The 57,671-nt window shown below is 50.5% G+C and carries 48 protein-coding genes and 1 pseudogene (2 of these 49 cut by a window edge); 29 read left to right on the top strand and 20 right to left on the bottom strand.

Going from position 1 to position 57,671, the window contains the following annotated elements; all coding sequences use genetic code 11:
• The 11 genes from trpCF to CAG64_RS21225 all read left to right on the top strand — a co-directional run.
• A protein-coding gene (trpCF, locus tag CAG64_RS21175) for a bifunctional indole-3-glycerol-phosphate synthase TrpC/phosphoribosylanthranilate isomerase TrpF (RefSeq protein WP_161457985.1) crosses the window boundary here: on the top strand, positions 1-788 show its 3' portion. Its footprint begins 628 nt before the window's first position; the window shows 788 of its 1,416 coding nt (coding positions 629-1,416); the start codon falls outside the window, past its left edge; the stop codon is at positions 786-788.
• Between the two features lie 48 nt (positions 789-836).
• A complete protein-coding gene (gene trpB, locus CAG64_RS21180; RefSeq protein WP_161457984.1) occupies positions 837-2,027 on the top strand; it encodes a tryptophan synthase subunit beta in 1,191 nt (396 codons plus the stop codon).
• Positions 2,027-2,833, top strand: coding sequence for a tryptophan synthase subunit alpha (trpA, locus tag CAG64_RS21185; RefSeq protein ID WP_021703655.1), 807 nt, complete (start codon positions 2,027-2,029; stop codon positions 2,831-2,833). The genes trpB and trpA overlap by 1 nt, the downstream gene beginning before the upstream one ends.
• Before the next feature lie 340 nt (positions 2,834-3,173).
• Positions 3,174-4,430, top strand: coding sequence for a dicarboxylate/amino acid:cation symporter (locus tag CAG64_RS21190; protein ID WP_021703656.1), 1,257 nt, complete (start codon positions 3,174-3,176; stop codon positions 4,428-4,430).
• Positions 4,431-4,662: 232 nt separating this feature from the next.
• Positions 4,663-5,811, top strand: coding sequence for an acyl-homoserine-lactone synthase (locus tag CAG64_RS21195; protein WP_052035714.1), 1,149 nt, complete (start codon positions 4,663-4,665; stop codon positions 5,809-5,811).
• Complete coding sequence (locus tag CAG64_RS21200) at positions 5,804-8,335, top strand: hybrid sensor histidine kinase/response regulator (RefSeq protein ID WP_021703658.1); 2,532 nt, start codon at positions 5,804-5,806, stop codon at positions 8,333-8,335. Before CAG64_RS21195 ends, CAG64_RS21200 begins: the two co-directional genes overlap by 8 nt.
• Before the next feature lie 98 nt (positions 8,336-8,433).
• Complete coding sequence (locus tag CAG64_RS21205) at positions 8,434-8,682, top strand: hypothetical protein (protein WP_021703659.1); 249 nt, start codon at positions 8,434-8,436, stop codon at positions 8,680-8,682.
• Positions 8,683-8,769: 87 nt separating this feature from the next.
• Entirely contained in the window at positions 8,770-9,309 is a 540-nt protein-coding gene (locus CAG64_RS21210) for a septation protein A (protein ID WP_161457983.1), read from the top strand.
• Positions 9,310-9,408: 99 nt separating this feature from the next.
• On the top strand, positions 9,409-9,810 hold the full coding sequence (gene yciA / locus CAG64_RS21215) for an acyl-CoA thioester hydrolase YciA (RefSeq protein WP_021703661.1): 402 nt from the start codon (positions 9,409-9,411) through the stop codon (positions 9,808-9,810).
• Between the two features lie 83 nt (positions 9,811-9,893).
• Positions 9,894-10,190 (top strand): YciI family protein, encoded by a 297-nt coding sequence (locus tag CAG64_RS21220; RefSeq protein ID WP_161489357.1) that lies wholly within the window; start codon positions 9,894-9,896, stop codon positions 10,188-10,190.
• Position 10,191: 1 nt separating this feature from the next.
• Entirely contained in the window at positions 10,192-10,587 is a 396-nt protein-coding gene (locus CAG64_RS21225; protein ID WP_161447772.1) for a GspS/AspS pilotin family protein, read from the top strand.
• A 40-nt stretch (positions 10,588-10,627) separates the two neighbouring features.
• Here the strand turns inward: CAG64_RS21225 and metE are convergent, their stop codons facing one another.
• Positions 10,628-12,916 (bottom strand): 5-methyltetrahydropteroyltriglutamate--homocysteine S-methyltransferase, encoded by a 2,289-nt coding sequence (metE, locus tag CAG64_RS21230; protein ID WP_161447774.1) that lies wholly within the window; start codon positions 12,914-12,916, stop codon positions 10,628-10,630.
• A gap of 230 nt (positions 12,917-13,146) precedes the next feature.
• Here metE and CAG64_RS21235 point away from each other — a divergent pair, with 230 nt between their 5' ends.
• Positions 13,147-14,058 (top strand): LysR substrate-binding domain-containing protein, encoded by a 912-nt coding sequence (locus tag CAG64_RS21235; RefSeq protein ID WP_161447976.1) that lies wholly within the window; start codon positions 13,147-13,149, stop codon positions 14,056-14,058.
• An 18-nt stretch (positions 14,059-14,076) separates the two neighbouring features.
• On the opposite strand, the gene CAG64_RS21240 is transcribed toward CAG64_RS21235, so the two are convergent.
• The 4 genes from CAG64_RS21240 to CAG64_RS21255 form a co-directional block, all read right to left on the bottom strand.
• Complete coding sequence (locus CAG64_RS21240; RefSeq protein ID WP_021703666.1) at positions 14,077-14,277, bottom strand: DUF4250 domain-containing protein; 201 nt, start codon at positions 14,275-14,277, stop codon at positions 14,077-14,079.
• Positions 14,278-14,354: 77 nt separating this feature from the next.
• Entirely contained in the window at positions 14,355-15,035 is a 681-nt protein-coding gene (locus CAG64_RS21245) for a hypothetical protein (RefSeq protein WP_161447978.1), read from the bottom strand.
• Between the two features lie 143 nt (positions 15,036-15,178).
• Positions 15,179-16,285, bottom strand: coding sequence for a M23 family metallopeptidase (locus tag CAG64_RS21250; protein ID WP_161447980.1), 1,107 nt, complete (start codon positions 16,283-16,285; stop codon positions 15,179-15,181).
• Positions 16,286-16,427: 142 nt separating this feature from the next.
• The gene (locus tag CAG64_RS21255) at positions 16,428-17,078 is read right to left on the bottom strand and encodes a cold shock and DUF1294 domain-containing protein (protein WP_337247475.1); all 651 of its coding nucleotides are present in this window, start codon (positions 17,076-17,078) and stop codon (positions 16,428-16,430) included.
• 482 nt (positions 17,079-17,560) lie between these two features.
• Between CAG64_RS21255 and CAG64_RS21260 the strand changes: the two are divergent.
• A pseudogene (locus CAG64_RS21260) lies at positions 17,561-19,774 on the top strand (YgiQ family radical SAM protein); the annotation flags it as partial.
• A 106-nt stretch (positions 19,775-19,880) separates the two neighbouring features.
• On the opposite strand, the gene serC reads toward CAG64_RS21260, so the two are convergent.
• Positions 19,881-20,975: a 3-phosphoserine/phosphohydroxythreonine transaminase gene (gene serC / locus CAG64_RS21265; RefSeq protein WP_161447986.1), complete on the bottom strand. Its 1,095-nt coding sequence runs from the start codon at positions 20,973-20,975 to the stop codon at positions 19,881-19,883.
• A gap of 113 nt (positions 20,976-21,088) precedes the next feature.
• Positions 21,089-22,357 carry a DUF945 family protein gene (locus CAG64_RS21270; RefSeq protein WP_161447988.1) on the bottom strand — a complete coding sequence of 423 codons (1,269 nt, stop codon included), beginning with the start codon at positions 22,355-22,357 and terminating at the stop codon, positions 21,089-21,091.
• 175 nt (positions 22,358-22,532) lie between these two features.
• Here CAG64_RS21270 and CAG64_RS21275 point away from each other — a divergent pair, with 175 nt between their 5' ends.
• The 3 genes from CAG64_RS21275 to CAG64_RS21285 all read left to right on the top strand — a co-directional run bounded on the left by CAG64_RS21275 (position 22,533) and on the right by CAG64_RS21285 (position 25,700).
• The gene (locus CAG64_RS21275) at positions 22,533-24,491 is read left to right on the top strand and encodes an ATP-binding protein (protein WP_161447989.1); all 1,959 of its coding nucleotides are present in this window, start codon (positions 22,533-22,535) and stop codon (positions 24,489-24,491) included.
• Positions 24,484-24,981: a response regulator gene (locus CAG64_RS21280; RefSeq protein WP_021703674.1), complete on the top strand. Its 498-nt coding sequence runs from the start codon at positions 24,484-24,486 to the stop codon at positions 24,979-24,981. Before CAG64_RS21275 ends, CAG64_RS21280 begins: the two co-directional genes overlap by 8 nt.
• Positions 24,982-25,154: 173 nt before the next feature.
• Positions 25,155-25,700, top strand: a complete 546-nt coding sequence (locus tag CAG64_RS21285; RefSeq protein ID WP_040902135.1) for a hypothetical protein — start codon at positions 25,155-25,157, stop codon at positions 25,698-25,700.
• 61 nt (positions 25,701-25,761) lie between these two features.
• Here the strand turns inward: CAG64_RS21285 and CAG64_RS21290 are convergent, their stop codons facing one another.
• Positions 25,762-26,349 (bottom strand): TfoX/Sxy family DNA transformation protein, encoded by a 588-nt coding sequence (locus CAG64_RS21290; RefSeq protein ID WP_161453850.1) that lies wholly within the window; start codon positions 26,347-26,349, stop codon positions 25,762-25,764.
• Positions 26,350-26,713: 364 nt separating this feature from the next.
• Between CAG64_RS21290 and CAG64_RS21295 the strand changes: the two genes are divergently transcribed.
• The 5 genes from CAG64_RS21295 (at position 26,714) to CAG64_RS21315 (ending at position 32,139) form a co-directional block, all read left to right on the top strand.
• Positions 26,714-27,634: an HDOD domain-containing protein gene (locus CAG64_RS21295; protein ID WP_021703677.1), complete on the top strand. Its 921-nt coding sequence runs from the start codon at positions 26,714-26,716 to the stop codon at positions 27,632-27,634.
• A gap of 33 nt (positions 27,635-27,667) precedes the next feature.
• Positions 27,668-28,573, top strand: coding sequence for a lysine exporter LysO family protein (locus tag CAG64_RS21300; RefSeq protein ID WP_161457277.1), 906 nt, complete (start codon positions 27,668-27,670; stop codon positions 28,571-28,573).
• Positions 28,574-28,706: 133 nt separating this feature from the next.
• Entirely contained in the window at positions 28,707-29,219 is a 513-nt protein-coding gene (locus CAG64_RS21305; RefSeq protein WP_161453852.1) for a hypothetical protein, read from the top strand.
• A 107-nt stretch (positions 29,220-29,326) separates the two neighbouring features.
• Positions 29,327-30,973: a pyridoxal-dependent aspartate 1-decarboxylase PanP gene (panP, locus tag CAG64_RS21310; RefSeq protein ID WP_161457278.1), complete on the top strand. Its 1,647-nt coding sequence runs from the start codon at positions 29,327-29,329 to the stop codon at positions 30,971-30,973.
• A 311-nt stretch (positions 30,974-31,284) separates the two neighbouring features.
• Positions 31,285-32,139 carry a MurR/RpiR family transcriptional regulator gene (locus CAG64_RS21315; RefSeq protein ID WP_040902137.1) on the top strand — a complete coding sequence of 285 codons (855 nt, stop codon included), beginning with the start codon at positions 31,285-31,287 and terminating at the stop codon, positions 32,137-32,139.
• Between the two features lie 45 nt (positions 32,140-32,184).
• Here the strand turns inward: CAG64_RS21315 and CAG64_RS21320 are convergent, their stop codons facing one another.
• Complete coding sequence (locus CAG64_RS21320; protein ID WP_161457279.1) at positions 32,185-33,420, bottom strand: iron-containing alcohol dehydrogenase; 1,236 nt, start codon at positions 33,418-33,420, stop codon at positions 32,185-32,187.
• A 268-nt stretch (positions 33,421-33,688) separates the two neighbouring features.
• Between CAG64_RS21320 and CAG64_RS21325 the strand changes: the two genes are divergently transcribed.
• Positions 33,689-33,952, top strand: a complete 264-nt coding sequence (locus tag CAG64_RS21325; RefSeq protein ID WP_021703683.1) for a GrxA family glutaredoxin — start codon at positions 33,689-33,691, stop codon at positions 33,950-33,952.
• A gap of 168 nt (positions 33,953-34,120) precedes the next feature.
• Positions 34,121-35,803 (top strand): aspartate:alanine antiporter, encoded by a 1,683-nt coding sequence (locus CAG64_RS21330; RefSeq protein ID WP_021703684.1) that lies wholly within the window; start codon positions 34,121-34,123, stop codon positions 35,801-35,803.
• 69 nt (positions 35,804-35,872) lie between these two features.
• Here the strand turns inward: CAG64_RS21330 and fabV are convergent, their stop codons facing one another.
• The gene (gene fabV, locus CAG64_RS21335) at positions 35,873-37,075 is read right to left on the bottom strand and encodes an enoyl-ACP reductase FabV (RefSeq protein WP_021703685.1); all 1,203 of its coding nucleotides are present in this window, start codon (positions 37,073-37,075) and stop codon (positions 35,873-35,875) included.
• Positions 37,076-37,385: 310 nt separating this feature from the next.
• On the opposite strand from fabV, the gene CAG64_RS21340 reads away from it, so the two are divergent.
• Positions 37,386-38,705, top strand: a complete 1,320-nt coding sequence (locus CAG64_RS21340; RefSeq protein ID WP_161452692.1) for an endonuclease — start codon at positions 37,386-37,388, stop codon at positions 38,703-38,705.
• Between the two features lie 53 nt (positions 38,706-38,758).
• On the opposite strand, the gene CAG64_RS21345 is transcribed toward CAG64_RS21340, so the two are convergent.
• The 5 genes from CAG64_RS21345 to CAG64_RS21365 form a co-directional block, all read right to left on the bottom strand.
• Positions 38,759-41,044, bottom strand: coding sequence for an acyl-CoA dehydrogenase (locus CAG64_RS21345; RefSeq protein WP_161452694.1), 2,286 nt, complete (start codon positions 41,042-41,044; stop codon positions 38,759-38,761).
• Between the two features lie 67 nt (positions 41,045-41,111).
• Positions 41,112-41,738, bottom strand: coding sequence for a TetR/AcrR family transcriptional regulator (locus CAG64_RS21350; RefSeq protein ID WP_021703688.1), 627 nt, complete (start codon positions 41,736-41,738; stop codon positions 41,112-41,114).
• Positions 41,739-42,089: 351 nt separating this feature from the next.
• Positions 42,090-42,476, bottom strand: a complete 387-nt coding sequence (locus tag CAG64_RS21355) for a GtrA family protein (RefSeq protein WP_161452697.1) — start codon at positions 42,474-42,476, stop codon at positions 42,090-42,092.
• On the bottom strand, positions 42,473-43,876 hold the full coding sequence (locus CAG64_RS21360; RefSeq protein WP_161457907.1) for a phospholipid carrier-dependent glycosyltransferase: 1,404 nt from the start codon (positions 43,874-43,876) through the stop codon (positions 42,473-42,475). Before CAG64_RS21360 ends, CAG64_RS21355 begins: the two co-directional genes overlap by 4 nt.
• Entirely contained in the window at positions 43,873-44,874 is a 1,002-nt protein-coding gene (locus CAG64_RS21365; RefSeq protein ID WP_161457908.1) for a glycosyltransferase family 2 protein, read from the bottom strand. Before CAG64_RS21365 ends, CAG64_RS21360 begins: the two co-directional genes overlap by 4 nt.
• A gap of 126 nt (positions 44,875-45,000) precedes the next feature.
• On the opposite strand from CAG64_RS21365, the gene CAG64_RS21370 reads away from it, so the two are divergent.
• From CAG64_RS21370 to CAG64_RS21385, 4 genes are all read left to right on the top strand, one after another.
• Positions 45,001-45,675, top strand: a complete 675-nt coding sequence (locus CAG64_RS21370) for a response regulator transcription factor (protein WP_021703692.1) — start codon at positions 45,001-45,003, stop codon at positions 45,673-45,675.
• Positions 45,675-46,973, top strand: a complete 1,299-nt coding sequence (locus CAG64_RS21375; protein WP_161457909.1) for a histidine kinase dimerization/phospho-acceptor domain-containing protein — start codon at positions 45,675-45,677, stop codon at positions 46,971-46,973. The genes CAG64_RS21370 and CAG64_RS21375 overlap by 1 nt, the downstream gene beginning before the upstream one ends.
• A 68-nt stretch (positions 46,974-47,041) precedes the next feature.
• Positions 47,042-47,941, top strand: coding sequence for a pyridoxal-phosphate dependent enzyme (locus tag CAG64_RS21380; protein ID WP_161457910.1), 900 nt, complete (start codon positions 47,042-47,044; stop codon positions 47,939-47,941).
• A 25-nt stretch (positions 47,942-47,966) separates the two neighbouring features.
• A complete protein-coding gene (locus CAG64_RS21385; RefSeq protein WP_161457911.1) occupies positions 47,967-48,233 on the top strand; it encodes a DUF1496 domain-containing protein in 267 nt (88 codons plus the stop codon).
• A gap of 1 nt (position 48,234) precedes the next feature.
• On the opposite strand, the gene CAG64_RS21390 is transcribed toward CAG64_RS21385, so the two are convergent.
• Entirely contained in the window at positions 48,235-49,683 is a 1,449-nt protein-coding gene (locus tag CAG64_RS21390; RefSeq protein ID WP_161457912.1) for an NAD-dependent succinate-semialdehyde dehydrogenase, read from the bottom strand.
• A gap of 354 nt (positions 49,684-50,037) precedes the next feature.
• On the opposite strand from CAG64_RS21390, the gene CAG64_RS21395 reads away from it, so the two are divergent.
• Positions 50,038-51,003 carry a helix-turn-helix domain-containing protein gene (locus CAG64_RS21395; protein WP_161457839.1) on the top strand — a complete coding sequence of 322 codons (966 nt, stop codon included), beginning with the start codon at positions 50,038-50,040 and terminating at the stop codon, positions 51,001-51,003.
• Between the two features lie 44 nt (positions 51,004-51,047).
• On the opposite strand, the gene CAG64_RS21400 is transcribed toward CAG64_RS21395, so the two are convergent.
• The 4 genes from CAG64_RS21400 to tssM all read right to left on the bottom strand — a co-directional run.
• Positions 51,048-52,943: a hypothetical protein gene (locus tag CAG64_RS21400; RefSeq protein ID WP_161457840.1), complete on the bottom strand. Its 1,896-nt coding sequence runs from the start codon at positions 52,941-52,943 to the stop codon at positions 51,048-51,050.
• Positions 52,944-53,017: 74 nt separating this feature from the next.
• Positions 53,018-53,998, bottom strand: coding sequence for a hypothetical protein (locus CAG64_RS21405; RefSeq protein ID WP_161457841.1), 981 nt, complete (start codon positions 53,996-53,998; stop codon positions 53,018-53,020).
• Entirely contained in the window at positions 53,995-54,612 is a 618-nt protein-coding gene (locus CAG64_RS21410; protein ID WP_021703700.1) for a protein kinase domain-containing protein, read from the bottom strand. The genes CAG64_RS21405 and CAG64_RS21410 overlap by 4 nt, the downstream gene beginning before the upstream one ends.
• Positions 54,612-57,671, bottom strand: partial view of a type VI secretion system membrane subunit TssM gene (gene tssM, locus CAG64_RS21415; RefSeq protein WP_161457842.1) — the 3' portion only. It continues 396 nt past the right edge of the window; only the last 3,060 of its 3,456 coding nucleotides appear in the window; its start codon lies off the right edge, out of view; it ends in the stop codon at positions 54,612-54,614. The genes CAG64_RS21410 and tssM overlap by 1 nt, the downstream gene beginning before the upstream one ends.

Consider the following 57,671-nt stretch of genomic DNA (forward strand, 5'->3'; position numbering starts at 1 on the left):
ATCGCACCAAGCAGTTGGCCCCACAAATACGTCAATTGGCGCCCGATGCGATCGTCATTTCTGAGTCCGGCATATACACCCACCAGCAAGTGCGTGATTTGTCCTGTGATGCGGATGGCTTCTTGATTGGTAGCTCACTGATGGCAGAAGACAATCTGGAACTAGCCGTACGTCGGGTGACGCTGGGCGAGAATAAAGTGTGTGGCCTGACCCAACCAGATGACGCTGCCAAAGCTTATCAGGCTGGGGCTGTCTACGGTGGTTTGATTTTCGTTAATGCTTCAAAACGAGCCGTCAGTCAGGAAACCGCCCGCCTCACCATGAGCGGTGCCCCGCTGCAGTACGTTGGCGTGTTTCAGAACCACGACAACGACACTATCTACTCACTGGCGACCGAACTCGGTTTAAGTGCGGTGCAATTGCACGGTGAAGAATCTCAGCAGCAAGTTGATGCACTGCGCGCCCGCTTGCCAGCCAAGATTGAAATCTGGAAGGCTTACGGAGTCACTGACGCGATGCCAACGCTGCTGGACACCAACGTTGATCGTCACCTACTGGATGCCAAAGTCGGCAGTCAATCCGGAGGAACGGGTCAGGCTTTTGACTGGAGTCTTCTTACAGATACGCGCCAAATCATGCTGGCCGGCGGTCTCAATGCCGATAACGCCAGACAGGCCGCCCAATTGGGTTGCTTGGGGCTGGATCTCAACTCTGGCGTAGAAAACGCCCCTGGAAAAAAAGATTTGATAAAGCTGCAACAAGCATTTGCAGCAATCCGAGATTACTAATATTACAGGCACGGCCCGCCGTGCCAGATAAGTGAAGGAATAGGAATTATGGCAAAACTTGATGCCTACTTTGGCGAATACGGCGGTCAGTACGTCCCGCAGATTCTGGTCCCGGCTTTAGAACAATTGGAACAGGCGTTTATCGACGCCCAGGATGATCCAGAGTTTCGCAGTGAGTTCATGACTTTGCTGCAAGAATACGCAGGCCGTCCGACGGCGTTGACCCTCACACGCAATCTGACCAAAGGCACCAAAACCAAACTGTATCTGAAACGCGAGGATCTACTTCACGGTGGTGCTCACAAGACCAACCAGGTGCTGGGTCAGGCGCTGCTGGCCAAGCGCATGGGCAAAAACGAAATCATTGCGGAAACGGGCGCTGGTCAACATGGCGTCGCAACAGCGTTAGCTTGTGCCCTGCTGGGACTGAAATGTCGTGTCTATATGGGTGCCAAAGACGTTGAGCGTCAAAGTCCGAACGTGTTTCGTATGAAGCTGATGGGCGCAGAAGTTATACCGGTCCATTCGGGGTCCGCAACCCTCAAAGACGCCTGTAACGAAGCGCTACGTGACTGGTCAGCCAGCTATGAAGAAGCGCATTATCTGCTGGGTACGGCAGCAGGCCCTCACCCATTTCCGACCATCGTACGTGAGTTCCAACGCATGATTGGCGAAGAGACCAAAAACCAGCTCCTGGCGCGTGAAGGCCGTTTACCCGATGCGGTGATCGCCTGTGTGGGCGGTGGTTCCAACGCCATTGGAATGTTCGCTGATTTTATTGAAGAAGAGTCGGTACGCTTAATCGGGGTCGAGCCTGCTGGTAAAGGGATTGACACTGACCAACACGGCGCACCTTTGAAGCACGGCAAAACCGGTATCTTTTTTGGTATGAAAGCACCACTGATGCAGGATTCAAATGGTCAGGTTGAGGAGTCTTACTCCGTCTCTGCCGGTCTGGACTTTCCGTCTGTTGGCCCACAGCATGCCTACCTCAATGCGATCGGTCGTGCCGAATACGACAATATTACTGATGATGAAGCCTTGGAAGCCTTCCAGCTATTGGCTCGCAACGAAGGGATCATCCCGGCTCTGGAATCCTCGCACGCGCTGGCCCATGCCTTGAAAATGGCGCAGGCCGAACCTGAAAAAGAGCAATTGCTGGTGGTTAACCTGTCTGGCCGGGGTGACAAAGACATCTTCACCGTACACGATATTCTGCAAGAGAAAGGAGCACTTTAATGGATCGTTACCAAGCTATGTTTGAGCGCCTGAACAGCCACAACCAAGGCGCATTTGTTCCTTTCGTTACTGTCGGCGACCCAGACGCTGAGTTGTCATTACAGATCATGGAAACTCTTGTGGAATCAGGCGCCGATGCGCTGGAACTGGGTATCCCGTTCTCAGATCCATTGGCTGATGGCCCAACCATTCAGGGCGCTAACATCCGCGCACTGGATTCAGGCGCCACGCCAGACATCTGCTTCGATCTGATTGGCCAAATCCGCGCCAAGTATCCACAATTGCCGATTGGCTTACTGATGTACGCAAACCTAGTTTATTCGCGTGGTATCGACCATTTTTACGCGCGCTGTGCTCAAGCCGGGATTGATTCTGTACTGATTGCTGATGTGCCGACCAATGAGAGCGCTGACTTTGTTACTGCGGCCAAAAAGCACGGAGTGCATCCGATTTTTATTGCCCCGCCAACAGCCAGTGACGACACATTACAATCAGTCGCCCAACTTGGTAGTGGGTACACATACCTGCTCTCCAGGGCTGGTGTCACGGGTGCCGAAACCAAAGCCAATATGCCGGTTGGCGATATGCTGCAACGTCTGAATCAATATGATGCGCCACCTGCCCTGCTCGGATTTGGGATTTCAGAACCACAGCAAGTCAGACAAGCTCTGGAAGCCGGTGCCGCGGGCGCCATTTCAGGGTCTGCAGTGGTAAAAATCATTGAAACACATGTGACGCAGCCGGAAACCATGTTAGAACGTCTGGCGACATTCGTCTCTTCCATGAAGGCTGCAACACAAAAGTAACACATTAAGCTTGTGCCACGTATGAGATCGGTTTCCTAAACGTTATTGGAAATCGATCTTTTTGTTAACACACCTCCTGAGTTTTCTCCTCATCTCTGGCCTTAACAAAAAACCAATCCAACCCGCAAAACACATTCACAACATCAATAGCAAACGTTTGCTTTTGATGTTTTTTGCTGCCCTACATCAATAAAAATAGAAATAATTGGCTCAACCAGTGGGTGGGCATATTGATAATTGTGAAAGATACGTGTAAAAAGCGATCCGAAATATTTATCTACTGAACAAATATCAATCAGTCGGTAATTCTGGGATATTAATTGTATTTAGCACAGAGGTTATGGAAGTGTTAAAAGAAAAGAGTTTACTAAACAACATTGGTGTTCAGGTTGTGATCGCCATGATCGTCGGCACAGCCGTTGGTGCCACAATGGGTCATGATGCATCCATGTTTGCACCACTTGGCGCCATCTTTATCAACCTGATCAAAATGCTAGTGATTCCATTGGTGGCCGTTGCCCTGATCTCCGGCGCAGCTGGTCTGGGGAACAGCCAATCAGCAGGAAAAGTTGGCTTTGTCACACTGGGCTATTTTGGCCTTACATCCGCTCTGGCCGTCGCACTGGCGCTGATCATGGGTGAAGTCTTTAAGCCAGGAATGGGCATCGACGTGTCTGGTGTCGAGGGCATGTTCTCATCCGAGTATGCTTCAAAAGGCGAACTACCTTCTTTCTGGGCAACCATTACCGGTATGATCCCAACCAATGTTTTCCAATCCCTGAATGACGCTAATATTCTGCAGATCCTGGTGTTCTGCATGTTCTTCGGTATTGCGATCTCAAAACAAGCGAAAGAGCGTCGTGAACCCATCATCAACGGCGTGAACTGCATCGTTGATGCGATGGTCTGGATGATCAACAAAGTCATGGTCATTGCTCCAATCGGCGTATTTGGTTTGATGGCGGAAGCCGTGGGTACGTTCGGTTTCGGCGCTTTGATGGTGGTCTTCAAACTGTTTGTCGTATACGTGGCCGCTATCCTGATTTTCGGTTTTGTGGCTTACCCTCTGATGGTGCATCTGTTTACTAAGACTTCAGCCAAGAAATTCCTGGTAGCAATGAAAAAGCCTCAGGCCGTGGCACTATCGACGGCTTCGTCAATGGCAACACTACCGGTTACCATGAACACTTGTGAGAACGAACTCGGCGTTAGAAACTCAACCGCTTCGTTTGTATTGCCTCTGGGCGCGACCATCAATATGTCAGGTAACGCGATTTACTACGGCCTGGTTGCGATTTTCTTTGCTCAGTTGTTCAATATCGATCTCGGCATGGGCGCCTACATTGCGATCATCGTGACCTCGACACTGGGTGCCGTCGGTCAAGCGGGCGTACCAGGTCCTTCGTTCCTGGTGGTTGCGGTATTGCTGGCTGCCGGTATTCCAATCGAAGGCTTACCTCTGCTGTTCGCTCTTGACCGTATTTTCGACATGATTCGTACCGCATTGAACATCACCGGTGACGCCGCATGTGCCGTGATTGTGGATGCGCTGATCGAAGAAGAGCAACAATCTGAGATGCAAAAACAACAAGCTTAATCGTTAATTTGTATCGAAAAATACGAAAAGCCACCTGAAAAGGTGGCTTTTTTTGTGGTTTAGTGACGTATTTTACATAAACCGGAAATCATATGCAGCAATATTGGCATACAACCAGTTTGTTAAGCTAGATTGGTTTTAACAACGATTATTATTAACAACGTCAGTAAATTAAATTATGAATCTGGAATCACAACTAAAGGATCTAGTGTGTTCAGAATCACGTGTTGACATGTCCATCAGCCAACTGTTTGATTTTGTTCTTCACTTTACGCACTCATCCGCAAACTCATCGTTCATGCCTTTACTGGCAGAACGCCATAAGCAACGTATTCTCCAAACCTTTCCTCATTTATCCGACTCAAATCTGGCTACGATTTTCAGCCACTCGAGTGACATCGATCATGAGTCACTCTCCCTGACTGAACTTTCCGAAACAGAACGATCTATAGAGCGTCTGGCGCTCACACACTTTCAGCACTGGCTTGAATTCTGGTGTGAATTGGAAATTTATCAGATCAAAGCGCGTTACAAAGATGCATCCGTGGTGTATTTGAACAATCAGAAAGTGTCTTATAACGATGAGGATTATCATTGTGAGCTGATCGCCAACATTGCCGAGTGTGAACAACGTTATATGACGTTGCATTTTGAAACACCGATGCAATTGTCCGATGCCGTTGCCCTGATCAATCTGGAATTGTTTGTTCGCGGCGAGTCCTGGTTTGAAATGCTCAGTTGCCTGGATTTATCGCGCCAGGGTCAGCATCTAGTGATCACACAAAAAGCAGAACCCGGCTTGCCACCGCTGTTGGTGTGTACCGGGTTGATTCAGGACTGGCAAGTGCGTCATCACTGGCTGAGTTATGATAAGCCGTTTCAGAGCAAACCCTGGAATATGTGTTGGTCACCTTATGCAAATGAATGCTTTAAAACTGACGAATTGGTGGTACAGTTACCCACTGTAACATGTGAGACTGCTTCGGAGTTTGACCAAATGTTTGCGCGCTCGCTTGTCAAGCCAGAGCGTATTTGCGAGTTTCTCCGCCTGACCGTCAGTGGCACAAGCCAGCAAAAGCTTTACTATCTGTATCTGGGGCAAAAACTGTCGGCGCAGCGGTTATGTGAACACGGTTATGCGATTGCGCTCACCATTATTGAACAACCGTTTATTCTGGATTATTACAGAGTGATTGACGAAGCCGCTTATACCACCTTGTGTTACTGCGATATTAACCATGATGGTGTTATCACCTACCGGGGATTCTGGAACGTAAAGAACATGCATGCTGAAATGAAAAAGCTCGATTTCCGCAGCTATAAAAAACTGGTTAAGCAGTCTCGTTTACAGCAAGCCCGCGAAGGATTGGCTGATGCTTGATATTCTGCCGTTTGTCTCGATGCTCAACCCAAAATCAGTGACCCTGCTCACTGTCATCGCTATCATTCTGGTGTGGTTAGGCTATTACTGCCTCAAACTCAAACAAAAAGGGGTGGCTGTCTTTGGCAGCTACCATCTGCCTTACATCGCGTATTCGGTCTGCATCGTTTTCTGGATTCTGAGCAACTGTTACTTCCACACCGATCTCTTGGTGACCTCCGGTAAAACCATGGGAATCTACATGGCCAGGTTTGCCAATCTGGCGTCGTACTTTGCGTTCGCATTTGCTTTTTACTTTACCTGCAGCCTGACAGCGATGCAGCAAAAGCGGCCTATCTACACCTGGCAGAAGCTGGTGTTCTTCGGTTTTTCTGGCTACTCCCTCTATATCAATGTCTTCACCGATCTCACGGTTCAGGATATTACTGTGTATGCACCCAGCCAGTTTGCACTCGCTTTTGGCCCGCAAACCTCGCTGTTTTTCACTGTTGTGTTCGCTTTGGTGGTACTCACTCTGGTCAATCTGCTCACCATGCGTGGGGACGGATCACGTCTGCGGCTGACTCGCCGCAACTACATGATTGCCGGCATCCTGATTTTTATGTTCTCAACGGCCGCCATCCATATGGGCGTGACGTATTTCTTCGACGACTTCTCGCTTACCTGGCTGCCACCGGCATTATCAATCAGCGAAATGCTGTTCGTCGGTTACGCGCTGATCACCTCACGTTTTTACAGCAGTAAATACCTGTTCTTTCTGGCACTGACCACCACGGTAACCAGTGTCTTGTACCTGTTGCCACTGTCTGTCGCACTCGACTACAGTTTTTACCAATTTGAACTGATCGTGCTGTACACCGCCATTCTGGGGCTCACTTGGCAACGGGTGTTCAACAGCGTGAAAAAATACACCAGCCTGATGGTGTACAACTCCCCTTTGCCGCCAACGGAACAGATTTACTCTCTGGTAGAAGAGTTTCAGTCTTCGCCCTCTCAGGCCATTCAGAAACTGGCCAAACTGCTTAACGTGCCAAGCAGCAAAATGCAACTGGTTAAAAGCTCGCCAGATGCGGAGCTGTATACCGATTACTTGTCTGAAAATCATGAAGCGCTGGTCTTCGAAGAGATTGAAGACAAACTGGATAATGCCATGAGTCAGGACGCCCTCGCCGCGTTGCACCATAAAATGAGTCAGAACGACGCTGCCATCGTCATGCCATTGTTCGACAGCGGGCACATGATTTCGCATCTGCTGATTTCAACGCACAAACAAGACGGGCGTTTGTTTTCAAACGAAGAAGTGGTCGCGTTGGAGAAGGTGCTCAAACAAGTGCAGGGGTACATCAACTCGGATCGACGCATCCGGCAATCTCAGGCACTGGCCAATTCGATTGCTCACGAGATGCGCAACCCGCTTACCCAACTACAGTTGCACCTGGAAACACTGCAGATCCAGGCGCAGACGCACGCCGAACCTGATGTGCTGATTGGCGAAATCGAAAAAGGCAAAGCCGCGATCCGTCGGGGCAAGCAGTTGATCGACATTATTCTGCGCGAAGTCAGCAACTCGTCGCTCGATCAAGAACCAATGATGATATCATCGATCAAACGCCTCCTGTTGCAGGCCATGAACCAATACGGCTTTGAAAGCGATCAAATTAAAAACCGGGTACAGCTTAACGTCGACAAAGACTTCTCCGTTCGGGTGAACGACACCTTGTTTAACTTTGTGGTGTTTAACCTGTTGCGCAATGCGATCTACTATTTTGATTCCTACCCTGAGAGTCAAATCGAAATTTCGACCCGCGCTAGCTTCCATGAAAATCTGGTCATTTTCCGCGATACTGGCCCCGGCATTCCGGAAGACATCCGGACACAAATTTTTGACGACTTTTTCAGTCACAATAAGAGCGGTGGCAGCGGGCTTGGGCTTGGCTATTGTCAGCGCGTGATGAGTTCGTTCGGCGGCAGTATTCAATGTCATTCAAAGTATGGTCAATACACGGAATTTCATCTTATTTTCCCGACGCTTTCCGTCGAAGGCCCCACTTACGACGAGCCACTGACCACAAAAACGGTCGCGCCAAGCATGTCATCCATCGCCCAGTCGCTCCACATGAACAGCGTCACGCAGAACGTCCCTCAGGCTGACAAAACCATTCTGGTCGTGGACGACAAAGAAGTGCAGCGTGCTCTGGTGAAGCTTTATCTGGAACAACTCGGGTTCGATGTGATTCAGGCCAACAATGGCAAAATTGCGGTTGATATTTTCCAAAATAACCCCATCGACCTGGTGATCATGGACATTCAAATGCCGGTGATGAACGGCTTTGAAGCTGCCACCAAGATCAAACAGTTAAGTCCCACCACCCCAGTGATCGCCTTGTCTGGTGAGTCCGGAAACCGGGAGTTAGAACTGATTAACAGCTTAATGGATGGGCGACTGAGCAAACCGACCAATAAAGCGGATCTGGCCGCGATTCTCAATCAATCCCTGTTCGCCAATCGCTCACCTGTCGCTTAAAACGCTCAATGCCAGCGAAAAGCTGGCATCTTATATGCTTTATTTCGTAGGAACTGACCGCGTGCATTTTTTGCCGCCCATGCGAAAGGAGCATCACCATGGAACTGGATCGCACCACGTATTATGACCTGATTCACCACGGCGTAACGTCCCTGCTAGCGGAACGCTTTGGCCACCACACTGACGTGGATTATCACCACTACCTCAGCCTCACTACAGGCAAATCCTGCTGTTTTGCGATGAGTGATGAGGAACTGCGAAGCGTTGTCGATGAGCTGAAAAACGAAGGCTATCTGGAAGATATCAAGCGTCCGTTAGGACTAAATTCGTCGTCAGCCTGTCAATAATTTGTTTCGTTTTGTCTCTAACGGTTTTGCTGCCGGTAAGTTTTGGTTAGACTGGGGGCAATTCATCATTAGGAACGTATTGAAGTAATGAAGCAACTGATTGATTTTATTCCACTGATTATCTTTTTTGTACTGTACAAGATGCAAGATATTTATGTGGCAACCGGCGCTCTGATTGTCGCCACAGCCGTACAAATCGTTGTAACCTATCTGCTGTACAAGAAAGTTGAGAAAATGCAGTTGATCACGTTTGCTCTGGTCGCCATTTTTGGCTCCATGACCATACTGCTTCACGATGACAACTTCATTAAATGGAAAGTGACGATTGTCTACGTGGTGTTTGCATTGGGTCTGAGCATCAGCCACCTGATCGGCAAATCCGCCATTAAGAGTATGCTTGGCAAAGAAATTACCTTACCAGATAGCGTTTGGAGCCGTATCAACTGGGCTTGGGTTAGCTTTTTCAGCTTCTGCGCAGCGCTCAACATCTATGTTGCCTACGAATTGCCACTGGATGTGTGGGTCAATTTCAAAGTGTTTGGCTTACTGGCAGCCACGCTGGTATTTACCCTGTTTACCGGCGTGTATATCTATAAGCACCTGCCAAAAGATCAACAGAAACAGTGATGCACTGGTCGGTGATGAATTCTCCGGCTCTTTTGATATAATCCTCGATTATTTTTCAGCGGCCCTTTTGGCCGCTGTTTTGTTTAATTGGATGTCAAAATGAGTCAGGAAATTCACTCTCCAAGAGGCCAACTACTACTACGCACTTTAGCGATGCCCGCTGATACCAACGCAAATGGCGATATCTTTGGTGGCTGGATCATGTCCCAACTGGATCTCGCGGGTGGCATTTTAGCCAAAGAAATCTCCAGCGGGCGCATTGTCACAGTGTCTGTATCGGACATTACGTTCAAAAAGCCCGTACGCGTGGGTGATGTGGTGTGCTGCTATGGCGAATGTACCAAAATTGGCCGCACTTCCATGTCGATTAATCTGCAAGTTTGGGTCAAACCCGTCAAAGAACACGGCGTCGGCGAGCGCTTTATGGTGTGTGATGCGACGTTCAATTATGTCGCCATCGATACTGAAGGGCGCCCTCGCCCGATTCAGAACGCGAACTAGTCTCACTATTTGCACCCCAATGGTGGAAAATCCTCTGAGTTAGAGTAAATTAGAGAGACTTACACCTTATAAGGACATCTAATATGTGGTACGTGATTTTTGCACAAGATATTGAGAGCTCATTGGACAAACGAATGAGTGTTCGTCCTCAGCATCTTGAGCGATTACAAGCACTTCAGGATGAAGGTCGCCTCCTCACCGCTGGGCCTATGCCGGCGATCGATTCCGATAACCCCGGTGAAGCCGGTTTTACCGGTTCCACTGTGATCGCAGAATTTGATTCGCTGACTGACGCTCAGTCCTGGGCCGAAGCAGACCCTTATGTCGAAGCCGGTGTCTATGCTAATGTCATCGTAAAACCATTTAAAAAAGTATTCTAAAATGAAAAATTATATTGTAGCCGCGTTGGCTGGCTTGGTTTTAATGGGCTGCTCGTCCAGTTCCAAAGAGCAACGTCAACTGGAGCTGATCGCCAGTAATCGTGCCAACCTGATCATGGCCGAGTTGCCGATTGAGCGTGGTCCGCTGACCATCATGCGTGCCAGCGCCAAAAAGACCACCATCGAAATCATGATGATTTACAACCAGGACGCGCCGGGTGCGAAGCCAATTAAACAGGTTCTGGCACACAGCATGAACAGCTACTGCACCAACGACAGCGTAGCCGCCAACCTTGAACTTGGTATCGATTACCGCATTAAGATGCGCAGTAGCCGTGGCCAATTGATGGTCGATCAGATGGTTAATCGTGATACGTGTAACGCACTGAATAGATAGTAAAAATGCCGCTTTTAAGCGGCATTTTTTATGACTGTATTCAGGCATTTTCAGCCCATTCGCTACGCAGCACTTTCGCTGCCGAGACTAAGTTCGCCAAGGCGGCTTCTGTCTCGCTCCAATTACGCGTCTTCAGACCACAATCCGGGTTAACCCACAAACGTTCGGCCGGAATTTTCTCAGCTGCCTTACGTAACAACCCTTCAATCCATTCTTCGCTTGGGATGTTTGGCGAGTGGATATCATACACACCCGGACCAATCTCATTCGGATAGTTAAACTCTTCAAACGCTTTGAGCAATTCCATGTTAGAACGCGAGGTTTCAATCGTGATCACATCAGCATCCAGTTCTGCCACTGATTCGATGATCTCATTGAATTCGCTGTAACACATGTGGGTATGGATCTGCGTCTCTGGTTTCGCGATAGCGGCCGAGATCTTGAACGCTTCCACCGCCCACTTCAGATACGTTTGATGGTCGCGTTTTTTCAGCGGTAAACCTTCGCGAATGGCTGGTTCATCAATCTGAATGATGTTGATTCCTGCCGATTGCAGATCGTTGACCTCATCACGCAGGGCAAACGCCAGTTGCTGAGCGATCTCTTGGCGACTGATATCTTCACGCGGGAAAGTCCAGCACAGAATAGTGACCGGGCCTGTCAGCATCCCTTTCATCTGCTTTGAGGTCAAAGACTGTGCATAGGTTGACCAGGCTACGGTAATCGGCTGTTCACGTTCAATATCTGCCACGACAATCGCGGGTTTCACGCAGCGCGAGCCATAACTTTGTACCCAGCCAAATTGAGTCGTCTGGAAACCCGCCAGATTTTCGGCGAAATATTCCACCATATCGTTACGTTCGGCTTCACCGTGAACCAGCACATCCAAATCCAGCGCTTCCTGACGCTTCACCGTGTCGGCGATATGCGCCTGCATTGCCTCAATGTATTCTGCTTCAGACAATTGGCCGGCACGATAGGCGCTACGCTGGGTGCGGATCTCGCCAGTTTGAGGAAATGAACCAATCGTAGTGGTTGGCAATAGGGGCAGGCCTAAGACTTCATTCTGATGAACCGCTCGCTCAGCGTACGGCGCACTACGTTGAGCCAGTGCGGCCGTCAGTGTGTTCAAACGAGCTTTCACAGCAGGTTTGTTCACATGGGAGGCTGAACGGCGAGCTAGGATCGGCTGGCTGTAGGTATCGCACGCTAAGATAGCGTCCTGATCCCCATCCAGCGCTTTGCCCAATAGCGCTACTTCCGTCACTTTCTGTTTGGCAAACGCAAACCAGTTTTTAACTTCATCGCTCAGTGCCGGTTCCAGTTCCAGGTCAACAGGGCTGTGCAGCAGTGAGCACGAGCTGGCGAGCCACAAACGTTCTCCGAGTTGTTGCTTTATCGGCTCCAGGCGCTCACGCCATGCCGCCAAATCCGCGCGCCACACATTACGTCCATTCACCACCCCGGCAGACAGCACCCAATCCTGTGGCAATTTCTCAACGACTGCTGCCAGTTGTTCAGGTGCCGCCGACAAGTCAACGTGCAAACCCTGAACCGGCAGCTCGACAATACGCTCAAGCGTGTCTTCCACCGAATCGAAATAAGTGGTCAACAGCAGTTTGACTTCGCCCTGAATCACCTGATAACCCAGCTTAAACGCATCCAGCCAGGCTTTGTCCAGTTCAAGGGCCAGAATAGGTTCATCAATTTGTACCCATTCAATGCCGTGATTCGCCAGTTTACTCAAAATGCCCTGATAGGCCGTCAGAAGACGTGGCAACAGAGACAGACGGTCGAAGCCTTCATCCACTTCTTTTCCCAGATACAGGTAACTCAGTGGGCCCAGTAGCACCGGCTTCACCTGATGTCCAGCAGCGACGGCTTCACCGACCTCTTCAAACAGCTGAGGCCAGCTCACTTCAAAGCGGTCATCCCGGCTGAACTCAGGCACGATATAGTGATAATTTGTGTTAAACCATTTGGTCATGTCAGATGCCGCGCTACCACTGCAACCACAGTCTGATTGTGATTGACCACGACCAACGCGGAATAACGTGTCCAGATCCGGAGCACCGTTTCGATGACGCTTAGGCACATGACCAAGCAATAGCGTGGTCGTTAACACATGATCGTACCAAGCAAAATCGCCAGCAGTAACGTAACTCAACCCCGCATCTGCCTGCGTGTGCCAGTGTGTTTGACGTAAATCCGCTCCCACTGTTTTCAATGCCTGCTGATCAATTTCACCGCGCCAGTACTTCTCTAACGCGAATTTTAGTTCTCGTTTTTCACCAATGCGCGGATAGCCAAGAATGTGCGTTGTTGTCATATCGTTTCCCCTTACTGTTGAATTCTCACCGACAGACAAAAGATGTCTGGATGGCTAAAACTATCGCGCCGTTCCTCAGCTCGAACAAGCGCCAATTATTCAACTTGTTTATTAGTTTTCTTCATAGTGAAGAATTTAACACCAATAGACGTCTAGACGTTTACAACTCCAAATATTCAGAGTAATGTTAAAAGGCTTCATGGAGAGGGGAATTAAAATGAGAGGATTTCATGATTGAGCTAAAACATTTACGGACGTTGACGTCTCTGCGTGATACCGGGTCGCTGACCGCCACCGCGACGGCGCTGCACTTAACGCAGTCCGCCCTTTCTCATCAGCTCAAGGATCTCGAAGCTCGCATTGGCGGACAGTTATTTTTACGTAAAACCCGCCCGGTCAAATTCACCTCAGAAGGTGATATTTTGTTGCGGGTGGCAGATGAAGTCCTACCCCGCCTGGCCAAAGCTGAAAATGAGCTTGCCAGCCTCAAAGAAGATGTAAACGGACGACTGCATATGGCGATTGAATGCCATTCTTGTTTTCAGTGGTTGATGCCAGCCCTCAAAGAGTATCAAGTCGCCTGGCCGAGTGTTGCTTTGGACTTCTCATCAGGTTTCGGTTTCGAACCTTTGCCAGCGCTGCTGGCTGGCGACCTCGATCTGGTGATCACCTCCGATATCCAGCCTCGTTCTGAAGTGCACTACGAACCTTTATTTGATTTTGAGATGCGACTGATTACCGCCACACATCATCCGTTAGCAGACAAAACCTGTATTGAACCGCAGGATCTGGCCGACCAGACCATGCTGTCCTATCCGGTACAAAAGCAGCGACTGGATGTGGTGAAACACTTTCTGCATCCCGCTGGTGTGGAACCCGCGAAATGGAAGCAAGCCGACAACACTCTGATGTTGGTTCAGATGGTCTCAGCCGGTCTTGGTGTCGCCGCCTTGCCAAACTGGGCAATCAGCGAATTTTCTCGTCAGGGGTTGATTGCCAGCCAGCCTCTGGGGAAAGGCTTATGGCGCAGGTTGTTTGCCGCAACGCGTAACGCCGACAAAGAGAAGCGTTATTTGCAGGCGTTTTTCTCCACCGCACGCCAACAATGCAAAAGCCACCTTGAGGGGATCAAGATGGCTTAAAAACACATACAACGGCGTTTAACGCTGATAAGCTTTAAACTGGTTGGTCAGCGGATCGTATTGATAACCAAGCATGTCCAGCTTACCAACCACAGCTTCCACGTCCATCTCATACATGCTGACCAGTTCTTCAAAACTGTCGCATTCCAGACGCAACTTTTCATTCACGATCCCCAGCAGAATAATACTGTCCAGGTTGTTGACGTTGCTTAAATCCATGGGCCACGCTCCTGTGCCAAGTGACGGTCACTCTTTCAAGCGTAGCTGTTAATCATGGATAGAACAGTGAACCTGCTCTAAAGATGAAACAATCCGCTGTTGATGTAAGCACTACCAATCACGCACACTAGTGCGACAGCCAGTTGCACTTTGTTGACCGTTTTGCTGGTAAAAATGTGCCAGCACCAGACAATGATCGCCGTTAACATCACCGCAAAACCGACCAGTATTTGCTGGGTGGCGACTGCCAGCGCCTGTTCATCGAGTGAATAGGCGTGCAATAGTACGATGAGAGCAATCAACATCGCCGCTACAACGCCTGAAAACGGCAAAATACGATGAAATGCCTGCAGACGCGTGCGAGCGACGGTTAACAGAAGATGAGCAAATGCACCACCAAGCAGCAGTACCATCGTCAACATCGCCAACATGCCCGCTCCTGTTGCCTGTCCGGCAATCTGTGCTCCAACAAAGCCAGCAGCCAAACCATCGGCCAGATACATGACCCACATCGGCCCGCGTTCACGGGTTTTCTTGGTCTGAACCTGGGAATAAAAATAAAACAGGGCAAATACGACGAGAAAAGCCTGGATTTGAATTGACGCAATCGCCAACCACAGGATGGCTAGCGCCGGAAGAAGTTTGTGGATACGCCCACGCTGACCCGGACAGATGTCACCTTTGGTCAGCACCAGAGTCAGCACCAGTTGCGCCCCCAACAGCATTGGAGCGAACAGTGTCAGTAGAGATTGAATCATAGTATGTAATATTACAGTCCAGTGTTGGGGCGGATGATACCAGACTGAAAAAAATCCGTCATGCTAATGACCGGATTATCCACGCATCCAACGCAGAACATACGGCCTCCGGTGCGACCCTTTTTGCACCGGAGGCTCGAGAGCTACAAGGTAGGATTATCTACCCGGCGCCACAAACAGACTTTCTGCTGCGAACGCTGGTCAAGCAACCAGGTATACTGACAGTTATTGTCGTAACTGTAACGGCCTGTCTGAACCTGATAAGGCCCTAAACTGCTTCCCTGCAACGACTGGAAACGCCCCTGGTACAAGAGCGAAAAGTGCAAGTGAGGCCCGGTTGAAGAGCCCCCTTCACATAACGCCGTTGAGCGCTGGCTGGCGTACACACCCAATTTAGTGTCTTTGGAGACCCACTGATTATTGGCAACCTGAATGCCATCCATGTGGTAATAATTCGTTGCCCAACCATTAGGGTTGGTTACCCTGACTTGGCAACGTGACATCACGGTGACATAGCCATCATGCGCTGCGGTGACGCTGTATGTCGGCGCGCCCCACGAGGGCCAGTCGTAAGAGACATCGATCGAAGACAACGGGAAGCCGGAGCCACTGTGGGCATGGGGGCCGTTAGGGATCCAGGAATAGCCCTGACGCCAAGGCCACTGCATGAACCCATACGCTGGCGCGAATCCTGTGCTACTTAGCGCCTGCTGCGGTGCGGTTTCTGGCTCTGCGACATCCGGCGAACCAAACCAGGCCTGATACTGATCCTGCCAGCCCTGCCAATCCCCTGGAGATTGCAGTTGACGAACAATCGCCAGCGTTGCGGCATTGTGCTGCTCTGCCGTTAAATTGTCCTGATAATGATAAAAGCGCTGCGACAATTGGTTGGCAACGTCTTTGACCAGCTTAGCAGACGGCACCGTTTCCGCCACCTCATCGGTGAGCACGGCCATGGTGGTTAAAATCACGCGCGGATCCACTCCGGTCGCGCCCGCCCAATGATTGACGGACTCAGCCAACTCTTGCCAGTCCGGCCGATGTTGCTGCAAAAAGGTGCGAATATCGAATGGATGAAAATACGGACGGTACACAAACCCTGAATCCGAAATCAGTCGGTCAGGTACCTGACTAGCGACGAGCATTTCCGGATCCCAATTAGGCGTATCCACTTGCGGGTACAACTGGTGAGCGTACAACCCACCACTGAAGCAAAGCAAAGCCAATCCCAGAGATGTTTTTGAATTCATCTTCCTCTCCAATATTTATGAGCAAAAATGCATATTGAAGTATGGTAAATTTTCCTGTTTCGTTGGTATCACACTTTGGTTCTGAGAGCCATATAGCAGGCAAATGTAAGGAATTGAAAGTGTTAACATGCTCAATGGCGAACTAAAGTTTAGTCATCCAGTTAACTAGTTGTACCTGTATTGTATGTCCTGTTTCCTCCAACCACAGCGGGCCGTACGGTGTAAGTGTCCAGAGATACACAGCAATATTACAGACAATCGTCAGCCACAAAAGCGTTTTAAATGGCTGTTTCTGCGATTTATGACGCAAACGGTGCTGTGCAACCAGCGCTCCGGGCCAGCCGCCTGTAACAGCCAAAAAATGGAGCGTATTTTCAGAGACACGCCAGTCACCAGCGACCGCGGATCGCTTATCGGCCTTGTACACCAAATACGTCAGCGGGCTCAGGCCAAGATAGAGAGAAAGCCACAACCAACCTGTGCCATTTAGCCCCGTGACCATACCGACCAGCAGCAAAAAAACGCCACTCAACTGCACCGAAAACGGTATCGCTTTCAGCCCAGCCAGAGAGACGTCTTTGGCATTGATACGGCCCTGCTTATCTTTCTCTGCTTTAAACGATACCCTCGTATTCACCTTTGGCCGCATTGTTCCTCGGTTAAACTGAGAGATATGCACAAAAACCCGTGATTTACACTGCGATGATACGATAAATCCATACCCTTTCTCATCATTCCATTCAGTAATCTTGCCTTTCAAATCCCGTCCTCGGTTGGCTGCGCGTTCTGCCAATCTAAATGTGTATTCGCGTATCGGTTAAGCGTGTGTTGGTTGACGCTGTCAGAGGTAACTAATTAAAAAATCAAACCATTAAGAAAAAAAACGAATATTACGGCGTAGTCTACTCCAATCTCATGATGCGTTCTCAACAACATTTTGCCTTTTGGTTACAGAAATTGATGTACTTGAGCAATTACATGTTAAACTCCACCGCTATTTTATCAGGCGGATTATTTTCACCTAATATTACTACGGGTGTTCAGCCACGTTTGCGCGCCACCCACTGTATATTCCGTGGCGATCTTCGCCTTGAAGTGCACCATACCGACACTTGCAGGATGCTAGTTGCGAGTCATTAATACGGTGACAACGCAAACCGGTTGACCGGAAAGGGGCGCAGGAAAAACAGCCACAAAGAAACAGCAGCGAACCTGCTAACAATAAACGGTTGTGTAGCCTGATGCGTCCGAGTAAAGTGAGCAAAATTTAAGTTTATGAATACCAAAAACATTAGCGAATATAAAAAGTACTGGGCGGAATGCTTCGGTACTGCACCTTTCCTGCCAACCAGCAGAAAAGAGATGGATGCCCTGGGCTGGGACAGCTGTGACATTATTATCGTCACCGGCGATGCCTACGTCGATCATCCAAGCTTCGGTATGGCCATTATTGGCCGTCTGCTGGAAGCGCAAGGGTTTCGTGTCGGCATCATTGCTCAGCCAGAATGGCAGAATAAAGACGCATTTATGCAGCTGGGTAAACCCAACCTGTTTTTTGGCATCACCGCCGGCAACATGGATTCCATGATCAACCGTTACACCGCAGATAAAAAGCTGCGTCATGATGATGCGTACACCCCGAACAATGAAGGGGGTAAGCGTCCTGATCGTGCCACACTGGTCTACTCACAGCGTTGCCGTGAAGCCTACAAAGACGTACCTATCGTACTGGGTGGTATTGAAGCCAGTCTGCGTCGTATTGCTCACTACGATTACTGGTCAGACAAAGTGCGTCGCTCTGTGCTGTTTGATGCGAAAGCTGACATTCTGTTGTTTGGCAACGCGGAGCGCGCATTGGTCGAAGTCGCCCATCGCCTGGCAGACGGTGAAAACATCGCTGATATGACCAATATCCGCGGCACAGCTGTCAACCTGCCAGCCGTGCCGGAGGGCTATAAAGTCGTTGACTCTTCCCGGATTGAAAAGCCGCGTAAAGAAGCGTTCATTCCGCCGAACCCTTACGAAGTGGAAACCAAATGCGATACCAAGAAGGATGCGACTCAAGCCACACCGATAGCGATTCGTCCTTCACGTCATGACGCGGCGAACACCGCCGTGCGTTTACCGCCGTTTGAAAAGCTGAAAAATGATCGCATCTTGTATGCGCACGCCAGCCGTATCATGCACCTGGAAACGAACCCGTATTCAGGACGTGCGCTGCTACAGCGTCACGGCGATCGTGAGCTGTGGGTAAACCAGGCGCCGATCCCATTGACGACCGAAGAGATGGACTACGTATTCGGTTTGCCTTATGCTCGCGTGCCACACCCTAAATATGGCAAAGCGAAGATTCCGGCGTACGACATGATCAAAACGTCAGTCAACATCATGCGTGGCTGTTTTGGTGGCTGTTCATTCTGCTCCATCACAGAACATGAAGGTCGGATTATCCAAAACCGCTCTCAAGAGTCGATCATTAACGAATTGGAAGAAATTCGTGACAAAGTACCGGGCTTTACCGGCACAATCTCTGATCTTGGCGGTCCTACTGCGAACATGTACCGCTTAGGCTGTAGCGATCCGAAAGCCGAAGCCAACTGCCGACGTCCATCGTGTGTATTCCCGGGTATTTGTAACAAACTCAATACCGATCATAAACACACCATCGACTTGTATCGTGCAGCCCGAAACGTCGACGGCATCAAGAAAGTGATGATAGCTTCCGGTGTCCGTTACGATTTGGCCATCGAGTCACCTGAGTATGTGAAAGAGCTGGTAACGCACCATGTCGGTGGCTACCTGAAAATCGCCCCGGAACACACAGAGAAAGGTCCACTTGATCTGATGATGAAACCCGGTATGGGCACCTATGATCGTTTTAAAGAGATGTTTGAGCAGTACAGTAAAGAAGCCGGTAAAAAACAATACCTGATTCCTTACTTCATCTCTGCCCACCCTGGAACCGAAGACGAAGACATGCTCAACCTGGCGTTGTGGTTGAAGAAAAATGAATTTGAATGTGATCAGGTTCAGAACTTCTACCCATCACCCATGTGTAATGCGACCTCGATGTATTACTCAGAGACCAACCCGCTTAAACGGGTCAAATACAAGCAGCGTGAAGATCTGCCAGTGGCTAAAGGTGAGCGTCAGCGCCGCCTGCACAAAGCGCTGCTCCGCTACCATGATCCAAACAACTGGCCGATGATCCGCGAAGCGCTGATCAACATGGGCAAAAAACATTTGATTGGTGACAAACCAAGCTGTCTGGTTCCTGCTGAAGACGGTGATGTGCTGACGCCGGCGCAACGCCGCAAATCCGGCCGCCATGGCGCGAATCGTTTCGCGACCAAGCACACGAAGAATCAGCCAGGTTTTGGCAATGACAAAGGCACTGGTGGTTCACGCCCCGGTGCGAAAAAACCTGACGGTAATAAAGGCCGACCAGGCAGCAAGCCTCCAGCAGGCGCGAAACGTGGCAATAGCAGCGACAAGAAGCCACGCCACGCTAGAGCTTAGCGAATACAAAAAGGCCCAGTAGTGATATCACTGGGCCTTTTCTTTTGATGGTTCTTTTCTTTGTTAACGGAGCCGTTTACGCAAAATCACGCTCAAATTCGCGCATAAATGCCACCAATGCTTTCACACCCTCTACAGGCATTGCATTGTAAATCGACGCGCGCATCCCACCAACTACGCGATGACCTTTCAATGCGACCAGACCGCGATTTTCCGCCAGTTCCAGGAACTTCGCATCCAGTTCCGGCTTTTTCAGTTGGAAAGGTACATTCATCAACGAGCGGTTGTCCTGGTGAACATTGTTAACGTAGAAGTCTGACTCATCAATGTAGTTATACAAAATTGCGGCTTTCTCGCGATTGATCTGCTCCATCGCTTTTACGCCGCCCTGAGCTTTAAGCCATTTAAAAACCAAGCCAGATAAATACCAGGCAAAGGTAGGCGGGGTGTTGTACATTGAATCTTTTTCGGCCAGCACTTTGTAATTCAGAACGCTTGGTAACAGATCATTGGCCAGTTCCAGCAAATCGTCGCGAACAATCGCGATGCAGATACCTGCCGGTCCAATGTTCTTCTGAGCACCCGCATATATCACACCGTATTGCGACACGTCGATTTCGCGTGACAAAATCGTGGATGACATATCTGCCACAATCGGCTTATCGGTCACAGGCAGATCATTGATTTCGATTCCATCAATGGTTTCATTCGGACAGAAATGGACGTAAGCGGAGTCAGACGCCACCGGCCATTCCGCCGCAGGCACCACTGCCGTCTTACCATCTTTTTCACACTTCGCGACGAAAACATCCGCTTCACAATATTTATTCGCTTCTTTAATCGCGCTTTCAGCCCAGTAACCAGCGTCGATATACGTGGCCTTCGAGGCCCCACCTAACAAGTTCATCGGCACAGCAGCAAATTGGGCTCGTGCTCCACCCTGACAGAACAACACTTTATAATTGCCTGGAATATGAAGGAGATCGCGTAAGTCTTGCTCGGCCTCTTCGGCAACTTTGATGAACTCTTTGCTGCGGTGGCTGACTTCCATCACGGACACACCCAGTCCATTCCAGTTGATCAGCTCTGCCTGAGCTTGTTCCATGACGGCTTTCGGCAGACCAGCCGGTCCGGCGCTAAAGTTAAAGACGTTATTCGGGGAAGGTTCCATGCGTATCATTGCTCCTGCGATGTCAAATATACTCGATTAATACCACTTTTCTACGCCGATAAAAAGCAAGAAAAGAGGTCTTTCGACCTCTTTTCTTAGAGAGTGATTATTTTTTAACGCTTTTGCATCATCATCGGCAGTAACAGCGCCATTAACGGAACTTGATGGCCATTTTCAAATACCACATTGCCGTTTATCAGCTCAGCGTTAATCGTATAGCCCTTGTCGTTCTGAGTGATCATTTCCATCACGATCGCCTCATCAATGCTTTCGCGGATAAACGGATACTCCGCCACCAGCTCATTAGAGAAGAAGGTATTCAGATGTCCGGTTAACACTGGAACAATCAGAGCCGGGTTCTTCGATACATTGTTCGTCCCTTCCGGCACATTCAGTTTCCATTGAGATTCAAACTCACCGCTGCCTAACGTCATTTTCATCTGATTCATCGATAGATAAAAACCTTTTGAAAACAGCGTTTCGATATATGGAATGGCCTGCTGAATGTCACTGTCCGTCAACTGTGGGCTGTTGCGATACAGATTCATCAGTTTGAGGAAGGACACACTGTCCAGATCGCCCAGCGCAAAATCAACATTGAAGTCATTGACGTTGCCGTCAGGCATCACCACTTGTTGGGCTTTGAGTTGATGCACGCTGTTCAAACGCTTTTGCTGCACATCCTCCGACGAGTTAAAGTGATAGCTGGCTTGCTTTAGTTCAAATTTCGCTGTGTCGTCATTCTCAGTCAGCATCAGGTTGCCTACCTGAATAGTCTGATCGCCCAGCCAGAACCCTTCTTGTTGCTTGCCATCACCTTCGCCCTTCACGTCGGTCAGGGTCATTTTTTCCCCCGAGGCAAAGTCCAGTTCAACCGAAGGAACATCTAATGTGTATCCTCCCAAACCCAACACGGTCGCATGCCCTTTCAGGTATGCAGGCGTGGTAGAAACCGTAACCTGATTCTCACCGCCACTGGTGAAGTGCCAGGTGTCCAGATTCAGTTCAAACTGAGTGTTGCCGTTCAATTGCGTCTGCGTGTCGAGCGTTAACGGGATCTCTTGTTCTCCTTCCAGCACCGAGTGCGCATTCAAGCTGATCACGCCATGTTCGACGTCACTTTTCACAGTGAAGTCCGTTGGCAGACCATCGGTTTTGAGTTGCTGGATTAATTCAGGGTCAATCACCGTAAAATGCGTTTCAACCTGAGAAGTGAGATAACCCCGCTCGTATTTTACAATTTCCGCTTTCAGTGATGCGTTATTGAGTTTTTTTACGCCATCATGGATCACATTGTGGCCAATCTGACCAACGGCGAGGGGCCAACACAGGGCCAGCGAGATAGCGCCACCAATGGCACCCAGTTTCTTAAGCTGATTCATAATACTCTTAAAGTCCGGAGTTTTTTTCAGTCTACAACAATATACTCAAAACATTGAGTTAAATCAGAGTATTGTCGTTATTTTGTCATAACGTGAAGATCTCGTACTCAGCTCTCAGCATCGTAGAACAGGCCCTGCTACTGTGTAGTTGGAGAAACTTTAAACAGAGGTCAACGTGCACGCTTTTGCCATCTTGTGTCTGGACAGTAATCCGCTCAGCGCTGAACAGCTGCGCCATGAACTGACGCCGTTTTGCAGCCGATTTGATCTGCACACGGCAGATAGCCTGGAAGATGCTCAGTCTGCGCTGGAGTTCTGTCACGCCCGGGAACAAGCTGTCGCACTGGTGATCGCCAGCCACCATGAACAGTTCAACGGTGCCGATTTCCTGATACAGCTTGATAAATCGCCTCACACTCAAAGCGCACGAAAAATCCTCATCAGTTGCGGGCAGGACATCAATGCCATCCTCGCTGCCGTGAATGAAGGCCGGCTCGACCATTGCCTGACCAAACCGCTGCAAGATCAACTGGTGTATAAAACCGCGCAAAAAGAGCTCACCACATTCGTGCTTGAGCACGATTCGGACAACCTACTTTATTACAGTCAGGTCCTGGATCAGCAGCGTCTGTTACGCGCACACATAGAGCAGAAAATGCGTTCTTTTCGCGAGGGCTTTATCAGTGATCATCACACATTGTCAGACAACGAGTTGGCCGAACAGGTAATTGCTGCGCTGTATGCATTTTTTGAACAGGAAGACGAAACTCGCGCTTGCCGCACCTACTCCAGTCAGCACCTGCTGACCAAAGAAGGCGAAGAGAATCGCTTTTTGTGGTTTATTACCTCGGGCCAAGTCGCCCTGTATAAAACCGATGATCAGGGTATTGAGCGAGAAGTGGTCAGGCACAACAAAGGCAGTATTGTCGGAGGCATGTCGTTTGTTACCGGTGAACGTTCGTTTTCCACCGCGGTGACCCTCACCACCACGGATGTCATCAAACTTGACCGGGATGTGTTCAGCAAAGTCATGCACTCCAATACCACCCTCTTGCCTCTGTTTACCAACTTACTGTTGCGCCATTTTAACCGCCGGCTGCAACGCAGTATTGTCACCAAGCTTGAACTGCAGAAAACGCTGGAGTCACTGGATTCGGCGCATCAACAATTAATTGAACGAGAGAAGATGGCCATGCTGGGTCAACTGGTGGCAGGCGTGGCGCACGAGCTCAATAACCCGGTGGCGGCAATTCTGCGCGGAACGGAAACCCTGACGGAAAAAATGCTTCACCTGATGAAGCAACCAGCGGAAGCCGAACTGGCCATACAAGGCACACAGTTGCTGGAAGAGGCACGCTCTGCCCGTCCGGTATCAACTGCGCAGGAGCGTACTCTGGCCAAACAAATTGAAGCGGATATCGGTGATCGTTTACTGGCGAAAAAAATAGCGCGGCTGAATCTTGCTGACAATGCCGAGCTTATGCATCTGGCTAAACACGCCCCCAGTAAAGCACAGCAAAAGCTAGCGCAACTTGAGGCTTATCATCTGACGGGTAGCACGCTACGATCAATTAATGTCTGTGCCCAGCGCATTGCCGATATGGTCAAAAGCCTCAAAGGCTATGCCCGCCCAGATGATGAAACATACCACGATGTTGATCTTCACGAAGGCATTGAAGATACGCTCGTGATCTTCGAAAACCGGCTCAAGCGCCATACCTTGGAAAAAGAGTACCATCCGCTGCCTCCTGTTCGCTGCCAGTCGATCGCTCTGCAACAAGTTTGGACGAATCTGATTTCAAATGCGCTCGATGCTTTCCCCGAGCATGGCGTACTGAAAATTTCGACCCAACATGTTCAAACCCAACAACAGAACTGGGCGCTGATCACGTTTGAAGATAACGGTCATGGCGTGCCCGAAGCTTTGCAAGCGCAAATCTTTGAACTCAACTTCACCACCAAACGGGAAGGTAACTTCGGTCTCGGCATTGGTTTGTCAGTCTGCCTGCAAATCATCAACCAGCATGGTGGCCAGATCGAAGTCGAATCCCAACCGGGCGAATACACTAAGATGAAAGTCTGGCTGCCGATTACAGCCACCCCACAACAAATGACAGGAACTGGCGATGAATAAATACCTTATTTTGTGTGTTGATGACGAACGTGACGTTCTGGACAGTGTGCTTCAGGACATCGATTGTTATGAAGAAAGTTTTATCGTCGAAGGAGCGGAGTCGGTATCAGAGGCGAAAGAGATCATCGCGGAATGCCAAGATGAAGACGTCAAGCTCGCGTTGATACTCTGTGACCATATTATGCCAGAACAGACAGGGATCAGTTTTTTGATCGAACTGAGTGAAAACCCACAAACCGCCGCCGCCCGCAAGATTCTCCTCACAGGTCAGGCCGGTTTAGAAGACACCGTCGAAGCGGTCAATCACTCCAGCCTCGACTTTTACATTGCCAAGCCCTGGCAGGGAGAAGCCCTGCGCAACGTCATCAAGTCGCAACTGACTGAGTATATGATTCACCACGAAAAAGACTTGATGCCTTGGGCATCCATTTTAGACACGGAGAAAATTTTTAACGCCATCGCAGAAAACAGAATCAGTTTTGGCGAATAAGGTCATTAAATAGTCATTCCATGGCATATTAATTGCTTGAACTTTAGCTCAATGACAAAAGAATGACATTTTTTAATGGTTTGCATCACCAGTGTTGCATTATCATATTTGGAAGTGTCGCGGTGCGACCGCTAGAGACCACGGAATCAATTAAAAATAGGTTTATGTTTACTATGCGCAAAACAATTCTTGCAGCAGCGCTGTTGCTTGCATCCGGGCAGTCACTTGCTCAAACCGATCCGAACAGTCCGTCCGTAATGAGTAACTTCAGCTACGATTACATTGAGGCACGTATTGGTGCAAGCCCTGTTACTTTCGGTACGGCTATCAGTAAATCTATCCACCCTAACGCTCATATTATCGGTCGTATTGATTCAGAGTTTGAAGGTGACTACGACGCGGCTGCGGGTTTTGGTTTTCACGCGCCGATCAATAACTGGGCAGATTTGACGGGTGAAATGCTATTCCGTTTGGTCGACGATGGCGACCACAGTGCGGACAGCGGCATGGAAATTAACGTCGGCGTACGCCAATGGCTTGGTCCCCAGCTCGAAGTCGGCGGTAAAGCCGGTTATGTTTCTATCGACGACGACGATGACTGGATCGGTTCAGTTTACGCGCGCTTCCACTCTACTGAGCTCTTCTCTATCGGCGCCGAAGCCCGTATTAACGACTTTTACGGCGACCAACTGATGTTCACAACACGCTTCAAGTTCTGATCCCAGCCCGAATGTAAAAAAACCGAGGTCTCTTTACCTCGGTTTTTTTGTCTCTCGACGGTTATTGGCAACAGGCCAGCAGTTGGCGTTTTTTCGGCTCCTGAAGCAGTTTCCAGTGGATGCCGTCGATGGCACCAGCAAATTTCCATAGCAGTTTAAGATCGACATCATTGCCGTAAGCGTGACGAACCCGGGAGAACACCTCCGCGGCCCCCAGCTCAATAAAGGTTTCGACATCATCGACACCCGCTTTTTTAACCATGCGCTCCAACGTCAATTGCATGTTCGGCAAATCACGCAGGCGCCGGCTGGCAGTCGATTTCTGAAATTCACGTTGGTTAACGGAATGTTTTATAGACTCTCGAACAATGTGCTCCAATTTCTCGTGACGCGATTCAAACAGCTCGGTGATGTCGTAATAGTTTACAGTGGCCGTCGTTTGTTTCTTCACGTGGCGATACTTTTCACACGCCAGATCGCCCAGCAGATCATCCAGATGGTCTCCACCCCGGATAAATAGCCGTTCGCCTGCAATCAGTGAAAACATCGCTTCAGACTGAAACAGCCCGATCCCACCAAACATAGAACGTTTCTGAAAAACACCAAATTGACTCACGTAATCGGTAAAAGCTTGCTCTGTCATATCCATTGATCCTCATAATCAGTCCCCCCGATTATTGTTGTAATCACCAGACAGTAGCAGTAAGCGAAATATTGATAACTTTATCGAAATTTAAAATATATTTATTGACGTCATTGCGCCTTATTTTTCTCAAATGATAGTTAACGTAGCAAAATAAGTCTGGGCATAGCTCACACGATTTGATTAATTTACAAGCCCATATGAGACTGATATCACAATTAGTCGCGGTTAAAATAGCGTCGGTCCGGCAACATAACCGCACTTCGGTTCCAAAAAGTGATCTACTCCACTTTGGGTGACAGATATTTAGTTGCCGATTATCCTCTCGCACCGTTAAACTGTATTGAGTACGCAAAAATATTGTCTATTCATGAACCATTTATCTTTTTACTGGCTACCCGAAAATCAAGAGCTGCTTTTAAAAGGAATTGAAAGCGAGTTTGCTCAGTTGATCGAGCAGTCGCTCAGTACCGGCAAAATCAGTCTTCCTCCTATCTCCGAAGTAGTCATTCGTATCCAAAAACTATGTACTCAGGACACCACTGGCATCTCTGATGTGGCGGATTGTCTTCTTGAGGACCCGGGACTTGCGGCAATTGTCATTCGAGTAGCGAACTCGGTGATCTTCAACCGCCGTAATATCACCTGCACCGACCTGCTGACGGCAGTATCGAGGCTGGGGCTTCTTCGCGTACGTGACATCGTTACGGCGCAAGCCATAGAACAACTGAAACATTCAGTCTCACTCAGCAATGAGTGCAATCAGATCCTCGCCCGCAGCGCAGCCACCTCGCGAGAATTGGCCGCAACGATGGTGTTGGTGACGCGTTCGTTCCATCAAAGTGGCGATCCGGCATACCAGCACATTGAGACAGACAAAGCCCTGTTGGTTGGCCTGTTGGCCGATATTGGACTGTTCTGCCTGGTGAACGAGTACTACCTCTATCTGGAACAGGGTAACTATCTCGACCAACACATTGCGTTGCAGATCTTCAACTCTCAGTGTTCCAGCACCAGCCAGCTGGTCCTTAACCGCTGGGGATTCGATCAGGATTTCATTGATGTGGCCGCCAATGCCCGACACGAATCCGGTGTGGATGTTATCTCCTATCTCGACATCGCGCGGATCGCTAATCACTTGTTGATGTTCCGTCGTAAAGACGAAGCCATTGACGAGCACCATGTAGAAATTGACGTAACCGGCGCTGACGTGCTGTACAAATTATCCAATTTAAGTGATATTGAGTTTAAAACTCATATTGACGACGTCATCAATGCTAGCGGCCTGTAAGGCCGCTAGTCGCATTTTCTACAAAGGAATACAATGTTTACAGGGATGCTGTTTATCTTTGCCCCGTTGGTGCTGGGGTATTTTATTGTCATATCTAACGCCAACCGACTGGCGCAAATCAATAAAACCACATCTTCTCTCATCTACGTCATACTGGCGTTGATGGGGCTGAGTTTGGCTGCACTGGACAATCTCAGCCATAACCTGCAAACCATACTTGAGTACACCGCGGTATTTTTTTCCGTCCTCGGCCTGTGCAATCTGGCAGCGCTCCCCTTAATTGACCGTTTTTTGCCTATTCAGACCGATGCCAGCCACACAAAACTCCCGTTATCGAGCATGGCTCTTGAATCTGCCAAGCTGATTCTGGTGGTCGGTGGTGGATTGCTTGCCGGTCTGGTAGCGCCGTTCGGCCTGCATTGGGTGGATACTGCCAGCGAGTGGATTTTGTTTGTATTGCTGTTTTTTATCGGCATTCAGCTTAGAAACAGTGGTCTGACCCTGCGCCAGATTCTGCTCAATAAACACGGGATGGTGATTGCCATGGTGATCATCGCCACCTCTTTGCTGGGCGGGCTGATCGCCGCCTGGGTTCTCGAGATTGATCCATACCGAGGCTTGGCCATGGCGTCCGGCTTTGGCTGGTACTCCTTGGCGGGCATACTGATGGGCGATGCGTTTGGTCCGGTATACGGCGGCGCCTCGTTCATGATTGAACTGCTGCGCGAACTTGTCGCTTTGGTGGTGATCCCGTTGCTGATTCGCAGCCAGCCGTGCACTGCCATCGGATACGCCGGAGCCACTGCAATGGACTTTACCCTGCCAGTCATTCAGACCACTGGTGGCGTGCGCTGTGTCCCGGTGGCTATCGTCAGTGGTTTTATCCTCAGCTTGCTGGTACCGATACTGATGCTGTTCTTTGTCTCTCTTGCAAGCTAGATCGCAGGAAAGTATCACTATTTCCTCTAGAATTGCGCTCAAATAATAACAACAGTAGGGAAAAGTAATGTTTCCGGAACACGATATGTCCGGCCTTTACGCCCCACTTCAGCTTAAGAAAAAAGGAAAGATTATGAAACGCTTACTGGTTGCGGCTCTGCTTAGTGCCACATCGTCAATGGCGATGGCGGCAGACAATGCGTGTCTGTCCAAGAAATACGATGCGTACGTGGATGCCTCAATGACTTGGTATCAGGATCTGGCCAAACTGACGGCGGAAAAGTACCCGGAGTTGAAAGAAGTCAGCGACTGGTTCCTGCAAGGTCGTGAGCATCACTTTGAACTCAACCGCGCAGCCGTGAAATATTACCTCGACAACGATCCGTCTAAAGTCGCGACCGAGCGAGCGGTAGAAGCCTGGCTAAAGCTGGATCAGCAGGATATTAAAGTCTTAGCCTCACGCAGTGATGAACTGGGTAAGATCGCCAAAACCACCTACGATGATCGCCAGTCCAAACCACACAGCCAGAATTATGATTTGCGCAGCGCGTTTGCTGAGCTGCTCAGTCATCCAAAACAAATTGACCCTGCTCTCCAGCGCTACAATCAGGCGATTGCAAAAGCTGAAACTATCCAATGTCAATAGCAGCACAGGCCAAGCGTCAGTCGCACCACTCAATTAAGACGGGACTTTAGTCCCGTTTTCGTTTAGATTGTCCCGCTCGCAACTGAAGAAAAATAAACACTAGCTGTATGGTATCAGAACAGAAAACGGCGGACGTGAGCTTCGAGAGCCTGCTCCGAATCTTCACCATTCCCGAAGGGCCAGATTCCACACTGACCAAAATCGAAGAGAAATTATCGCAGAACCTGAATGTGTTCTTGCGCGATCATATTGTTGCCGAAGAAAAGCCACTGCGTGACATCGAGAAGGATTTCGCCTACGCCACCATTCCCGAGCAACCCTCTTTTGTCTCTGACCATACGCAGCACCTGCTGGATACACTGGTGTCTCACTCAGTCCACACGTCTGCCCCCAGCTTTATCGGTCACATGACCTCCGCGCTGCCCTATTTTTTGATGCCACTATCAAAAATCATGATTGCGCTCAATCAGAACTTGGTCAAAATCGAAACCTCCAAAGCCTTTACGCCGTTAGAGCGTCAGGTTCTGGGTATGCTACACCGTTTGATTTATACCCAGGATGAGGAATTTTATGCGCAGTGGATGCACAGCGCCGAGCACTCTTTAGGTGCATTCTGCTCCGGCGGTACCATCGCGAATATCACGGCATTATGGGTGGCACGCAACAACGCCTTAAAAGCCGATGGCGAGTTCCTGGGGGTTGAAAAAGAAGGCCTGTTCCGTGCGCTGAAACATTACGGCTATGAAGGTCTGGCGATCGTGGTTTCTGAACGGGGTCATTATTCGCTGAAAAAAGCGGCGGACGTACTGGGCATTGGACAGCAGGGCCTGATTGCCGTTGACACAGACGAACATAACCGGATCAAACCGGCAGCGCTGCAAGCGACGTTGAAGCAGTTAAAATCTGACAAGATCCTGCCGTTCGCGGTTGTTGGCGTCGCTGGCACCACTGAAACGGGCAATATTGATCCACTCAGAGAAATCGCTGAGATCTGCTCTGACGAAGGTTGTCATTTCCACGTTGATGCGGCATGGGGCGGCGCGACTTTAATGTCCAATACCTACCGCCGCTTATTGGATGGCATCGAACTGGCCGATTCTGTCACCATCGATGCCCACAAACAACTCTATATTCCTATGGGTGCCGGCATGGTGTTATTCAAAGATCCCAATGCCATGCAGGCCATCGAGCACCACGCGCAATACATATTACGCAAAGGCTCAAAAGATCTGGGCAGCCACACTCTGGAAGGATCGCGCTCCGGTATGGCGATGCTGGTTTACGCAGCCATGCACATTATCAGCCGTCCGGGTTATGAATTGCTGATTGATCAGAGCATCAACAAAGCCCGCTATTTTGCCGATTTGATTAAACAGCAAGCTGACTTTGAACTGGTTTCCGAGCCTGAGCTGTGTCTGCTGACGTACCGCTATCTGCCAGAAAATGCTTGTCAGGCAATGCAAATTGCTGACAAAGAAGATAAACTGGCGTTAAATGAATTGCTCAACGAACTCACCCAGTTTGTCCAAAAGCGCCAGCGAGAAACCGGTAAAACGTTCGTTTCGCGCACCCGCCTGAATCCAGCACGCTGGGATCGACTGAATACCATTGTATTCCGGGTAGTTCTGGCCAATCCGCTGACCACGGACGACATTCTGCAATCGGTACTGGATGAGCAACGTGAGATCGTGCAGCAAGCCCCGAATCTGATGACCAGCATCCACACGTTGTGTCAACGCATCCTAAACGGCTAGACCTTTCGATGAACAGCGAAATGAAATTTTCTTTCGTTTTGCTGTAATTCATCCATCATTAATCGTCTTTTTTATCTTTAAAATTGCTGATTTTTGGCTGAATTCTGTAGTTTTACCGAAATTTTGTTTGAGGCTTGTCATATTCTCACTAATTGATGTCGAGAAATGTTACTGTATCAATCATCGTTAGGTTTATACTCAACTTATGGCGTTGGCTACCAAATGCCTTACTGGAAGTCGATTATTTCCCCCATGCATGATTGGGTTTCAGGTATGGCCAATGAGATGTGCTCTATACCCTCGTGAACACTATGAATACATTAGAAAAAATCCAAAAGAACCTGGAAAATTTCAGTAAGTCTGAGCGCAAGGTTGCGGAAGTGATCATGGCATCACCTCAGACTGCTATTCACTCGAGCATTGCGACACTGGCTAAAATGGCCGATGTCAGTGAGCCGACTGTTAACCGTTTCTGCCGCCGCCTGGATACTAAAGGTTTCCCAGATTTCAAACTGCACCTGGCTCAAAGCCTGGCCAACGGGACACCTTATGTAAACCGCAACGTTGAAGAAGACGACGGACCGGATGCGTACACACACAAGATTTTCGAATCGACGATGGCGTGCCTGGACGTGGCGAAAAATAGCCTGGATCCAATGCAGGTTAATCGCGCGGTCGATCTGCTGACGCAAGCAAAACGCATTTCGTTCTTTGGTCTGGGCGCATCGTCCGCAGTGGCCAAAGATGCGCAGAATAAGTTTATCCGTTTCAACATCCCCATCACATGCTTTGAAGATATCGTGATGCAGCGTATGAGCTGTATTAACTGTACCGATAACGATGTGATTGTGTTGATTTCACATACTGGGCGCACCAAGAGCCTCGTGGAGATCGCTCATCTGGCACGTGAAAATGGTGCAACGGTGATAGCTATCACGGCAAAAGACTCACCTTTGGATAAGGCCAGCTCGTTGTCGATTTCACTCGATGTACCGGAAGATACTGACGTGTATATGCCAATGGCCAGTCGTGTCGTACAGATGACGGTGATTGATGTGCTCGCGACGGGTTTTACGCTGCGCCGTGGCACCGGATTTCGTGAGAACCTCAAGCGGGTAAAAGAAGCGCTGAAAGACTCACGCTACGACAAGCTGTCGCATTTCTAAACGCAGACATAAATTGATCCCAACGGAGCCTAAAGGCTCCGTTTTTTATCGCGTGATTTGCGGACTTTCACTCCCCACTACCCTCACCTCTCCCGAGTTCGGGCCGAGCGACAGCCGGTCGCATTGCGCCTGACAGCAACAGACCTGCTGCAGAATGTACACTAAGCGCTCCTGATTAAGTGGCAGCGGATTCCCTTTAATGGCTACCGACTTCAGTGCATCTTTGGCAACTTGCTCAAATGAAGTGGTACACACGCTAAACGTGCTCAACGGCGGTAAATCCAACGCAGCCAGTGTCCGCTCAACCCAAAGCACGCCATCTGCTGGCTTGGCATCGCTGCGCTCGCAAAGTAGCTGCGCCATTTTTTGATACCGCATCACAACGTCCTGGCGACCGGCTTCCGATGCCGCTGCAATGTTCTCACGCATCACATGGGGCGCTAATCTGGCGGTAATCACACTGTGAGGGGCACGAAGCTTGCCACCCAGCGCAGAAGCAAGGCCATGGGCAGCGCCCAGTTTGGCGTTGGTGATCGCCATCCCACCAAGCAGCGCCGCAAACGACAGGTCGCAGCGCGCTAACTGATCATCGTGCAGACACCCGGACAGGATGGACTGGCTTAAGCGTCTCAGACCTTCCTCACAAATCATATCAGTGAGGGGGTTGGGGTCACCGCACACGTACGCTTCCATTAGGTGCGTAAAAGCGTCCATTGCGCCTCTTCCCGACGTGTATCGATCCGTCCCATAAGTCAGGCTCGGATCAACGATGGCCACATCCGCCAACATATCCGGGTTGCGCAAGCTGACTTTGACCCGCTCCTGAGCCGATTTGAGAACCGCATTACGCGTGACTTCCGAGCCGGTACTTGCGGTGGTCGGAATGGCAATGAAAGCTATCGGCTTCGCTTTGAGTGGCACATTGCGCCCCACGACTTCCACATAATCCACAAGGCTACCCTGATTGGGAATGATTGCCGCAAGGGCTTTGCCCATGTCCAGCACACTGCCCCCTCCCATCGCAATCACCATATCCGGACCAAATTGTCGCCCGACCTTCGCCGCTTCTTCCACCATGGCGATGCTGGGTTCATCGGTTATCGTTATCTGAACAAAACGGATATTCTGACTCTGCAAATAATCACTGACCGTCTGGGCACGCGTAAGATCCTTCCCGGTGACCAACACAGCGCTGTAGCCGTATTGATTGATGATCGACAAAGACGATGCCAGCACTCCCTCACCAAAGAGAATTCGGGTGGCGGTCATAAACTGAAGCATAACCTGTTCCCCTAAGTGGAATATGAACTGTGACTACTTTGCCTTGTTACACCACAAAAATATTTGACCTTGGTATCTATGTGGTTATAACCCCTATTTTAAACACGGTTTTCTGCGACACATCACACCGTATCCAGGCCATGAATCGCCTGGCTGAACACTTTGCAATCAATAGAGCCTGCCTATCAAAGCAAGAGGTAAATGTTGCTTTATTTCCGTATTTGGATAAGGCATAGTTGTCGCTAACAGAATAAAGGAGAAAGTTAATATGTTCGTAGTTATCTTCGGTCGCCCGGCTTGCCCATACTGTGTACGCGCAAAAGAGCATGCAGAAACTCTGAAAGCGAAACGTGACGACTTCAACTACCGTTATGTCGATATCCACGCAGAAGGCATCAGCAAAGCTGATCTGGAAAAGACTGTAGGTAAACCAGTAGAAACTGTGCCTCAGATCTTCATCGACCAACAGCACATCGGTGGTTGCGACGATTTCGAAGCTTACGCGAAAGAAAACCTTGGTCTGTTCGATTAATTGACAAGATTCTCACAAGCCCGCTATTTCAGCGGGTTTTTTGTATTTGTCAGGAAAGTGGAACTAATAATAAATTTAAAAAAATTTCACTTATCTTTTGGTAAGATTCAGATACAATTCGCAAACTTAACCTACTCCCCTCACTGGCACATTTAATAGAGCCGAGCCGTGAATATTGACGTCGTACACTTGCTTGAACAAAACCCCATCCTTCTAATCTTTGTTGTATTAGCGATAGGCCTCGCCTTCGGAAAAATACGTTTCGGAAACCTGCAACTGGGTAACTCCATTGGTGTCCTGATCACATCGCTGATCATGGGACATTTGGGTTTCTCGTTTAGTTCTGATGCACTGGCTATCGGCTTTATGCTGTTTATCTATTGTGTGGGAATTGAGGCCGGACCCAACTTCTTCGGTATTTTTTTCCGAGACGGGAAACATTACTTTATCCTCAGTATGGTCGTGCTGGTTACCGCAGTGTCGATCACCTACTTCTCCAGCCACTTCCTCGGACTCGACTTTGGTCTTTCCGCCGGTATGATGGCGGGGGCTCTGACCTCCACCCCGGTGCTGGTTGGTGCTCAGGATGCGCTGAACTCCGGACTCGCCACCATCCCGCACTCGATGGATTTCGACCTGGTGATGGAAAACTTATCTGTTGGTTATGCCATGGCGTATCTGATCGGTTTGATCAGTATGATCATGTTCGCCAAACTGCTGCCCAGGCTACAAAAGCAGAATCTGTCTGATTCCGCGCAGCAGATAGCGCAAGAGCGAGGCCTCGGTAGCTCAGGCCAGCGCAAAGTCTACCTGCCGATCATCCGCGCCTATCGTGCTGGCCCGGAACTTATCGACTGGACCGACGGTAAAAACCTGCGTGAGCTGGGCATCTATCGTCAAACTGGCTGCTACATTGAACGGATTCGCCGTAACGGCATTCTGGCCCACCCTGACGGTGACGCAATTCTTCAGGAAGGCGATGAGATTGCGCTGGTGGGTTTCCCGGACAGCCACGCTCGTCTTGATCCGAGTTTTCGTAACGGCAAAGAAGTGTTCGACCGAAACTTGCTCGACCTGCGCATCGTCGAAGAAGAAATCGTTGTCAAAAGCGACTCGATGGCCGGTAAACGTCTGTCTGATCTGAATCTGTCCGAATACGGTTGTTTCCTTAACCGTGTGGTGCGTGCACAAATCGAAATGCCGATGGATCAAGATATCGTGCTGGCAAAAGGTGATGTGCTGCAAGTCAGTGGTGAGAAAAGCCGGGTACATGGTCTGGCCGAACGGATCGGCTTTATCTCAATCCATAGTCAGATGGCAGACTTACTCGCCTTCTGCAGCTTCTTTATTCTCGGGCTACTGTTTGGTCTGATTACCATGACGTTCGGCCAGGTGTCTTTTGGCCTGGGTAACGCTGTCGGGCTATTGTTGTCCGGGATCACGCTTGGTTTCTTGAGAGCTAACCACCCCACCTTCGGTTATGTCCCTCAGGGGGCACTGAACATGGTGAAAGACCTCGGCCTGATGTTTTTCATGTCCGGTATTGGCCTCAGTGCGGGTGGCAAAATGTTCGAACATCTGGCGCAAGTGGGGCCACAGGTCATCGGCATCGCCTTCTTAGTCAGTGTCGTCCCAGTTGCGCTGGCGTATCTGGTTGGCGCCTACATCCTTAAGATGAACCGCGCATTGTTGTTCGGTGCCATCATCGGTGCACGTACCTGTGCGCCGGCCATGGACATTGTGAACGACTACGCCAAATCAACCATCCCGGCATTGGGTTACGCGGGAACATATGCCATCGCCAACATTTTGATGACCTTAGCCGGTACGGTACTGATCATCCTCAGTTGATCGGTGTGCAGACTCCAAGACTAAAAAAGGCGCTCTACAGAGCGCCTTTTTGTTTCACCGAATCTGTGATTACAGGTTGATGAAGTTGGTTTCAACGGCTGGATTCACGTCTGCGTCGTAATCCACACCTTCGACACCAAAGCCGAACAGCTTAAGGAACTCTTCTTTGTATTCCACGTAATCTGTCAGCTCTTTGATGTTTTCACTGGTGATCTGTGGCCACAGGTTGCGGCAGTGCTGTTGAATGTCATCACGCAGTTCCCAGTCATCCAGACGTAGACGGTTTTTGTCATCCACTTCCGGCGCGCTGCCATCCTCTTTGTACAGACGCTGGCTGAACATGCGGTAGATCTGCTCCATACACCCTTCGTGTACGCCTTCTTCACGCATTTTCTTGAATACCATCGCGATGTACAGTGGCATCACAGGAATTGCCGAGCTCGCCTGAGTGACAACCGATTTCAGTACCGCTACGTTAGCGCTGCCGCCGATAGCCGAAAGCTTGTCGCTAAGTTCTGTTGCGGCGCGATCCAGGTCCATCTTCGCACGGCCTAGTGCACCATCCCAGTAGATAGGCCAGGTCAGTTCAGTACCGATGTAGCTGTAAGCAACGGTTTTACAACCTTCTGCCAGAACACCTGCGTCAGACAGCGCATTAATCCACAATTCCCAGTCCTGACCACCCATTACTGTAATGGTGTCTTCTATTTCTTGCTCAGTAGCTGGTTCTACGCTGGCTTCAATGATCACATCTTTGTTGGTGTCAACCGCCGTTGAAGTGTACGTTTCACCAATCGGTTTTAATGATGAACGAATCAGTTCACCGGTTTCCGGCATCTTACGCACTGGTGAAGCCAGTGAGTACACTACCATATCAATCTGGCCCAGATCTTCTTTAATCAGATCCACGACTTTCTGTTTTGCTTCATGGGAGAAAGCATCGCCGTTGACGCTTTTCGCGTACAGGCCTTCTTCATGCGCCAGCTTTTCAAATGCAGCCGCATTATAGAAACCAGCGGTACCTGGTTTTTTCTCTGTGCCTTCTTTTTCGAAAAACACACCAATGGTTGAAGCACCGCCACCAAATGCCGCAGCGATACGTGAGGATAAACCGTAACCACTTGACGCACCGACCACCAGTACACGCTTTGGCGCGTTTTTGATTGGGCCTTGTGCTTTCGTGTAAGCAATTTGTTCTTTTACGTTTGCTTCACAACCCACCGGGTGAGTTGTGGTACAGATAAATCCGCGAATTCTAGGTTTGATGATCATATTCAACTTCCTTAAAAAATCCCCGCTAGGATAAAAGGTTCGACACGAAATCTCATCTAATTTCTGTAAATTTGCTCAGAAATAGCAAGTGGTTGGAGCACTTTAATCCGGATTCGTGTCCCCACCCAGAGCTTTTCCGCCCAGTATAGACAGCTTTGTCAGCTCTGGTGACCGGTTTGTGTTCAAGCAACATGTTTATTTTTTGATCGCCGCTTCCAAAAAATAGGTGTTGTTACTGATTTTATTCAAATATTCACATTCATGTGCCAGATTGGTTTGGCAACAATAATAATCAACGTAAGGATATACTATGCATTACTCGCCTCTGCTCTCTGGCTTGCTGTTATCGGCACTGGCACCAACTGCTCTCGCGGCGGTCGCCAACGGAGACTTCGAACAGTGGACCAACGGTTCACCCGATCATTGGAGCGTGATCGATTCCGGCATTACAGTGACCGACACTTTTCAACCTCTCTTTTCGGGCTCACGAGCAGCCGCGCTGAACGTCACCACCACCACCCAAAGTGCCACCGATTTTCGCCAGAGCGTCGCCGTGCAAGCCGGCCAACAATACGACTTCAGCGTCCGGGTTTACCATACCGAAGGACATGTGGCAGCGCGCCTTTATGTCGACGGCTATCAGAATTACACCAACCCAGCTATCACGGGTGAATGGCAACAATTGAGCCACAGTTACACCGCCAGCAGTGACGGCAATATTGAGGTCGGGCTGCGCTTTTATGACCAAACCGGTTTTGATGGTCAGGAGCTGGTGTACATTGATGATTTTGCTCCCGCTAGCAACAGTGATGGCGATAATGGGGGAAGCGGCGACAATGGCAGCGGCGGGCTGGATAATCTCTCCAGTTACTATCAAAGTGCAGAAGGCCTGACTGGGTACGCGTTGAAAACTGAGCTGTATAACATCATTAACAGCCATAACGACCAAAGCTACAGTGCACTGTGGACCTTCTACATCAATAATGAGCGCGATACGTACTATGAGCAAGACAGCTCCATACTGGACGTGTATTCGGAAAATCCCGCAGCCAACGACCCTTATACCTACACTGCTGGCAATGACCAATGTGGCACCTACCGCGGTGAAGGCGATTGTTATAATCGCGAGCACGCCTTCCCACGCAGTTGGTTTGGCGGCGCTGTCGCACCGATGAACACCGACGTGCACCACATTTTTCCAACCGATGGCTACGTTAACGCCAAGCGCAGCAGTTACCCTTACGGCGAAGTCAGCAGTGCGTCCTACACCTCTGCTAACGGCTCGAAACTTGGCAGTGCCAAAACGGAACTCGGTTACAACGGTACCGTCTTTGAACCGATTGATGAGTTTAAAGGTGACATCGCCCGAGCGTACTTCTATATGGCAACCCGCTATCAGAACGTGATTGCCGGCTGGGAGAACAACAGCAGTTATGGCGACGCCGTCTTAGATGGCAGCTCGGACAAAGTCTACGAAGACTGGTTCCTGAGCATGCTGGTTGATTGGCATCAACAAGATCCGGTCAGCCAGAAAGAGCGGGATCGCAACGATGCGGCATACACTTTCCAGGGCAACCGCAACCCTTTTGTTGACTACCCACAATTTGTCCACGAGATCTGGGGGCAATAAAACAAAAAGGCACCCTATCGGGTGCCTTTTTCAGATGCTCGTGACGCTTACTTTCAGGCGACACTGTTCAGTTTCGGTTTGTTACTCGTCTCCTGCGTCAGGACTTCACTAAAGTCATGACTGAAGTGGTCAACCTGAATCGCCTGATAGCGCAGCGTATCGGCTTCCAAAATCTGATCCACTTCTTTCTGAGTCAGTACATTCTGTTCCAAAGCCTGCTCCAGACGATCTTTCAGCAGTCCTTTACGCGCTACTTTACCGTCTTTCGCCGCACGCATCAGTTTACGCTCCAGAGATTTCACTCCGTACATCGCGAGGAAAGCCCGCTCCATCAAACCGACACTGTCGTCCGCGTCCTGGCCGATGTAGCACAAGTGAGTCAGACGGTCACGGTGTGCACCCGGTGTCATCAGGCTCTCTGCCAGTTTAACAGACAGATCATCATTTGGACGCTCAAAGTGGTTACCCAGTGGGAACACCAGCAGTTTAAGCAAGCGACCCGCTGCTTTATTCGGGAAGTTAGTGTACGCCTCTTGTAGCGATTTAGCCGCATGATAGAAACAATGCTGCATCGCGTAGTGAACATAATCGAGATCCTGCTGCTGGCGACCTTCATCTTCGTATTTCTTCAGCGTTGCAGACGCCATATACAGGTAGCTGAGACCATCCCCCAGTCGCGCTGAGATCATCTCTTTGCGTTTCAGTTCGCCACCCAGAGTCAGCATGGCAAAGTCCGCGCTGACCGCCAGAGCCCGGCTCAGACGCGTCAAATCCTGGTAATATGGCTTCGTCGGGCCACTCATATCCGCTTTGACGAAGTAGGACCCGGTCAGAGCGGCACCAAATGCGCCCAGTGTATTTTTAGTCGCGTGAGCAATGTGTTTGAACAGCAGGCTATCGAACTCATCCGCCCCTTGTTTCTCATCCGGATTTGCCGCCGCTTCCATCTCTTTCAATACGTATGGGTGACAACGGGTCGCTCCCTGACCAAAGATCATCAGGTTACGGGTCAGAATGTTTGCCCCTTCCACCGTGATAGCAACCGGAATACCGAGATAATGGGTACCCAGGTAATTCATCGGGCCATCCTGAATGGCACGACCTGAGTGAATGTCCATCGCATCATTCAAAATGGTGCGCGCCATTTCTGTCATGTGGTATTTGGCAATTGCCGTCACAATCCCTGGTTTCTCTTTTAGATCCAACGATGTGGTCGTCAGGGTACGGGTGGCTTCAAGCAGGTAAGTCAGACCACCGATGCGTCCCAGCGCCTCTGCCACACCTTCGAACTTACCAATCGACATGCCAAACTGTTTACGCACATAGCTGTACGCACCAGTGGTGCGCGACGTCAGGTGGCCAATCGCCGTACCCAGTGCTGGCAAGGAAATACCGCGTCCTGCTGACAGACACTCCACCAGCATACGCCAACCTTTACCCGCGTATTCCTGACCACCAATCAGCCAGTCCATTGGAATGAACACATCTTCGCCACGCGTCGGGCCGTTCATAAATGCCAGACCCAGCGGATCATGACGCTCGCCGATGATCACACCTTCGTGGTCTGCCGGGATGAGCGCACAGGTGATGCCAAGCTCTTTCTTGTCGCCCAGCAAATTGTCCGGATCGTACATTTTAAAAGCCAGGCCCAGCACGGTTGCCACTGGCGCTAAGGTGATGTAACGCTTGTTCCAGTTCAGACGGATACCGAGTACTTCTTTTCCTTCATGTGTGCCGTAACACACGATACCCTGATCCGGAATACCACCAGCGTCCGAACCCGCCTCTGGGCCAGTTAACGCAAAGCATGGAATATCGGTGCCGTCGGCTAGGCGAGGCAACCAGTAATCTTTCTGCTCCTGAGTACCATAATGAGACAACAGCTCACCCGGACCTAAAGAGTTCGGCACCATCACGGTCACCGCCGTGCTGATGCTGCGGGTCGCAATGCGTGACACGATGGTCGAGTTCGCCAGAGAAGAAAACTCACGGCCACCATACTCTTTGGAAATGATCAGTGAGAAGAAACGTTCTTTCCGCAGGTATTCCCACACTTCTTTCGGCAAGTCACGGTCTTCTTTAACAATTTTATGGTCATCCAGCATGGTCAGCAGGGTTTCCAGTTCATTGTCCATAAAAGACTGCTCTTCAGCGGTCAGCGTCGGTTTTGGGTATTGGTGCAGCTTGGTGAAATCAGGTGATCCCGAGAACAGCTCACCATCCCACCAGACACTACCCGCCTCCATTGCCTCTTTCTCCGTACTGGACAACGGAGGCAACACTTTCTTGAAGAGTTTGAATGCCGGGTCACTAATCCATTTTCTTCGTAGAGAGCACATAATCAGATCCTTTTGTTCACAGGTAAGGGCCTACGCCCTTTTATACTTTTGTTATCTGTTCAAAGTTCTATTCGACAGCCACGCCGGCTGCGAGGTATGGGATCAACTGGTCAACCACCGTTTTGGGGTCCACCTTCTGACCAAAATCGTTCTCTGCAATTTCCGCCAGCGCCTTACTCGAGGCCATGGTGAATACGCAGGTTCCTAACGTAAAGTGCAAACGCCAAAACAACGTCTCTTGCGTCAGACGCGGGTTGGCTTTCAAAACTGAATCGGTAAACAGTTTCAGCGTATCCTGATAACGCGTGGTAATAAACCAACGCAGATGCCCCTGCACGTCAGTATAGCCACGGCCAATCAGTAACATAAAACGACTGGTGCCATTTGGGCGCACATCGTTCAGTGACTTGAGCGGACCGCGCAGAGATTCAAACACTTGCGCCATTTCATAGCTTTCATCCAGATTCAGGTTAATCAGCGCATCCTGAACGGCAGGCATAAATGCTTCCAGATAACGATTCAATACCGCACGAACTAACGTCTTCTTATCGCCAAAATGATAGTTCACCGACGCCAGGTTTACCCCTGCTTTACTGGTTATGGTACGCAGCGAAGTGTCATTGAAACCGTGCTCGGCGAACAAGGCTTCCGCGACGTCCAGAATTTTGTCTTTGGTACTGTTTCGTGGGGCCATTTTAATCACTCGTATTAAACAACTGTTTGAAATATACTCGCGGCACATTTATTTAACAAGCAATTAACATCACACTTTTGAGTATTGGTCGGACCAGATATCGGTAAGGTCTTAATAATCAGTGAAAATTGCGCGCAAAGAAAAATAGGATTTTTTTTCGATTTGAAGGGAACTGTTTGACGTTTGTCCGGTCTATTTAAGAGTAGTTAGCAATGCATTGAAAGTTTAACGGCCGTCAAGCTTGTCCTTACTGCTCACTACACAGATTTATGCTGCTTTTTCTTATTAACTCCTATGTTTGTATCCGCCCAGAACCAGATTGTTCTGGGCTTTTTTTATTGGGTCGCTAACTTAGGCAAACACCCAGCGCTGACACAAATAGAAATTGCTCAGCATACCGGCTGCAATTCCGGCGATAAACGCTGCAGCCGTGCCAAACGGCGAGCTGTGCGTCAGGGTGACAACAACGTGAAATACCGTCAGATTCGGCACTAGAGACAACCCTGCGCCCATCAAGGCTTTGCGCCATTGTAACCACTTGCTCTGACAAACGGCATCGCTGAACGTGAGCCTGCGATTTCCAACCCAGGTGACGCTCGCCGCGGCGAAAAAAGCCAAAGTACGTGCCATGAGTAGTGGTAAGTGCAACAACATCAGACCAGCGGTAAACACCAAGGAATCCACCACAAAGCCACACGTACCGACCAGCGCGAAGAAACTCAGTCGACGCACTATCATGATGGTTTCACGCACTGATAGAGGGCCCTGCCACTTTTGGCGGCGTAGGCCACCACACAAGTCAGTTTCTGCTCGGCAACCACGTGATCGACCTCTTTTTCTTTGCCAATCAGTTGTACTCGCGAGTACTGCTCAAGCGGCGTGTCCGAGGCGAGTTTCCGGGCCAGACCGTGACTGTAAAACTGACCAGAGAACGGGCGTTTACCCACGTAAAACGTTGCTACTCCGGGGCGGGTCAGTTGCCAGATGGCTTTGTCGCTGCGTTTCTCTGATGGCCCGAAGTGCAGATACCCCACGGCAACAATCAAGAATAATGGCACCACACCCGCGGTCACTTTAAACCAAAGCTGTTCCTGGCGACTACCGCGCAGCACCATGGCGATGAGCAGCCCCAACGCAGGCACACCCGGTAACACGTAAGCAGGCAGGATATTCCCGGCCATGGTAAACAGCAGCATCGGTGACACCAGCCACAACACCAGAAAACTGAGTAATTGCTTCTGCTCGCAAGCCCAGGTCTGAACATGCTTGCGCTTACGCCAATACATCACCGGCAATACCACAGACCATGGCGCGGCAGAAGCGAGCCAGAACAGCCAAATCATCCCGCGCGGTTCATCGTGCGCGCTGCCATACAAGTCCCCTTGCCAACCGCTGACCACAAAGCGTTTGAAATGCTCACCGACAATAAAGTAATCGAGAAATCCAGGCGTGGCTTGCTCTGCGAGCACGTACCACGGCAATGCGATCGCACTCATCAGCAGCGTGCCGCCAATCAAAGGAAAACGTCGCCACAAGACTCGCCAGGCGCCCGTTACACTGTGCTGCAAAAACAGCCATGGCATCACCGCCAAGCCCACTAACACCAACACCACAGGCCCTTTAGCCAACAAACCAATCGCAAGACCAACAAAGCCAATGTAACCCCAACGGCGTTCACCGAGCCAGCAGAGATAAAAACCGAGCATCGCCAGAGTCATCCCCAGCATCAGCGCCATATCGGTCATCACTGCGCCCGCCGCGATGGAAAACAGGCCACACGTCGCCAGCACCAGTGCCGTCACCAACGCATCGTATCCCTGCCGACGCGCAAACCAGGCCATCAGGACGATCACCAAAACGCCAGCGAGCCAGTGAGGCATCCGCACCGCAAACTCGTTGACGCCCAGCAATTCAATACCCGATGCGCTCATCCAGGTGAACAACGGCGGTTTCCCCCAAAACGGAACGCCATAATCAAACTGCGGTGTCAGCCAGTTACCGGTTTCCACCATCAGGCGTGCCATTTCTCCGTAGCGTGCTTCTGTGGTGTCCATTAGTGGGTACGTACCGAGTGACAAAAGCCGGATCAATAACGCCGCGATCAACAGCGTCCACAGGTGAATTGGGTTGATTTTCACGCGCGCTTCTCCTGCTTGGCACTGTCGTGACTATTTTGTTCAGCAATGCTTTCAACGATGTACAACGGACGACGCTTGGTTTCAATGAAGATTCGGCCAATGTATTCACCCATCACCCCGATACAAAGCAGTTGAATGCCGCCCAGTGCCAATTGCACCACCATCATGCTTGGGTAACCTGAAACGGCGTCACCGAACAGCAGTGTTTTCACGACAATCACCGCCCCATACACAAACGCAGACAGTGCAATCAACGAACCTAAGATGGTCGCCAGTCGCAACGGACGAATTGAGAAAGAGGTGATGCCATCCACAGCCAGACCAAGCAGTTTGAGGTAGTTCCATTTGGTATCGCCGCAAAAGCGCGCATCGCGGTCAAAAGGCAAGGTGGCCTGACGAAAGCCCGGCCAGGAAAAAATTCCTTTCATGTAGCGGTTACGTTCAGATAAGGTATTAATGTGATCAACCACTTCACGACTGAGTAAGCGAAAATCGCCAACGTTCTCTGGCACTTCCACCTTCGTCAGGGTATTGAGCAGGCGATAAAACAGAGCTGCTGACGTGCGCTTCAACCAGCTTTCACCCAAACGCCGGCGACGCTGCATATTGACCACATCGTATCCCTCCCGCCATTTCGCCAACATCACGGGGATCAGCTCCGGTGGATCCTGCAGATCCGCATCAAGCAGGATCACCGCCAACCCCTGGCAATGCTCCAGTCCGGCGCTCATGGCCGATTCTTTACCAAAATTACGACTCAAACCGATACAAGTCACCCGGCTGCTGCCCGGGTCCAGTCGTTCCACCAACGTACGGCTGGTATCTGTACTGCCGTCATCGACATAGACAATTTCGCAGCGATCCGGCAGTGAATCCAACACACACGTCAAACGTTGATGGAAAACAGGCAGCACATCCGCCTCATTATAAAAAGGCACAATCACCGATAAGGTACATGGCGGGGTAATTCGTGGTAACGTATCGTTTGAGTAGGTCATAGCGGTTATCCCAGCGGTTTCAATAGGATTACCCTAACTGCCCGGATGTGAATGATGTGTTGTCGACATATTTTTCACGCTGATTTTGTTCCTATAGCCGCGCGAAAAGAAAAGGGCCCTGGACACATGAAACGAATCCTGTTGGTGGAAGACAACCGCGAAGTTGCTGGTATCTTGTTTGATTACTTTGAATGTATGGACATGGAGCTTGATTACGCCGACAACGGCGAGCTGGGCTTGCAACTGGCGATGGAAAACCATTTCGATATCATCATTCTCGATCTGATGCTGCCTCGAATGGACGGCCTGACCGTGTGCAATAAGTTAAGGGATTCGGGCAATACCACGCCCGTATTGATGCTGACCGCCCTGGACAACAAACAAGACATGCTGAAAGGCTTTGAACACGGCGCCGACGACTATCTGACCAAACCGTTTGATCTCGAAATTCTCGAAGCTCGCATGAATGCCCTGATCCGTCGTTACCATGGCAAAGTGGCCAGCTGCGAGCTGAGTTTCGGCAGTTTAAAGATCGATCAGAAAACCCGCAAAGCCTACCGCAATGACAAACTGCTGGCGCTGAACCCAACCACGTACACGATCCTCGAAATGCTGTGCAGCAAAGCACCGGAGCTGGTCACCCGTCAGGAGATCGCACGCAAATTGTGGGACGAAGAAGAACCGAACAATGACGTATTACGCAGTCACATCTACCAACTGCGCAATCAGCTCGACAAGCCATTCAGCGTCCCCATGCTGACCACCATCCCCAAAATTGGCTTTCGTCTGGAGAACGTGTAGTGAAGCGCCCTTTTCTCTACAGCACCAAAACACTGACCGGCAAACTGGCACTGTTTTTTTCTGGCGTGTCACTAATCCTCGGCGCAGCCACACTACTGATCTTTCTCGCAGCCTTACAATGGTCAGAAGATCGCGTGGGCGAACGACGCATCCAGATTGACCGTGATGAAGCAGCCACGCGTTTCCTGCATGGTGAGAACGGCAAAATCGTCATTGATGTCCTGACCGATGCTTACAACGATGTCAGGCTGGTTCCAGAGCCTTACCGGACTTACATCCAAGGAAAACATACCTTTCTTGCTGAAGTGGGGGAAGATCCGAACTCGCGGATGGTTCTGGTCTCACATTACTATACCAATGGGCAACAAAAACCGTTAATCCTGCTGACCAAGATCGACGCTGTCGAGTTCGGTGCAGAGGAGATGACGTTCGCCGGGATCCTGGTGCTGAGCTGTGTGGCAGTCATGTTGTTCATCTTCGGTACTTTGCTGTTTCGTCTGTCTGAAAAACTGATCGAACCCATCAACGACCTAACCTTGCAACTTGAACGACATAAAGGGGACTCCAGCCACCATTTCACCATCAAACCCGGTGCTGCCATCGAATTTCAGACATTAGCCGATGAAATGAACCGCTATCGAAGTGAAATCCATACCGTACTCAAACGCGAACAGGCGTTTGCCCGTTATGCCAGCCACGAACTCAGAACCCCGCTGACCATCATCAAAGGGGCCGAAAAACTGATGAGCAAGAATCAGGATGCGGAGTTTCAACAGCGGCAACGACAACGTATCGATGATGCGACACTGCAGATGAGTACCATGATCGATGCTCTGCTCGGCCTGGTGCGCTACGAGCGCGATGAAAGCAATACGCCCTACCGGATGTTTACCGCCAGTGAACTGAGCAGGATCGTTGAACAAAACTCGCATCAGGCCTGGGAGAAAGCCATTCAGATTCATCAAGACGTCGATGCGGAGCCAGACGTTCAAGCCTCGCCCGCCGTGATGAACATGATTGTCGGTAACCTGATTCGCAATGCGATTGCGGCAACAAATCAAGGCGAGATCCACATTCGCCTCACCGAAAATAGTCTGGTGATTAACGACCAGGGCGAAGGGCTGGACACAACACCAAATAAAGACGGGCATGGCCTGGGGCTGCTTATCGTGGATGATCTCTGCCGTCGTTATCACTGGCAGTTCAATCTGACCAATCGCGCTGATGGTGGCTGCCGGGCTGAAATTGACTTCGGTTCGCCTGCCGTTAACTCCCCGGAGATTGTGCCCGAGGCTTAAGCCAGATCATGTCAATCTGCTCGATTTATACTATTATGCTGGGCTTTTTGTGATCCCATGAAGTCAAAATGAACCTAAGCCAAAGTCCGATAACCCAGCACTGTTTCGAGCAGATTCCGTTTTTTCTCAAACGGGACGATCAGTTACACAGCCACTTCAGTGGTAACAAGGCTCGCAAATTTATGTCTTTGCTGAAGCAGGATTTGCCGGGTATCACCACGCTGATTTGCTATGGCTCTGCCCAATCAAACGCGCTTTATTCGCTGGCGGCCCTGGCCCGAATCAAGGGCTGGCAGCTGGAGTTTTATGTCGACCATATCGCCCCATGGCAAAAACAGCGTCCAACCGGCAATTACCGCGGCGCACTCGATCTTGGCGCTCACATCCTGGATGTGCGTGAGCTCAGCTCTGCAGCGATGCACCCACGTGACTACATTACGCAGATTCGTCAACCGGGAGACGAGTGCCTGGTGGTGCCCGAAGGTGGACGTAGCCGCGAAGCCGAAGCTGGCGTTCGTCAGTTGGGTATGGAGCTCCTCAGTTGGGCACGGTTTCAAGTCAAACAACCGTTAGTCGTGGCGCTACCGGCTGGTACCGGGGCAACCGCCTTATATCTGCATAAAACGCTCAAACCCCATGGCATCGAGGTGCTGACTTGTCCTTGTGTTGGCGGGACCGAATATCTGCGCCACCAATTCCATGAACTTGGTGAGCAGGATCATCCGCAAATTCTCACCCTCGACCACAAACATCATTTCGGCAAACTCTATCGTGACGACTACCGCACCTGGCAAGCCCTTCTGGCTCAGACCGACGTCGAATTCGATTTGCTGTATGACCCGATGATGTGGCGCTGTTTGTTGAACTGGTATCACGCCAATCGAGATAAAACCCTGCTCTATATTCACCAGGGTGGTATTTTAGGCAATGAAAGTATGCTCCCGAGATATCAAAGAAAATTTGATTGAGCAGATAACGGATATGAGGCAGACAATGAACAAATCATTTGCAGTACTATTGATGATGATAGCACCGGTAGCCGCCGCTAAAGTCATCACAACACCGGGCGAAAAACCACTCGTCGCACTGGACGGCTCAGACATCGCCAAACGTGTGTGCTATTACCAGGATCAGGCGTATTCACTCGGTGCGATGGTGCAGGTCGGTGACCATTACATGGTGTGCAAAGAGGCCAACAGTTTTGAAACCAATGGCGCTCTTAAATGGGTCACCTTGGAAGAGAAGAAGAAGCCGCAGTAGTTCAGCGAATCCCGCCCATCAGGGTGTATTTTTCTTCCAGAAATTCTTCCAGACCCTGATGGCCACCTTCACGCCCTAAACCGGATTCTTTTACACCCCCAAACGGTGCCGCCGCCGTTGAAATTAATCCTTCATTGATCCCGACCATACCACTTTCCAGTTGCTCACTCATGCGGAATGCACGCGACAGAGACTGCGTATAACAGTATGCGGCAAGGCCAGATTCCACCGCGTTAGCCCGGGTGGTGACTTCCTCTTCGGCCGAAAAACGGAAAATAGCTGCTAACGGACCGAAGGTTTCATCACTGGCCACCAGCATGTCATCGCTCATTTCGGTGATCACATGCGGCTCCACAAACCAACCCTGCTCGCTCAGTTGACCAAATTGAATCTGACCGCCTTTCTCCACCGCGTCTTCAATATGACGACGGACCTTGTCAACCGCGGCCTGATTGATCAGCGGACCAATATCCGCTCCAGTCAGACCGTCACCGACCTTAAGCCGGGCAACTTTATCGACCAGCTTTTTGACAAACTTGTCGTGCACGGCTTCATGTACGTAAATTCGGTTGGCGCACACGCACGTTTGACCGGCATTGCGGAATTTGGCAATCATCACGCCATCCACCGCGGCATTGAGATCCGCATCCTCAAAGACAATAAACGGCGCATTGCCGCCCAATTCCAGCGACAGCTTCTTCACATTGAAGGCGCTCTGTTCCATCAGCAGCTTGCCAACACGGGTCGAGCCGGTAAAAGACAGTTTGCGGACTTTGGTATTCTTGGCAAAGCGCTCTCCAATGCGCTCTGCATCCGCGGTCATCACCTGTAACAGACCGGCAGGCAAATCCGCCCGCTGCGCCAATTGCGCCAGTGCCATCGCCGTAAACGGGGTGTCCGGCGCCGGTTTGAGCACCACGCTGCACCCGGCAGCAAAAGCCGGGCCACATTTGCGCGTGATCATCGCGGCTGGAAAGTTCCAAGGTGTAATGGCCGCTACCACTCCAACGGGCTCTTTGGTCACCAGAATCCGGGCATCGGCCTTATGACTCGGCACAATCGTGCCGTAGGCGCGCTTCGCTTCTTCGGCATACCACTGAATGAAGCTGGCAGCGTAGCGGATCTCGCCCTGCGCTTCTGCCAATGGCTTGCCTTGCTCACTGGTCAGAATGGTCGCCAGATCATCCAGGTTGTCCATGATCAGCTCATACCAGCGATAAAGTACTTGGGATTTATGTTCAGCGGTCGTCTGCTTCCATGCCAGATGCGCCTGATGTGCACTGTGGATGGCCGCCTCTATCTGCGCGCAGGTCAGGTTGGGCACCGTGCCGAGTACCTCGGCATTGGCAGGGTTAGTGACGGTGGACGTCGCAAGGTTATCGCTGTCGAACCACTGGTTATCGATAAAACAGTGCTGTTGGAACAGGCTGGCATCGTTAAGCTTGATCATGGTGTTACCTCAGAGCGGACGTGAGAACTCACGCAGAATATGAAGAAGGTATCAGTATAACGTGAATGTTGTGTGATCCCAGCGTTTTACCGTATCAGTTACATAAAACGCCTCAGCAAAAGCACGGCCCTTTAACTTATCAAAATACGTCTCTGAGCAGAAAATAACCGCCCGGCATTCTGAATAGCCACCTTACGTTTCATTGCACTTTTGAATCAACTACTCAGACCAGATATAAAACCCATTTATAAACTGCTTAATAACTATATTATTAGTCACATAATTTATAATTCTAAACACTTTGCACCAAGGGAATGGTGGCATGGATGTTTCTCCCATTTGATAAGGTATCCTGTGGAAAGAAAATCTATAACACTCACCGCCCTGGCATTCGCTGATGCACCCACAACATCGATTTCCGGGCCAATCGAAGTTTTGTCTATTGCTGCGAATCTGGCGGGCGCACCGGAACCGGTCGTCCATATTGTCACTCAGGACAATCAACCTATCCGGGGCATGGGGGGCGTCATCATCTCGCCCACCATTGATATCGAACAGGTTACTCAAACGGATATCCTGCTGATCGGATCGATCGGATTTCCAGACAGTAATCTGGCGACTCTGGGTAACGACACACTTGAGTGGCTCAAACAGTTCGAGTCACACGGTATTCCAATTGTCTCTATTTGTTCCGGCGCATTTGTGCTGGCCAAAGCACAGATGCTGGAAAGCCGCACCGCCACCACACACTGGCATTTTGCCAATATGTTCCGCGATATGTTTCCGGACACCCGCTTGCAGGTGGATCGCCGTGTCACCTGTGACAACAACCGCTACTGCACCTCTGGGATCAGCGGATACAGCGACGTAATGATGCTGATCGTCGAACAGTTTTTTGGCCTGTCGGTCCGTGAAAGCTGCCACCAGTTTATTTTTGGCGATACCGATCAGGTTCAGCAGAAAGCGCTGGCGAACTTCATTCCGTACCGTCAGCATAACGACACGCTGATCCATCAGTTGCAAGACTGGATGCACAGCAGCCCGACCCTGGAATTCTCAGTCAATGTGCTGAGTAAACGAGTCCATCTGAGCGACCGGCAGATGAAGCGACGATTTAAACTGGCAACCGGTCAAACGCCCATTCAGTACATCCAGCAAATTCGGCTCTCCATTGCCAAAGATAAGCTGGAGAAAACCAAGCAGACCATTGAAGACATCAGCCGTGAAGTAGGCTATGAGGATGTACGTTACTTCAGGGAGTTGTTTAAAAAATCCAACGACATGACGCCGTTAGAATACCGCAAACGCTATCAGCGCTAACCAATAAAAACACAGCGGGCTCTGGCCCGCCATGTTGGCAAGGATCACGCGGCTTCCGGGTGTGGAGGCAGTACCAACAACCCTTTTAGCGCTTTCTTGGCCTTTTTGCGTTTCGACATGGCTTTTTTGGCCTGCTTGGCCTCGTCGTGTTGCGCCCGGGCGCGATTCTTGATCCCGGCCTCTGCGTTCGTCATTTCGTCTTCATCGTCCAGATCATGCACGCCATCCACTCCCAGCGAACTCATGTATTGATCCATGGCCTGTTGATGTGGCTTTGATACCTCATCATGGAGGGTTAACGTCCCGCCTTTTAACGACAGGCTGGCGTCAATCGGTAAACGCCATAACTCTTCCGCCAGTGTTTTATGGTCGGCGTCGAGCTGCACCATGTACATCTGCAGTTTCTCGTTACAACGCGTGACAACCACCGAATTCACTTTGAGATCCAGTTTGGCATCACGACGGCGCTGATAGTTTTTGGTGGTCAGGTGATGGAACATGCCATCCCACAAGATGACTTTGAGCAACATCGGATTCACGGTGGTGTCAAAATCCACACCGGTGCCCACACCTGCTGAAGCGCTGGCCGCCATACGCAACTTAACATCGCCGGACCCACGCACAATCGATTCAATGATGCCGTTCACCCCGACCCCGGCAGAGACTTCACCGGACACTTTGCCCGACACGGCGTTGATACCACGCGCCTTGAACGTCATTGACGTCGAACCTTTGGCTTTCGCACCCACAAAAGCACCTCCCGCCAGGGTGAAAGCCAGTACCTCGTCTGCGCCCATGATGTTACTGGTGTTGAGTGCGGCTTTATACTCTGCTTTTACTTCAGCCCCGACAAACAGCTCAGCTTCGTTGGTCATGGCCATGATCTGGCCGACCGTCAGTTGGTGCGTTACGGTTAACCTCAGCCCGGCTTCTGCCGCCAGAACCGCGTTGACGCCCAGATCAATACCCGGGATCAGCTGTATCGGCACAAATCCGTTGCGGTTTTCCAGCTCATCTTCGGTAAAGTCGGTGTACTTTTTACCGATGTTCACTCCGGGCATTTCAACAATATTGGGCTCTTGCTTACCCGCTCCGCCTTTCAGATACGTGGCGCCGCCACCGGTGCCAAAATTGGCGTGCATATTGGCACTGACCAAGGTTTTGGCTCCTGCTGCCGCGGCACCGGTCAGCTCATTACGGATGCAGCCTAAGTCCCAGCTTTTGGTGATTTCGACTTTAGCTTCAGCAAACAGCTCCGCGCTTTCATCGATCGACAGCGCACCGTTCTCAGAGTCACACTTGCCTTTCACCTCGGTTTTTTTGCCGCGCTGGCGGCTCATTTGCAACAGACGCTGCTTCTTGTAGTAATCGTTAAGTACCTGCCACAACGCGTCGTCGGCTCGGCCATGTTTCTGGTAGGCCTGATTGAGTGACTCGACCTGAGCATCCAGCAGTTGCGCCTGGATCCGGCCGAGTTCGCCACTCTGCTTGATGCCATTTTGCAAATTTTGCAGCAAACGCTGCTTATGCAGCAGGAATTGAAAAAACGTTCGGTTAATAAACTTAGCCCGGACAGACTCATTCGGTGTCCGGCTTGGTCGGACGACTTTAATGATGTCGGGATATTTACGGGTGACCAGAGAAACCAGGATATGCCACAGCGGATGCTCGGTTACGTCAGTGGCACTGTAACCATAACTGCTACTGAGCTTTTTGTGATGGACAAACATCATGGTTTCCAGCACGGAGTAAATCACATCCACACCACGCTGAATATAGGGGATAGCGCGATAGGAGTTTTTCTTGCCGAGTCCGGCACTGAGCGTGTCCAGCCACTGCTCTAGGTGTCGGGTACAGCTTCCCATCGGCAACAGATTACCGCGTTCGTTCTTTATCATGAATATATCAAATTCAAGCGAACGTTGAGTCGGGTTGGTCATAGGCCTTTCCTTTTTATTAACGTGTAACCAGAAACAACAGAGGCCGTGAAAAATCACAGCCCCTGTTACCTTCATCAGAATGTGCTCAGAATGTCCTGCTCTGATTGATCAGTGATCTGATCCAAGCCTTCCATATAAGCGTTGATGGTGAACGCTGTCGCCTCCATGGCTTTGCACATACCAGATATTTTTTCGACGTAGTGCTTTACTTCATAAAGACTCATCGCCGCATCCTCACGGCTCTTAACCAAAGCGCCGAGAGCGGCGGTATTGGTCGGATCTTGATGAAACTTCTGACTGCACACATTCATCTGCTGTTTGCGTGCATTGAGGATCTCCACCGACTGTTTGAGCTTGTACAAATTCCGCTGAATTTGTGGCCCTAAGTCAGCAATGTCTTTCGCCTGCCATTTGGCTTTTTTTCGGTTATATTCCTGCTTGCCCAACTTGGCGGTCAGCATATTGCTGTTACCCGCAGCAGTGTATTCTCCTTTCTTGCGCGCGCGCCGCTTGCCGGTGTACTTACCCACCGCGTACTCGCCAGCCTTGATGCCCAGCTTGGCGATCTCACCAAGCGGGACCACGCTCAACGGCACTTTAACAACCTTCATTGGGTTCTTTTTCAGCGAACGTGCCATGTCCTGTGCCTTGCGCTGCATTTTGTAGAATCGTTCGCCCTGGTGCTTGGCGTAAACCTGCTGCGCACCGGTCAACCAGGCCTGACCGGATTTCCCTTGCAGTTGGGAACGTCGGTCTGCCGACAATACCGAAGGCGTGGTGAAGGCAGACACGCTGTTGGCCGTTTTCTGGCTGATATACTGGTGGAATTTCTGCTTTACCTCTTCCACCGCCTGAGCCTTCTCTAGCTTGCTAAAGCCAAGCTCAATTTTTTCCACCGGAATATCGACGGCCTTGCCAAGTGGCGTACTCTCAAAAATACCGGTCGTGAAATCAAACGCGCTGTCCCCAATGGCAACGCCGTTAAATTCACCGGCCGTCGCCTGGTCATAAATGGTTTTTCCCAAGGAAGTGGCATTTTGTAAATCATTTATCATTTTGTTGTTCTCTCAGATTGTTTAATATCGGCTGCCACACCGTCCCGAACGCTTTGAAGCGCCTGGAGTAATAGGCGGTCATGCGCAAAAGGCATGACCTGATCGATGATGTTAATCAGCGCATACCAGTCATCTCCCGTTTGCACCAGCCCTTCCCCACGTACCTGCTGGCCGGTGGCGAACATAGGTGTCACCTGCCATTCAGACAGTGCTTCCCGGGATGTGCCAATGCGATAACTCGCGCCGAAATCAATCAATCGAATTGTTTGGGTCGTGGGAACATACACAATGTTTGAGGGCTTGATGTCCCCATGAACCCAGCCCCGCGCGTGGCAGTGTTGAATCACCGACACGAGCGCAGGCAAAACTGCGACAAACAGAGCCAGATCGGCCTCATCAAATTCACTCAGTGGCATCGCCGATGAATCGAACTCCAGCATTAAGGCCTGCCTATCAGTATCCACCGCATGCACACGCTGAACGCCGACGCCACGACAGGCCTCCAGCGCCTGCCATTCTCGCCACATGGCCTCTGGCGACGCATAGTGCTTAACGTAAGTCTGCGCTTGCTCGGCAGGCTCCGTTTTGGCCCCTACCTGTTCGGCCCTGACCATCACAACTGCTTGGGCAGACTGAAGTGGGTGAACAGGGACTTATCCAACGTCTGATTGGAATCACGCAGGGTGTAATCCAGTACGATGTTGTTGTCGCTGATCTTGTAATTCAGCTTGCGTACTAACCGGCTTGCCGTCGCACTACTGTCGCCCTCAAACAGCGCGCGGAACAGGGCCCACTGGCCTGTGTATGCCTGGGTCGCAACACGATTGTCCCCTTTGTAAAAGTTGGCGCTCAGGTAGCCGTCTACCCCGGTTGTCGGCCAGTCCACTTCACGCCACACGCGTGGGCCGTGCTTGTAACTGAACACGCTTTCCGCTTCTCTCAGCTGGAACTCTGTTACGTCCGTACTCATCGAGCTGGCTTTGAGGCCAAGTTTCAGCGCCAACTCCTGCCCCGTGGGACCAAAGAAGGTTTTACTCAGTCGGCGAGCCCGTTGCAGTTGCTGACGGCTGGTTTGGCTAATGGGTAGGGTCACACCATCGACTTCGTGCAACTTGAGCACTCCGTTGTCCCAGTAAACAAATGGCTTGAGTAACTGGTCAACAAACTGGTCTACCCGACCTTGTGGTTTAAAGAACTGGGCGAAATCGTTGAGGTTCACTTCACCACGACCCTGCAACGCGAACGGGAAACGTCCTTCAATTGCGGCCACGTAAAACTGGTAGACCTGTTCGTCCCACTGTTTGTCGAGGTAGCTCACACTGCCCGTCACGACCTGGCGCCACGCCTGTGCACTGATGTTTTTGGTCCACTGTGCTACCGGCCCGGGCGCTTTGGCCCCCAGACGCTGAAATTCAACAATCGCATCCTGGCTGCCTTCCGCATGGGCGAGCGCATAGCCGTGAAACGCCTTGCCCGGATTGGAGCTGGATAATGCGGCATCGTAGTAGGTGTTGAGCGCATCAAACTGCTGGATAAGGCCATCCAGTGGCACCGCATCTCCGGCTTTCCCGCTACCGTTGACATAGTTGGCAAACGACAGGAACGCTTCATTAACAACAAATGAAGGTTGCAAGCGCAGCAGCTTTTCGCCGACGGCACGGTTGAGTTTGTCTGCCGTGCGCAACCCCTTAGCAACCTTCTTCAGCCCCAGCTGACTGGCCGTCCGTTTATTCTCTTTGGTGTCCGGCTGTTCTTCGACGGCGAGCGTCGTGTTGACCACCACCGCGCCGAGCACGTCTAGCACCGGGCTGGTGGCCGGCTCACGTGCACTTCTCAGCGCGTAGGCCAACTCCACCGGGCTGTTAAACTGGCGGATGTGGATGTTATTGATCAGATCTTTCCAGTAGTAGATGTAGTCGGCAAAGTAGAGGCGCTGGATCTGCTTACTCAAATCCGTCAGCTCGGCAATCGATGCTCCCGACATGTCGCCCTGAATGGCTTTGAACTCACTCAATTGCTTACGCAGCAATTCTGACTTAGCACTCAGATCGATCTGGCTGTAACCCTGCTTAGTGAAAATCTCCGGGATCAAATAGCCATGGAAATCCTCCGAAAACATGAACATGCTGTCGAACTTTTCGCCCAGTTGACGACGGACATCCACCTGAGTCCGATACTCCGGCAAGCTCTTGATACGCGCATAGATAAGGCGCTCCGGTGACAAGCCCTCCAGATTATTGGTTGCCACGGCAATCAACTCGTAGTTAGGGGCCAGGCGCTGGTCGTAATTGCTCTTAAACAGGTCGTTGATCAGCAGTGACAGCGTATTGATGTCATCCGACGACACATTGCCCTGATCCTTGAGGTTATCCAGCAGATAGGCCTGCATCCCCACAATGTCGAGTTGCTGACGGTCAAACAGCATCTGGTAATAGCGCAGGATCTCAAAGATTTTGCTCGGGTTCCCCAGATTGACGTAAACGTACAACTCGCTGCTGATCAGCTCTTCGAGTTTTGGCAACAGGATCAGGTTCAACTGTTCCTGATAGGTGCTGTAAATCCGCGCCGCGGTATCGCTCTGTTTGATGCTGACCTGCTGATACCAGGCTTTGGGTTGAATGCCCTGCTCCGCCACCGTGCGCAGTTCATTAAGTACCGCAATCATGTCTGGCATGGAATAGTTCTTCTCCAGACGCTGAATGTCACTGCCGTACAAACGCAGCTGAGTCATGGCGTCTGCACGCCACTGCTCATCCTGATTCCAGTTGTCTTTCAGCACTAAGCCCGCAGCCGACAATACACCGACCACAGCCACAACCGCCAGAGAGCGCACCGCCAGGTAACCGGCATGGCGCAACTCGTTGACACCAGTAATGGTTTTTTCCGGCAGGATCACATGGCTGAACAAACGTGACGTGAAGTAACTGCGACGTCCCGGCAACTGCTCCCGGGTACTGGATGAGTTAAATTCCGCACGCTCCGCCACGACTTGTGTGAGCAGATCATGCTCCACGCCTTTTTGTCCGGATGACAGCAGATACGCACCGCGAATCCATACGGCTTCGCGCACCCGGTTTTCACGCCCGATGTCCGTCAGCAGTTCATTGATGCGCTCAAAGAAGATCCGCAATTGGTAGGGCAAGGCGATCACCGAACCGGACTGTTCACTGCTGATGTTACGCAGCAGCTCAAATTGTTGCTCCGCCAACGTTTTCAGCAGCGCTTTACTTTGCAGCTCAAACTGGTGTTTATCGAAACGGCGATCCGCATCGCAGTTGAATGTCACACCGAACGGGTTTTCCACATCGCAGCCGGAAAACCCTGCAAAAAACTCGATAAAATCGGCGATCGCATCCGCTTTGGAGAATACGCTGTACACCGGCAGATTGATGTTGATCAGGGCGCTCATCGACAACGCCGCTTCCTGATAGATGCTGGCCAGTTTCTGGCGCTCTTTGCGGTCGCCCTTGAGCAAACGATCACAGCCGATCATAGTGACCACGCCGTTCAGACCCTGACGTGGCCGATATTTAAGCAGTTGTTGTCCCAGTACCTGCCACAGCGCTTCGTCGACGCCTTCACTGTCAAAGATACGGTGACCGGCTTCGATCACTACCGCATGATCATTACTCCAGAAGCGCAGGTACTGTTCGGTATCGCTGTCTTCCAGATG

This window comes from Vibrio sp. V38_P2S17PM301, assembly GCF_009904845.1.
GTDB classification, from domain to species: Bacteria; Pseudomonadota; Gammaproteobacteria; order Enterobacterales; family Vibrionaceae; genus Vibrio; species Vibrio proteolyticus.

Bases quoted from the DNA above. Each gene is read 5' to 3' on its own strand.
- trpB (WP_161457984.1), top strand. From the start codon at position 837: ATGGCAAAACTTGATGCCTACTTTGGCGAATACGGCGGTCAGTACGTC.
- trpA (WP_021703655.1), top strand. From the start codon at position 2,027: ATGGATCGTTACCAAGCTATGTTTGAGCGCCTGAACAGCCACAACCAA.
- CAG64_RS21190 (WP_021703656.1), top strand. From the start codon at position 3,174: ATGGAAGTGTTAAAAGAAAAGAGTTTACTAAACAACATTGGTGTTCAG.
- CAG64_RS21195 (WP_052035714.1), top strand. From the start codon at position 4,663: ATGTCCATCAGCCAACTGTTTGATTTTGTTCTTCACTTTACGCACTCA.
- CAG64_RS21200 (WP_021703658.1), top strand. From the start codon at position 5,804: ATGCTTGATATTCTGCCGTTTGTCTCGATGCTCAACCCAAAATCAGTG.
- CAG64_RS21205 (WP_021703659.1), top strand. From the start codon at position 8,434: ATGGAACTGGATCGCACCACGTATTATGACCTGATTCACCACGGCGTA.
- CAG64_RS21210 (WP_161457983.1), top strand. From the start codon at position 8,770: ATGAAGCAACTGATTGATTTTATTCCACTGATTATCTTTTTTGTACTG.
- yciA (WP_021703661.1), top strand. From the start codon at position 9,409: ATGAGTCAGGAAATTCACTCTCCAAGAGGCCAACTACTACTACGCACT.
- CAG64_RS21220 (WP_161489357.1), top strand. From the start codon at position 9,894: ATGTGGTACGTGATTTTTGCACAAGATATTGAGAGCTCATTGGACAAA.
- CAG64_RS21225 (WP_161447772.1), top strand. From the start codon at position 10,192: ATGAAAAATTATATTGTAGCCGCGTTGGCTGGCTTGGTTTTAATGGGC.
- metE (WP_161447774.1), bottom strand. From the start codon at position 12,916: ATGACAACAACGCACATTCTTGGCTATCCGCGCATTGGTGAAAAACGA.
- CAG64_RS21235 (WP_161447976.1), top strand. From the start codon at position 13,147: ATGATTGAGCTAAAACATTTACGGACGTTGACGTCTCTGCGTGATACC.
- CAG64_RS21240 (WP_021703666.1), bottom strand. From the start codon at position 14,277: ATGGATTTAAGCAACGTCAACAACCTGGACAGTATTATTCTGCTGGGG.
- CAG64_RS21245 (WP_161447978.1), bottom strand. From the start codon at position 15,035: ATGATTCAATCTCTACTGACACTGTTCGCTCCAATGCTGTTGGGGGCG.
- CAG64_RS21250 (WP_161447980.1), bottom strand. From the start codon at position 16,285: ATGAATTCAAAAACATCTCTGGGATTGGCTTTGCTTTGCTTCAGTGGT.
- serC (WP_161447986.1), bottom strand. From the start codon at position 20,975: ATGGAACCTTCCCCGAATAACGTCTTTAACTTTAGCGCCGGACCGGCT.
- CAG64_RS21270 (WP_161447988.1), bottom strand. From the start codon at position 22,357: ATGAATCAGCTTAAGAAACTGGGTGCCATTGGTGGCGCTATCTCGCTG.
- CAG64_RS21280 (WP_021703674.1), top strand. From the start codon at position 24,484: ATGAATAAATACCTTATTTTGTGTGTTGATGACGAACGTGACGTTCTG.
- CAG64_RS21285 (WP_040902135.1), top strand. From the start codon at position 25,155: ATGCGCAAAACAATTCTTGCAGCAGCGCTGTTGCTTGCATCCGGGCAG.
- CAG64_RS21290 (WP_161453850.1), bottom strand. From the start codon at position 26,349: ATGGATATGACAGAGCAAGCTTTTACCGATTACGTGAGTCAATTTGGT.
- CAG64_RS21295 (WP_021703677.1), top strand. From the start codon at position 26,714: ATGAACCATTTATCTTTTTACTGGCTACCCGAAAATCAAGAGCTGCTT.
- CAG64_RS21300 (WP_161457277.1), top strand. From the start codon at position 27,668: ATGTTTACAGGGATGCTGTTTATCTTTGCCCCGTTGGTGCTGGGGTAT.
- CAG64_RS21305 (WP_161453852.1), top strand. From the start codon at position 28,707: ATGAAACGCTTACTGGTTGCGGCTCTGCTTAGTGCCACATCGTCAATG.
- panP (WP_161457278.1), top strand. From the start codon at position 29,327: ATGGTATCAGAACAGAAAACGGCGGACGTGAGCTTCGAGAGCCTGCTC.
- CAG64_RS21315 (WP_040902137.1), top strand. From the start codon at position 31,285: ATGAATACATTAGAAAAAATCCAAAAGAACCTGGAAAATTTCAGTAAG.
- CAG64_RS21320 (WP_161457279.1), bottom strand. From the start codon at position 33,420: ATGCTTCAGTTTATGACCGCCACCCGAATTCTCTTTGGTGAGGGAGTG.
- CAG64_RS21325 (WP_021703683.1), top strand. From the start codon at position 33,689: ATGTTCGTAGTTATCTTCGGTCGCCCGGCTTGCCCATACTGTGTACGC.
- fabV (WP_021703685.1), bottom strand. From the start codon at position 37,075: ATGATCATCAAACCTAGAATTCGCGGATTTATCTGTACCACAACTCAC.
- CAG64_RS21340 (WP_161452692.1), top strand. From the start codon at position 37,386: ATGCATTACTCGCCTCTGCTCTCTGGCTTGCTGTTATCGGCACTGGCA.
- CAG64_RS21345 (WP_161452694.1), bottom strand. From the start codon at position 41,044: ATGTGCTCTCTACGAAGAAAATGGATTAGTGACCCGGCATTCAAACTC.
- CAG64_RS21350 (WP_021703688.1), bottom strand. From the start codon at position 41,738: ATGGCCCCACGAAACAGTACCAAAGACAAAATTCTGGACGTCGCGGAA.
- CAG64_RS21355 (WP_161452697.1), bottom strand. From the start codon at position 42,476: ATGATAGTGCGTCGACTGAGTTTCTTCGCGCTGGTCGGTACGTGTGGC.
- CAG64_RS21365 (WP_161457908.1), bottom strand. From the start codon at position 44,874: ATGACCTACTCAAACGATACGTTACCACGAATTACCCCGCCATGTACC.
- CAG64_RS21370 (WP_021703692.1), top strand. From the start codon at position 45,001: ATGAAACGAATCCTGTTGGTGGAAGACAACCGCGAAGTTGCTGGTATC.
- CAG64_RS21380 (WP_161457910.1), top strand. From the start codon at position 47,042: ATGAACCTAAGCCAAAGTCCGATAACCCAGCACTGTTTCGAGCAGATT.
- CAG64_RS21385 (WP_161457911.1), top strand. From the start codon at position 47,967: ATGAACAAATCATTTGCAGTACTATTGATGATGATAGCACCGGTAGCC.
- CAG64_RS21390 (WP_161457912.1), bottom strand. From the start codon at position 49,683: ATGATCAAGCTTAACGATGCCAGCCTGTTCCAACAGCACTGTTTTATC.
- CAG64_RS21400 (WP_161457840.1), bottom strand. From the start codon at position 52,943: ATGACCAACCCGACTCAACGTTCGCTTGAATTTGATATATTCATGATA.
- CAG64_RS21405 (WP_161457841.1), bottom strand. From the start codon at position 53,998: ATGATAAATGATTTACAAAATGCCACTTCCTTGGGAAAAACCATTTAT.
- CAG64_RS21410 (WP_021703700.1), bottom strand. From the start codon at position 54,612: ATGGTCAGGGCCGAACAGGTAGGGGCCAAAACGGAGCCTGCCGAGCAA.